The following is a 50,517-nucleotide window of genomic DNA, read 5'->3' as shown; positions in this document are numbered from 1 at the left end:
CAACGGTTTGATCTTGACCAGGTTGAGGCTGGTCGGCACGTACAGCGAGTGCACGTATTCGCCGAACTTCATCACCTGCACGCCACCGACGGCAACATCGGCCGAGCGGCGCAGCATGTTGAACATGCTGATGCGGGTGTAGCGCGCGAAACGCTCGTTGATCATTTCCAGGGTCGGCATGCGTCCACGGACGATGCGATCCTGGCTGGTCAGGTCGTAGCTTTTGACGGTGCCGGGTTCGGCAGCGGTATCGGTCTGTACCAGACCATCGTCGACGCCATGCAACAGCGCATCGATCTCATCCTGGGACAGCAGGTCCTGCACGGCCATGTCGTGTTCCTACTGCAGTACGAAATTAGTGAAAAGCAACTGTTCGATGACCACTTTGCCGAGCTCTTTCTGCGCCACTTCCTGGACGCTGGCCGTGGCTTTCTGACGCAACATTTCCTGACCGACCGGCGACGCCAGCGTGGCGAAGTCCTGCCCGGAGAACAGCATGACCAGGTTATTGCGGATCACCGGCATGTGCACTTTGAGCGCTTCCAGATCGGCCTGATTGCGGCCCTGCATGGTGATGCTCACCTGCATGTAGCGCTGTCGACCGTTCTGGTTGTAATTGGCCACGAAGGCCGGCGCCATCGGTTCGAAAACCGCTGGCTGCTTGCCGACCGGGGCGGTTTCAGCCGCGACGGCAGGTTTGCTCTGGGCGCTGTGCATGAAGTACCAGGTCGCCCCCACGGACAAGCCGATCGCCAGCAGCACGGCCACCACGATCACAATGATCAGCTTGAGTTTGCCTTTGGTTGCGGGGTCTTTTACTGCTGCTTCGCTCTTCGCCATGCCAATAATCCGTCACTATTCGGGTTTTCACAGTCGCACGGGAAGGCAAGAGCAAGTGTTATGCCAGAACGTCGGAAGGTATTGGAGACAGCGAATGATCGGTGAACTCTTGTAGGAGCGAGGCTTGCCCGCGAAGAACGATGACGCGGTTTAACTGATGAACCGCGTCATCGTTCTTCGCGGGCAAGCCTCGCTCCTACAGGGTTTTGCGTTGGGTCAGGCGTAGTAGTCGACGGCGCTGGAGCCGATAATGCTGGTGGTACTGGGCGCGACTTCGGCAACGCTTGGGGCGAGCTCGTCATCCATCGAGTCAACGCGACCGCCACTGGCGCTGGTGCGTCCACTCTGACTCTGTTGAGCCTGCTCCTGACCTTGCTGCGAACCCCGGGATTGGTCGGAGACGTTGACGTCGACCTGGCCCATGCCCTGCTGCGCAAACATGTCCCGCAAGCGATGCATTTGCCCGTCCAGCGCTTCGCGAACGCTTGGGTGTGCGCTCATGAAGGTCACCTGGGTCTGCTGATCCGGCACCATGTTCACCCGAATGTCGAGGCGTCCCAGTTCGGCCGGTTGCAACTGGATGTCCGCCGCCTTGAGATTGGCGCTGGACAGGTACATGACCCGGTTCACCACTTCTTCAGTCCAACCGCTCTGATGCATGGCGATCGGTTGGTTGACCGGCAAGGCATTGGCGGTTTTCGGCGTGGCAGCCTGGGTCAGCGCAGCCAGGCGGTTGGCAAAGTCGTCGACGCGGGTATCGCTGCTCGCCGACTTCAGGTCCTTGAGACCGTCATCGATCAGGCCACTGAAGGCCTTGTCGCCCTGGCCGGTGCTGTCCTTGTCGGCTTGCACATCGAGCATGCTCGCCATGCCGGCAGCGAAGTTCTGCGCCGACGTCTGCTCACCGTCGGCCTGAGCCTGGGCCGAGGTCGGTGCCGCTTTTGGCTGGGCCTGACTGGAAGCAGAAACGTGGCCGCTCGCCTCGAGGGCCATGCGCACGGCTGGCAGTGCATCGAGGGGATCGGCTTCGGGGTCGAAATCCGGATCTGCGGCGGTGGTGGTCGTTGCCGCGGTAATGGCAGCAGTGAGCGGCACTTCGACCGGCGGTTGAACAGTGGCTGGCACCGGCGGCGTTTCCGCCACGGGCGCTGGTGCCACCGGCTGAACCGTTTGCATCAGGGCGGGATCGAGCGCCGGGTCGACCGGGGCAGTATCGGCCACCGGCGTCTGCGCAGTATCCGGCGCATCGTCGCTGGCAGTCGTGTCGTCGGCCTGTGCCGGTTTATCGGCGGGCAAGGATTTGCCGCTATCGGCAACCGCAGGTTCCGGGGCGGCAGACTTGTCGTTGCTGACGTCCTTTTTACCGGGACCGTCCGGGGACTTGTCGCGCATCGGCTTCGCCGCGCCGTCAGTCACGGCAGAGGGCTTGTTATGGGCTTGATTGGCGTAGACCTGGGCGAAGCTGGACGCCTTGTCCCCGGGCTCAGGCGCCAGCGCCGGTGTATTGGCGGAAGCGACTTGAGTCTTGGCCTGTGCGGCGGCCTGAAGCAGCATATTGGGGGTAACGGGCATGAAACGGTCTCCGCTGCACTGGGATCGTAGGTACAGTTGACGGAGATTACTGCAAAGGTCGCGCCAGGTTTTCCGCAGAGACGCTACAAGCGCCGGACGGTCGACTTAATCGGCGAGAGAACGCTGGCGCTCGGCCTCGTACAGCGGTCGGACAATGGCGAATTCGCCGTCGATTTCCCCGACCAGTTTTTCAATGCCCGAGAGACTTTTCTGCTTGGCCAGTTGTTCCAGCTCATGGCACAGCTCGGCCAGGCGAATGGCGCCCATGTTGCTGCTGCTGCCTTTGAAACTGTGAGCAGTGTTCATCAGCTGCGCGGCATCTTCAGCCTTGTGCAACAGACTCAAGCGTTCTTCGGAATCGGCGAGGAAGGTATCGAGCAGCATGGGATACTCGCCCTCCATGACCTCTTGCAACGCGCTCAGCACGTCGCGGTCCAGATGTGTGTCAGCCACTTGCTCACTCCTTGATCAAGAATGCGTGGATTATGCCAGAGCCTCCCAGAAAAACTCCACGCGGGCACTACGACCATCGTCGGACCAGCTCGCGTTGCGGCCCAATTGACGGATCAGACTGACACCACGTCCCGACAGACGGACACCCTCTACGGGCCGCTCCATCACGCGCGCAATATCAAAACCCTTGCCACTGTCTTCGACGCGAACCGTCAGGCAACCGCCCTCGCCCTTCGGTGTCACCTGCAAATGCACCCGCACAAAGCCGTCCTGCAACTCGTCCAGGCGCGTATTGCGCTGTTGATAATAGCGCGTAAAACCCACGGCATCGCGTTTGAGGCTCGAATCCAGGCCCAGCACGCCATGCTCCAAAGCATTGGAATACAGTTCGGCCAGCACACTGTAGAGCGCCCCGCTCTGCGCCCGCAGCCCATGCACCTCAAGCAGCAACTGCAACAGATACGGCAACGGGTTGAAGCGTTTGAGGGTGGCGGCGCGAAACTCGAAACTCACCGACCAGTCCAGTGGGCAGGACTGGCCGCTGTCGGAATAGACCAGGGCCGGCGGGCTCACCTGCGCGGCCTCCAGCAACCTGACCTCGACCATGCTGACATCGTCGCGGGCTTCACCGCGAAAGTCGCGCAGTGCCTGTTCGATCTCTTCGAACAGCTCGTCTGGTTGACGATTGGCCGCAAATACCCGCTGCAATCGCTCGACACCAAACAACTGTTCGTTGGCGTCGCAGGTATCGATCACCCCGTCGGACAACAGGAACACCCGATCGCCGACCGCCATCGGAAACACGTCGGTGCGGTCATCGAAAGTTTGCGCGCTCAACACACCGAGCGGCAGATGCCGAGCGGTGAGCGGCGTGCGCTCGCCGCTGGCGATGCTGTGCAGATAGCCGTCCGGCATGCCGCCATTCCAGACTTCCACCGAGCGTCGCTGAAAACTCAGGCACAGCAGCGTCGCACAACAGAACATGTCTACCGGCAGGATGCGCTTGAGCTTGGCGTTCATCTCGCGCAGGGTTTCCGACAGGCCATAGCCCTTGGCAGTCATGCCGTAAAAGACTTCGGCCAGGGGCATGGCACCGACGGCGGCCGGCAAGCCGTGACCGGTGAAATCGCCGAGCATTACATGCATGTCGCCAGCCGGGGTGAACGCGGCCAGCAACAGATCGCCGTTGAACAGCGCATAGGGCGATTGCAGGTAACGGATGTTGGGGGCATTCAGGCAACCGGAGTGGGCCACCTTGTCAAACACGGCTTTGGCCACCCGCTGTTCGTTGAGCAGGTAATCGTGGTGCCTGGCAATCTGGTCACGTTGTTGCAACACGGTGGCCTGCAGCCGGCGCAAGCGATCCATCGCCTTGATCTTGGCGGCGAGAATCACCTGGTTGTAGGGCTTCGCCAGAAAGTCGTCGCCGCCCGCCTCCAGGCAGCGGGCCAGGGCTTCGCTTTCGGTCAGCGAGGTCAGGAAGATGATCGGCACCAGGGTTTCCCCGGCCAACGCCTTGATCTGCCGGGCCGCCTCGAAACCATCCATCACCGGCATCATGGCGTCCATCAGTACCAGTTGCGGTCGTTGCTGGCGAAACGCTTCGACCGCTTCGGCACCGTTGGTGGCCGTGAGCACGTTATGGCCCTGGCGACGGACGATACTCGACAGCAGCATGCGATCGGCCGCGCTGTCTTCAGCGATCAGAATCGTCAGCGATTCGAACGTGGACTGCACGGCAATCACGCCACGTCGAAAATTTGTTCGAAGTTTGAGATCGCAAGAATCTTGCGCACATCGGCATTGGCGTTGGTCAACGTGATCTCGGCATTCTCGCCACCGGCGTGATCACGCAACAGCAACAACATGCCAAGCGCCGAACTGTCGAGGTAGGTGGCGTCCTTCAGGTTCACTTCGAAGGAGTCGGGTTTTGGCTGAAGGTTTTCGTAGGATTCACGAAATTCCTGATGCTTGGCGAAATCGAATCGTCCCTTGATCGAAATCGTCAGCTTTTGCCCGTTCGGGGAGACTTCTGTGACAACTGACATTTAACGGCTTCCTTGTCATTGGAGAACGTACGTGTAGAAGGTTTAGCACTTGGCGGGGATAGGGGCAAGGCTGTTGATTGGCGCAATCCTGGAGGACGCCTTCGCGGGCAAGCCTCGCTCCTACAAGATCACTGCAAAACTTGTAGGAGCGAGGCTTGCCCGCGAAGAACGATAACGCAGTCTGACTGATTCAATACGGATCCTGACGCGGCAACCGCTGGGACAATTCATCCAGCAGCTTCTGCTCGCGCTTGTCCTCCAGCCGTCGTGCCTCATCGGCATAGCGCTCGACCAATTTGCGCAAACCTTCGACCCGGGCATACGCCTGCTGCCAGGTTTCCCGCGCCTTGTTCAGATTATTCTGGTGCCACGCGAGGCTTTGGCGCTGCTGATCGATGGCGGTGCCCAGTTGCGCGAGGAAACCTTGATAGCCCAGCAACCACTGGCCCGAAACGCCGCCACTGCCGCGCACGATCCATTGTTCCTGATAGTCGAGGCGAAAGGCTTCCAGGTCGGCGAGTTTGCTTTCCGCCAGACGGACCTGACCCTGGAAGTGGCCCAGGCGCTGGACCGCAGCCTTCTCGACCTTTTCAGCCATCTCGACCACAGGGGCCAGGCGCGAGGCTCGGCTCTGGGCCATGGCCGGTTAGCCGCCCGCCGCAGGGGCGAAGATCGAGCCGAGATAGGCTTCGCTTTCGCCCAGGCTGATGCTGTCGTTCAAGCCCTGGCGCAGGTATTTGACCAACTGCGGTTGCAGGGAAATCGCCAGGTCGGTTTCGCGGTCACCGCCGGCGACGTAGGCGCCGACGCTGATCAGGTCGCGACTCTGTTGATAACGCGACCACAGCTGTTTGAAATACTGGGCGCGCATCATGTGTTCAGGCGTGACCACCGACGGCATCACCCGGCTGATCGACGCTTCGATATCGATGGCCGGGTAATGCCCTTCCTCGGCCAGACGCCGCGACAGCACGATGTGCCCGTCGAGCACGCCTCGGGCCGAGTCCGCGATCGGATCCTGCTGGTCGTCGCCTTCGGACAACACGGTGTAGAACGCGGTGATCGAACCGCCACCCTTCTCGGCATTGCCGGCCCGTTCCACCAGTTTCGGCAACTTGGCGAACACCGACGGCGGATACCCCTTGGTCGCGGGCGGCTCGCCGATGGCCAGGGCAATTTCGCGCTGGGCCTGGGCGAAACGGGTCAGGGAATCCATCAGCAACAGGACGTTCTTGCCCTTGTCGCGAAAATACTCGGCGATGCGCGTGCAATACATCGCCGCGCGCAGGCGCATCAGCGGCGCATCGTCCGCCGGGGACGCCACCACTACCGAACGCTTGAGCCCTTCTTCACCAAGAATGTGCTCGATGAATTCTTTAACTTCGCGACCCCGCTCGCCGATCAGCCCGACGACGATAATGTCGGCCTCGGTGAAGCGCGTCATCATGCCCAGCAATACAGACTTACCGACGCCGGTACCGGCGAACAGCCCGAGCCGCTGACCGCGACCGACCGTCAACAAACCGTTGATGCAACGGATGCCCACGTCCAGCGGTTCGCTGATCGGTTCGCGCTTGAGCGGGTTGATGGTCGGGCCGTCCATCGGTACCCAGTCTTCGGCCTTCATCCCGCCCTTGCCGTCCAGCGCGCGACCGGCGCCGTCGAGCACGCGCCCGAGCATGCTCATGCCCATCGGCAAGCGACCGGTATCCGCCAGCGGAACAACACGAGCCCCGGGCGCGATACCGGCGACGCTGCCGACCGGCATCAAAAAGACTTTGCTGCCGGAAAAGCCCATGACTTCGGCTTCGACCTGCACCGGGTGATAGCTGTCGTCGTTGATGACCATGCAGCGGCTGCCCATGGCGGCGCGCAAGCCTTCGGCTTCAAGCGTCAGGCCAACCATGCGCAGCAAACGACCTTCAAGGATCGGTGCGCCGGCCAGCTCCGTGGCCTCGGCATAACTGCCCAGGCGCTTGGCGAAGCTGGTGCGATCAAGGCGCATCGGGCACGTCCGGTTCGGCGACGGCTGCAGGCTGGGTGTCGATTGGCAACTCCAGGCTCAGGTCCGGCGCGGCCGGGTGCAGTGCCTGTTCGTGCAACTGATCGAAGAGCTTGTCCATGACCCGCGCCACACGGGTTTCGACGGTGGCGTCGATCCGACTGTGTTCGGTCTCGACCCGGCAACCGCCCGGTAACAATGCTTCGTCTTCGACGATGCGCCAGGTTTCTTCATGGCGCTCGCGCAGGGCTTTGACCTGGGCGAAATCCTGCGGATTGATGTACAGCCGCACATTGCCCACGCCCAGCGGCAAGAGCTTGAGCGCCTCGCGCATGACGTGCTCGATCTGCGTCGAGTCGATGGCCAGTTCGCGCTGGATCACCTGTTTGGTGATGTGCTGCACGAGGTCGACCAAGGACTTTTCAATCTGCGTGTCCTGTTCGGCGATGGGTTCGAACAGATGCCCCATCAGCGCTTCCAGCCCGGCGATCTTGGCGGCCAGGGCCACTTCGGCTTCCTGACGGACCTTGAGCGTAGTGCTGTGGAAACCTTCTTTCTCGCCCGTCGCGAAGCCTTCGTTGTAGGCCTCCTGACGAATGCTTTCGAGTTCTTCGAGGGTCAGTGGCTGGACTTCTTCCAGCGGCACTTCTTCCATTTCCGGCGGCTCGGGCTCGGGTTCAGGCTCGGGCTCCGGCACGTGGGGATCGAAACTGGGCAGCGACCAGACGTCGAAGCCGCCGACGTCCTTGGCGCGGATCAGGTCAGTGTTGGACTCATCATGTTTGGACGACATAGTGACCTTAGATCATCTCTTCGCCGCCCTTCCCGCCGAGAACGATTTCTCCGGCTTCGGCCATACGGCGGGCAATGGTGAGGATTTCTTTCTGCGCGGTTTCCACGTCGCTGACGCGCACCGGGCCTTTGGCCTCGAGGTCGTCGCGCAACAGCTCGGCCGCCCGTTTGGACATATTCTTGAAGATCTTCTCTTTGACGCCTTCGTCCGACCCCTTGAGGGCCAGCACCAACACGTCGGAGGACACTTCGCGCAGCAGCGCCTGGATACCGCGGTCGTCGACATCGGACAGGTTGTTGAACACGAACATGAGGTCTTCGATCTGACCGGACAGGTCTTCGTCGACTTCGCGGATCGAGTCCATCAGCTGACCTTCGATCGAGCTGTCGAGGAAGTTCATGATGTCGGCCGCACGCTTGATGCCACCCAGGGTGGTGCGCGAGGCATTCGAGTTGCCGGAGAACTGCTTCTCGAGAATCTGGTTGAGCTCTTTCAGCGCGGCGGGCTGCACGGTGTTCAGCGAGGACACTCGCAGAATGATGTCCAGTCGAACCTTGTGGTCGAAGTTGCCCAGCACTTCGCCGGCCTGGTCCGGGTCGAGATACGCCACCACGATCGCCTGGATCTGCGGGTGCTCGTAACGGATCACGTCAGCGACCGCGCGCGGCTCCATCCACTTCAGGCTGTCGAGGCCACTGGTGTTGCCGCCCAGAAGGATCCGGTCGATCAGGCCGTTGGCCTTGTCTTCGCCCAGGGCCTGGGTAAGCATTTTGCGCACGTAGTCGTCGGAGCCGACGCCGAGGCTGGTCTGGTCGCCGACAATGTCGACGAACTCGCTCATCACCTGCTCGACTTGCTCGCGGTGCACGTTCCCCATCTGGGCCATGGCCACACCGACACGCTGGACCTCTTTGGGCCCCATGTGGCGCAGCACTTGGGCAGCATCGGTCGAGCCCAGCGACAGCAGCAGAATCGCGGCTTTGTCGACCTTGGACAGTTTGGCGGCAACGGCTCGGTTATCACTCATCTGCGTTAATCCACTCTTTCACGACCTGGGCCACACGGCCCGGATCTTCTGCCACCAGACTCTTGATTGCGTTCAACTGTGCGTCATAGCCTTCGCTCGGACTCGGCAGCAGAATGCTTTGCGGGCCACCGAGGCTGACGCGGTCGTTGGCCAGTTCGCCGTCCAGGCCGCCCATGCCACCCAACTCGACGTCGCTGCCAATGCCGGCCAACTGTTTGCCTTTGCCGCCACCGGTGATGTTGTTGAGCACCGGACGCAGCACACCGAACACCAGCACCAGGATGAACAACACACCCAGCACTTGTTTGACGATGTCCCAGAACCAAGGCTGGGAGTAGAACGGAATATCGGCAATCACTTCACCGCGCTCGGCGGAGAACGGCATGTTGATCACGCTGACGCTGTCGCCACGACTGGCGTCGAAACCGACGGCGTCCTGGACCAGGCGCGTGAAGCGCGCCAATTCGTCGGCGCTCCACGGTGCGCGGCTCATCTCACCGTTGGCGGCGTTGATCTTGACCTGGTCATCCACCACCACCGACACCGACAGGCGATTCAAACGGCCCTGCTGTTGTTTGGTGTGGCTGATGGAGCGGTCAAGTTCGAAGTTCTTGGTGGATTGTTGACGCTTGTCCGCCGGGTAAGGAGCGAGCATCGGCTGGCCGGTGGCCGGGTCCATGATTTGCTGACCGTTGGCATCGAGCAAGGGCTGGCCCGGCTGCACCATGCCGGCCGACGCGGTCGCACCACCAATGGTTTGCGGTGCCGAGGCAGGCGCTGGCGGCTGGTTGCTCAAGGCACCCGGTACACCTTGCGGGCCATTGCTGGCGGTGCGCTGTTCAGTGGTCGATTGCTCGCTGCGCAACGCCGGCTGGTCCGGGTTGAACTGCTCGGAGGTCGACTCGACGGCACTGAAATCCACATCCGCCGAAACCTCGGCTTTATAGCGATCGTTGCCCAGCACTGGTTGCAGGATGTTATGCACACGCTGGGTGAGCATGCTTTCCATGCGACGGCTGTAATCGAATTGCTTGCCGGCCATGGTCAGTTCAGAGTTCTCCGCCTGATCGGACAGCAGCGTGCCCTTCTGGTCGACGACGGTGATCTGCGATTTGCTCAGTTCGGGAACGCTGGTGGCGACCAGGTTAATGATCGCCAGCACCTGGCCCGGCTCCAGCGAACGACCGGAATACAGCTCTACCAGCACCGACGCGCTCGGCTTGCGCTCATCGCGCACGAACACCGAACTTTTCGGAATCGCCAGGTGCACGCGAGCACCCTTGACGTTGTTCAGGCTGGAGATGGTCCGCGCCAGTTCGCCTTCAAGGCCGCGACGATAACGGGTCGCTTCCATGAACTGGCTGGTCCCGAGGCCCTGGTCCTTGTCGAGAATTTCAAAACCGATGTTGCCGTCGCTGGGAGTGACACCAGCGCCCGCGAGCTTGAGCCGCGCACGGGACAGGTCATCGGCCTTGACCAGCAAGGCGCCGGAATTGGGTTCAACGGTGTAGGGAATATCGGCGGCGGCCAGGGTATCCATGACTTGCTTGGCGTCCATGCCGGCAAGGCTGCCGTACAGAGGCCGGTAGTCCGGCTGCTGGGACCACAACACAACGGCGAAGCCAATCGCCACACTCGCCGCCAGGCCGACCAACAGGCCCACCTGACGCAGCATGGTCATCTCGGAGAGGTTTTCCAGGAAGGACAACCCGAACAGCGGCGGTTTGCCGTCTATCGGGGTGGCCTTGGCCGGAACGTTATCGGCGATTGCTTCTGCCATGACTCAATCTCGTCCTTAAACCGGCATCTGCATGATGTCTTGGTAGGCCTGAACCAACTTGTTACGCACTTGGGTCAACGCCTGGAAAGACACGCTGGCCTTCTGCGAGGAAACCATCACGTCCGTCAGGTCGACGCCGCTCTTGCCGATCTCGAAAGCCGTGGCCAACTGACCCGCAGCCTGCTGGGTGTCGTTCACTTTATTGACGGCCTGACCGAGCATGTCGGAAAAGCTGTTGCCCGCCAGTTGAGGGACGGCGGCAGTCGATTTCGACGCAGACATGGCATCCATTTGCATGGAGCGCATGTCCAGCATCAAGCGATTGAATTCAATACCTTGGCTCATGGTTTCTCTCTATGACGAGCTACGTCGTTGGCGACCCGCAATTTTTTGACACTCACTCGGCGGGTAGAGAGGTGTTAGCAACAAGGGTGCCAGCTCGGCGGCCGCTCTAAACAAAAGCCCACCCCTAGAAGCCGAACGCAATCCGTAGCAGCTGGCGAAGCCTGCGTTCGGCTGCGCAGCAGTCGTGAAATCAGTCCACGCGGTGTTTCAGAAAGACCGAGTGTTCAGGTTTTACGACTGCTGCGCAGCCGAACACAGCCTTCGGCAGCTGCTACAAAATGGAATCAGGTGGCGAACAAATAGGCTTCCACGTCCATTCCGGCGTCACGCATCTGCGCGAGCTTGTAGCGCAGGGTGCGCGGGCTGATGCCCAGGCGCTCGGCGGCCTCTTTGCGACGGCCGCGCTCGGCACGCAAGGTGTCGATGATCATCTGGAATTCACGCCGGCGCAGGTCATCGCCCAGCGCTCCACCCGACTCCGATTCCACTTCCACGGCGCGCGCCGGCGGCGACGCCAATACCGGCAACGGCGCACAGGCGACCGGCCCACTCAGGCAAAAATCCTGTGGCTGAATCAAACCGCCCTGCTGGAGAATCAGCGCACGCTGAATCGCGTTATCCAGCTCGCGGACATTACCCGGCCATGGGTAACCGATCAGGCACGCCTGAGCCTCGGGCGACAGCTTTGCCGCGGCATGCTTCATTTTATTGACGTGTTTGGCCAGCAGTCGCTCGGCCAGCGGCAGGATGTCGGCGGTACGCTCGCGCAACGGACGCCAGGCCAGCGGAAACACCGACAGGCGATAGTAAAGATCTTCGCGAAAACGCCCCGCCGCGACTTCCCCGGCCAGGTCGCGGTTGGTGGTCGCAACGACGCGAATGTCCAGCGCGATCGGCTTGCGTGCCCCGACTCGCTCGACTTCGCGCTCCTGCAACACGCGCAGCAGTTTGGCCTGGAGCCCCAAGGGCATTTCGGAAATTTCGTCGAGCAGGATGGTCCCGCCGTCAGCCTGTTCGAACTTGCCCGCCTGCGCCGCGATGGCGCCGGTGAACGAGCCCTTCTCGTGCCCGAACAATGTGGCTTCGAGCATGTTGTCGGGGATGGCTGCGCAGTTGATCGCAATGAACGGCTGACTGGCGCGATGCGAATGCTGATGGATGTAGCGCGCCAGCACTTCTTTACCGGTCCCGGATTCACCCGAGATCAACACCGTGGAATCACTGCGCGCGACCCGCGCGGCCAATTCCAGCAGTTGCGCACTGGCCGGCTCGAACGCCACCGGGCCTTCGTGCTCGATCGCGCCCAGACTGCCCAGCGCATGACGCGCCACCAGATCGAGCAACGCCTTGGGCTCGAACGGCTTGACCAGATAATCCGCCGCGCCATGGCGCATGGCATCGACCGCACGCTCGACGGCGCCGTGAGCGGTCATCAACAACACCGGCAATTGCGGCTGACGCGCACGCAGCAGACTTAGCAATTGATGCCCGTCCATGCCCGGCATGTTGACGTCACTCAGCACCAGATTGAACGCCTCGACACTGACTGCCGTCAGCGCTTCTTCGGCCGAACCGACAGCCTTGTAATCGTGCCCGGCGAGCAACAGCGTATCGGCCAATGCCTCCCTCAGCGCGCGGTCGTCCTCGACCAGTAAAACCTTGATTCCCATGTCCTTCACTCCGCTCCCTGAGCGCTGGCTTTTTCATCGCAAAAAAGCGGCAGGATGACCTGCGCGCAGGTGCCGCGACCCAGCCGCGAGCGCAGTTGCAATTCGCCCTGATGAGCACGGGCCACAGCCTTGACCACGGTCAGGCCGAGGCCGGTCCCAGTGGTTTTGGTGGTAAAAAACGGCTCGCCCAAACGCGCCAGCACGTTGGCGTCGATGCCACTGCCGCTGTCGCTGACACTCAGGCGCAGCGTATTGCCGCGGGTATAGAGATGGACCTTCAAACGCACATCACCGGCACTGGCCTGGATGGCGTTTTCGATCAGGTTGAGGATCGCCCCGACCAGCGTGTCGCGATTGCACAGCAACTCACCGGAATGACTGTCGCACTGCCAACGAATCGGTAGACCCTGCACATGAGTCAGCGCCGCCGCTTGCAGCGACTGCATCAATATTTTTGGTGTGAGACGATCGGTCAGCGGCAGCTCGCCGCGCGCGAACACCAGCATGTCGCGCACCTGATGCTCCAGCTCATGCAGACGCTCTTTCAAGCGACCGGCAAAACGCTGCTGGGTCTCGACGGGCAATTCCTGCTCAGTCAAATGACTGGCGTAGAGCAACGCGGCGGACAAGGGTGTACGAATCTGATGGGCCAGCGACGCCACCATGCGCCCGAGGGACGACAGGCGTTCGTGGCGGGCCAGTTGATCTTGCAGATGGCGGGTTTCAGTCAGGTCGTTGAGCAACACCAACTGGCCGGGCTCGGCATCCAGCGAGCGCGTGGAGATCGACAGTCGCCGACCGTCCTTGAGGGAGATTTCATGACCGTCGTCTTCGCGAGGCGCAAAGCAGCGGGCAATCACCTGGCGCCACAGTTCACCTTCGAGGGGCAGGCCGAGCAGCTCGCAAGCAGCGGGGTTGGCTTCGCGCACGATGCCTTGGGCATCAATGACGATGACGCCACCGGGCAACAGATCGAGGAGGTTTTGCAGGCGGTTGGCCAGGCGTTCTTTTTCCGCCAGTTCCTGCATGCGCTGAGCGCTGACCACCGCCAGCTCACCCTTGAGCTCGGTGACCCGGGCTTCGAGCATGCTGTAGGAGTCGGTCAGTTGGCTCGACATCTGATTGAACTGGGCAAATGCCTGCTCGAGGCCAAGCCGGCTTGCCTGTTCTACGGACGACGGTTGCCCCGATGCGTCAGGGACAGAAAACATCTGGGCGGCTTGGGGCATCGTGCTCACTCGCTTGGCTGACCGTCAGTTAAACGGAACGTTGCGAGGGATGTAGCAATACCCGTGCCTAAAAAAAACTACCTATAAATGAAGGACTTGAAAAACAGGCGTCAATCATCCGCCTGTTCATCACCGTCACGACGACTCATGCCGTACTTGCGCATTTTTTCCACCAGGGTGGTGCGACGAATACGCAACCGTTCTGCCGCGCGCGCAACGATGCCATTGGCATCATCCAGCGCCTGCTGAATCAACCCTTGTTCCAGACCGCCGAGGTAGTCCTTCAGGTCCAGGCCTTCCGGCGGCAGCAGGGCGTTGGCCGTGAAGTCCGGGGTATGACCGTTGATGGCCACCCGTTCTTCGAGGTCGCTGCGCAGGCTGTCGACCATCTGCTCGTCTTCGTCGTCGACGTAGCGGAATTTCTTCGGCAACTCGACCACGCCGATCACCCCGTACGGATGCATGATCGCCATGCGCTCCACCAGGTTGGCCAGCTCGCGGACGTTGCCCGGCCAGCCGTGACGGCACAGCGACATGATCGCTGCCGAGTTGAAACGGATCGAACCCCGCTTCTCGTGCTCCATGCGCGAGATCAACTCGTTCATCAGCAGCGGGATGTCTTCGACGCGTTCGCGCAGTGGCGCCATCTCGATCGGGAACACGTTCAGGCGGTAGTACAAGTCTTCGCGGAAGGTGCCGATCTCGATCATGCTTTCGAGATTCTTGTGGGTCGCCGCGATGATGCGCACGTCGACACTCTGGGTCTTGTTGCTGCCCACGCGCTCGAAGGTGCGCTCCTGCAACACGCGCAGCAGCTTGACCTGCATCGGCAGCGGCATGTCGCCGATTTCGTCGAGGAACAGCGTGCCGCCGTTGGCCAGTTCGAAACGCCCGGCACGGCTGGTGATCGCCCCGGTGAAGGCGCCCTTCTCGTGGCCGAACAATTCGCTTTCCAGCAACTCGGCCGGAATCGCGCCACAGTTGACCGGTACGAACGGCGCATCACGACGCTTGGAGTGATAGTGCAGATTGCGCGCGACCACTTCCTTGCCGGTACCGGACTCACCGAGGATCAGCACGCTGGCGTCGGTGTCGGCCACTTGCTGCATCATCTGGCGGACGTGTTGAATCGCCCGGCTGGTGCCGACAAGGCTGCGGAAAAGATTGGGTTCGCGATGACGCCCGCGCTCACGCGCCTGGTCGTACATCTCGCGATAGACCTGGGCACGGTGCAGGGAGTCGAGCAATTTGCTGTAGCTGGGTGGCATTTCAAGGGTCGAAAGCACTCGCCGACGCTGGTCTTCAGGCAAGTCAACGGAAGAATTATCGCCCATTAACAAAACCGGAAGGAACTCATCCCAGGTTGAGAGTGTCTTTAACAAGCCCGGAAGTGCGCCAGAAGCATTGACCGTCCCGATCAGGACACAGATCACTTCACGACTTGATGACAAAGAGCCGACAGCCTGCTGCCAGTCATGGCTTCCGCAGGGTAAATTTTCTTCACCAAGAAAATTTAAAATCACCGCCAGGTCGCGGCGGCGGACGCTATCGTCATCAATCAGCAGAATTTTGGTTTCACGCCACATGCAATAGCAACTTCCCTAGTCAACTCAATGCCCAAAATGAGGGGGCAAGCTAGACGCTTGCAGGCATGTTAAGCCTGTAGACGCCTGAAATCTGGAACCAGCCACTAGTTAAGTCAAAAAACCGTGCACAGTCAAATTTATGGCGCACTATGTTTGGATTAACTGAGGGTTAACTAACCAAACAGATGGTAAACCTTTGCCGCGTTCTGCGCATGGTTGATCTGCGACATCTCGTCGACTATCGCCTGGCGCTCCCCCATCGTCGCCGTCAGCAAATCCTTGTACACCGCCAGCAGCCTTTCCAGATTGGTCCGTAACGCTTCTTCATCGATCGGCGCTTCGCTCAGCACCTCATCGACGCATTCGCGACAGGCCACATCCAGTTCGCCGATCGCATCCCAGTTTCGCGCCGCCAGGGCGTCCACCAGGGCTTCACGGGTTTGTTCTATCCGCTGCAGTGCTTGACTCATGGCGCTATCCTCAGGCCCACAGGCCTATTGATTTGCAATTGCATCCCAACCGCTTTTCAGGGTATCGAGCAAACCCGATACTTCGTCGATGATCGCTGCATCGTTGTTGCGGTTGGCTTCCATCAAACGCGTCATCATGTAGGCGTACAAGTTGTCGAGCTGCTGGAGCGACGCCGGGTCCTCGGTCTTCTCGGGGTTCAGACCGTCACGCAGGCCGATGATGATGTCAACGGCCTTGCCGAGCATCAATCCCTTGAGTGCGATGTCACCCCGCTCCATTGCGCCCTTGGCTTGAGCCATGCGGTCCAACCCACCCTCCATCAGCAACTGAACCAGGCGATGGGGATTGGCTTCAGAGATCTGAGCATGGGAATTGACCTTCTGGTACTGGCGAAGGGCTCTCATGGGATTCATGTTTCTACCTCGTGACAGACAACAAATGAAAATAGGTTTGCTCTGATCATTATGTCGACGGGTCGGCATAAAACTTTAATCGCGACCCGCGACCAAAGAAAAAACCCAGGCGCTGTTTTTACAGCCGGCCTGGGTTTTTTTATGCCTGATCCGGATCAGTCGGACTTCGGATTGTTCAGCGCATTGAGCGTGGTCATGATGCTGTCGCTCTGCGCCCGCAGCCTGGCCACCAGGGAGTCCATGGCGGTGTACTTGGCCGTCAGGCTCAATTGCAGGCTGGCCATCCGCGAATCAAGGGTGTCCTGCTGCTTTTTCAAGTCGGTCAGGCTGTCGCTCAGGCTGGCCGAGCGCGCGGCAAAAACACCGGTCTTGCTCAGGGCGAAGCTGTCAGTCGCGGTTTTCATTCGCGCCAGCAAACCGGTATCGCCGGTGAAGATAGCGTTGATGTCGGCGGCATTGGTCAGCACCGCCGCATCCCACTGCTTGTCGTCGATGGTCAGGGTGCCGGTTTTCTGATCTGTCTGAACGCCAAACTGGGACAACGCCTTCATCTGGCCGGTGCCCGACATCGAGTTCAGTTCGGTGCGTACCGAATTCAACAGTGAACGCAGCGAGGCGTCGCCCGTCAGGGCGCCGGAGGTGACCGAACCATCGGCGTTGGTGGTGACCTGGGTCTCGGCGTTGGCCGCCTTGATCAACGCGTTGTAGGTGTCGACAAAGCCTTTGACCGAGGACTTCAGCGTTGAGCTGCTGGCGGCGACGGTGATGGTGCTCGCGGTCGGCGCAGAAGCACCGGCCGCGGTTGGAGAAACGCCCGTCAGCTTGACGGTAACCCCGCTCACGGCGTCGGCAATGGTGTTGGTCTTGGATTCCATGACCAAGCCATCCAGTGTGTACTTGGCGTTCTGCGGCGCGGCAAGAACCGAGGTACCGGTTTCCAGGCCCGAGTTGCCCGTCAAGGTCAGGTCCGATCCGACACCGGTGGTGGTCGACGTCATCACCAATCGAGAGCCGCTGGCGTCGGTCAGGATGTTGGCACTCAAGCCCTGGTTCGCGTACTGCGAGTTGATCGAGTCGCGAACCTGCTGCAGCGTCGAGCCGGCAGGAATGCTCACGTCAAACGTGTTGCTGCCCTGCTTGATGCTCAGCGTGGTCGGCACCGAGCCGGCGTTGATCACCGTCGAAGCGCCACCCGCGTAAACCTTGGATGAGATCTTCGACGCCGTGGCCAACTGATTGACCACCAGCGAGAAACTCCCGGCCGCCGCGCCATTACCGGTGGTGACCGTGGCGACTTTTTCATCGGAGGACGAACCGGTCAGGCCATTGAAGCTGGCGGTCGTCTTCATGTTGTCCAGCGCACCCCGGAAGGCGTCCAGTGCGGCCTGGATCTTACCGATCGACGATAGCGAGGTCGTCGCTTTCAGCGTCTGGCTGTTGATCTGTGTCTGCTTCGGCGCCCTTTCGGAATCCACCAAAGACTTCACGATCGCCTGGGTATCGATGTTCGAACCAATACCGCTAACCGTTGAACCCGCCATCATCTCTCTCCTTATCCGGTGGCTGTCGTTTTCTTGACTAAGAGCGCCCTAGCCAACGACAGCAACAAAATTCATGCCAGCTCAGGCCTTGGCGTCAAACAGCAAGCTGCTGGCGTCTGTCAGGCTCTGTGCAAGCTTCAATGCAGTTTCCGAAGGGATCTGGCGAATCACGTCACCGGTTTCGGTGGCGATGACCTTGACCACGACCCGGCCGGTGGAATCATCAATCGTAAAATCCAGCTTGCGTTGAGCAGCCTGGACAAATTCCCGAATATCGGTCACGGCTTTTTCCAGGTCGTCACGCTTGGGCTCGTCGCCCGATTTCGCGACGGGCTCAGCCTTGGGCTGTTCCTGTTTGGCTGCGACGGTCGGCGTTGCCTGAGGGGCAACGGCTGGATAAGACAGGTTCAACTTGACGCTCATGTCCATGCTAAATCTCCTCATCACGGAAAAGACGAAAGGGCACGTAAACGCGCCCTTCCGTCAATCACCAAGCGCTGTTATTACTGAAGCAGCTTCAGTACAGCGGATGGCAGCTGGTTAGCCTGGGACAGGATCGCGGTGGAAGCCTGTTGCAGGGTTTGTTGCTTGGTCAGCTGAGCAGTTTCAGCAGCGAAGTCGACGTCCTGGATCACGCCACGAGCAGCAGTGGAGTTGTCCGAGATGCTGCGCAGGTTCGACACGGTGCTGTCGAAACGGTTTTGTACGGCACCGAGGTCAGCACGCTGGGAGTCGATGTTGGCGATCGCTTGCGAGATCACGTCAACAGCGTTCTGTGCGTTGGCAGCAGTGGTCACGTCAGTGTTGCTGACCACGGTTTTAGCCGAGCTGACGGTAGTACCGGCAGCTACGAACAGGCCAGTTGCGCCAGCGCCGTTCATCGAGTAGCTAGTGGTGGAGTTCAGGGACACTGCGCCAGTGACCTGGACTGCGGTGGCAGCGGCAGCAACGCCAGCGCCGTAGTTACCGGAACCGTCTTTGGCCTGAACCGAGATACCGGCAATGGCACTGGCGTCACCAGCGTTCAGGATGATGTTTTCGCCGGTGTCGGATTTGACTTCCAGGCTGTTGGTGGTGGCGTTGAAGTTAACGCTGATGCCCAGCTTGGCAGCGTTGGACTTCAGTTGGTCAGCCAGGCCAGCAGTGTCGGTTACGCCGACCATGTTGACAGCGGCACCAGCACCTACCTTGATGGTGAAGTTCGCGGTACCTGGCAGAGCACCGGTGATCGCAGCAGTGTTGACAGTGAACTTGGCTTCAGTGCTGGCAGTAGCCGACAGGCCGCCGATAACGCCGTTCAGCTGGGAAGCAGTCGTTTTGGCAGACTGACCGTTGACGGTGGTGATGTTAGCGGTTTGGCCGCCACCGGTCACAGCGATTGCACCACCGGTCACACCGGCCAGGCTTGGCGCGATGGCCACGCTTTTCAGCTGCTGGGAGCCGATGTTGTTAGCCGATACGTCGCCCAGCGTCATGTTGATGGTCTGGTTGGCGTTAGCGCCGACCTGGAAAGCGGTAGTACCGAAAGAACCGTCCAGCAGGTTACGACCACCGAAAGTAGTGGTGCTGGCGATACGCGACAGCTCGGAAGTCAGAGCCGAGTACTCGGCGTTGTTCGACTTACGGTCTTCGGCGCTTGGCGAACCGTTCGCGGAAGCCAGGGCCAGGGTACGCATTTTCTGCAGGATGTTGGTGGATTCCTGCATCGCGCCTTCAGCTGTTTGCGCGATGGAGATGCCGTCACCGGCGTTCTTGATGGCAGTGCCCAGGCCGTTGATCTGGCTGGTCAGACGGTTGGAAATTTGCAGGCCGGCCGCATCGTCTTTAGCGCTGTTGATACGCAGGCCGGAAGACAGACGTTGCATCGAAGTTTGCAGATTGGTAGAAGCTTTGTTCAGGTTGTTCTGAACGGTCAACGATGCAAGGTTGGTGTTTACTGTTAAAGCCATGACGAAATCCTCGTTGGATGGATACTGCGGCTTCCGGCCCTGACATCCGTCGGGTGTGGCCTAGAGAACCTACGTAATAGTTATCGTCGTGAAGAGGCTTTGCTTGAGGGGTTTTTTGCAAATTTTTAGTGGCAGCTTGCCAGCCCTTTAGTTTCAAGGCCTTGGAGCCAGAAATTCGGCGCCAGTAAAACGCAAAACGCCCGGGAACTTGCGTCCCGGGCGTTTTTTATTGCGTCTATTGCTGCACAGCCGATCAGCCGCGGAAGAGAATCGCCGAGCCCCACGACAGGCCTACGCCGAAACCGCTGATGGCCACACGCGTCCACTTGGAATCGAACACGTGGTTCTGCAACAGCAGCGGAATACTCGAAGACACCGTGTTACCGGTTTCGAGCATGTCCTTGACGAACTTCTCCGGCTCACCTTCTTCGAAGCGGCGCGCCACGGCATCGACAATCGCCGCGCTGCCCTGGTGAATGCAGAAGGCATCGATATCGCCCGCCTGCAAATTCGACTCATCCAGCAGCTCGTGCAAATGCGCCGGGACTTTCAGCAACGCGAAGTTGAAGACCTGACGGCCATTCATGAAGAACACACCGTCGCTGACCTTCAAGTGCGGCGCACCAGAACCGTCGGTGCCGAACTTTGACTTGCCCAGCTGCCAGACGGCGTTTTCGCCCATCCAGGTCGCGGTGGCGGCATCACCGAACAGCATGGTGGTGTTGCGGTCTTCCGGGTCGACGATCTTCGAGTACGGATCAGCCGTGATCAGCAGGCCGTTTTTCAGCCCCGTCGCTTCCATGAACCCCTTGAGGGCATAGATGCCGTAGACGTAGCCGGAACAGCCCAGGGAGATATCGAAAGCAGCCACATGAGTCGGCAGGCCCAGTTTGTCCTGGACGATCGCCGAGGTGTGCGGCAGCCCTTCTTCATCGCCGTTCTGGGTGACGACGATCAAGCAATCAATGGATTCACGCTTGAGTTCGGGGCTGGCGGCGAACAGTGCATTGACTGCTTCGACGCACAGGTCTGAAGTTTCCTGATCGGCATCCTTGCGCGGCAGAAACGCCGAACCGATCTTGCCAAGAATGAAGGTTTCGTCCTTGTCGAACTTTGCACCCTGGGCGTAGTTGTCAACCCCGGCTGCCGGCACGTAACTCGCTATGTTTTTTATGCCAATCATTATGGCTTCCCAATAATAAACAGCTGAATATCGCCACTCGCTGAATCGAGGGCGTCTACAGTCAGGGCCTGGCCCCCAGAGGAGGCAACGTCGGGACTCAAGGCTCACCTTGAACAGCCCCCCACCTTCACCGCCCGCAGACAGGATACAGTGAAGATGCGCGTTTTGACTGGCGGGTCACTCAGAGATCAGTGCTTTATTTGATTTTGTGGCACTGACACAGTCCCGATCCACCCCATCGTCATCAAAAAAGATGCAAAAAAAAAGCCAGCCCCTTATGACAGGGACTGGCCGCGAGCGGTCAAGACCGACTCAAAGCTTGTTGAACAGGCCCAACTGGGAAATCTTCGAGAACGCAAGTTGCGCCGCTTGCAGCATGGTTTGCTGCAAGGTCAGACGCGTCAATACTTCCGCGGGATCGGTGTTCTTGATCGAGTTACCCGTCGCTTCGTTGATCAGGCCCGTACTCTGGTTCTGATCGGCCTGCATGTCCATCACGTTACCGCGCGCACCAATGGCGCCACGAGCCAGGTCGACCTGGTTCTTGGCATTACCGAGGTTGGCAATCGCCGACGCCACGGTGTCTTCCAGAAAACGCTGGGCGGTCGGGTTGCCCTGGGTCGGCGAGTTGAGTGCCTGACGCAGTTGACTGATGGTATCGAGCACGTTCTGGGTCTGGTGTGTATTGACCGCGATGTCGAACTGATCACCCGTCGCGGGTGCGCCGCCACTGAGGGTAAAGCTGACACCGGCCGCTGTCGCCACACCCGCCGCTACAGTGCCGGACGATACCGGCGTACTGCTGCTGGTCAACGGACGTGCGTACAGGTCGAACGTCGTCGGGCTGGTGAACTTCAGAACCGCCCCGCCCTCAGGGAAGAAGCTCTTGTAGTCAGCCGCGTTGGTCACCGAAGACTGGCTCACTAACGTGGTCGAGGCATTGCTCGGCGCACGGTTACTGACGAAGCTGTCCGGTTTGGCCGCCAACTGGAAACTGTGCCCGGCGATGACGGCGTCGGCGTTGGTGGCGTTGTCGCCGGCCTGGAAGGTGATGTCCAGTTTGAAGGTCACGCCACGGAAATTGACGTCGGAGCCACCCTTGGCATTCGGGTCGAACACACCGCCCTGACTCGCCTCGGCGGTCACGTCATTGCCCAAGGCATCAGTGATCGAAAACTGCGTGCTGCTGGTGAACGCCAGGGTATACGGCTGACCGCTGCGGAAATTCGCATCGAACGCCGGACCGGAATTCACCAGGCCTGGCGACAGGGCCACTCGCCCGTCATTGACCGCAGGGGCGGTCATCGTGGTCGAGCTTCGGGCGGCGTTGATCGCCTGCTGGAACACATCCCAACCGGTGTCATTGAGCCCCAGCGACATCGAGTCACCGATCTTCAATTGCAACTGGGTCTGGTCGCCCTGATAGCTGTAGGTGCCGTCGCTATTGCGCGCAAAAGGTTGAGTGTTGTTGCTGGCGCCGGAAAACATGTACTTGCCGTTGGCGTCCTTGCTGTTCATCAAGCTCAGCAATTGCTCTTCAGCCTGGCCGAGTTCGGCCGCGATGGATTTGCGGTCGTCATCGTTCAACGAACCGCCACCGGCGCGCACCGCCAACTCGCTGACTTTCTGCAGCACGTTGTTGATGCTGTCGAGCACGCTTTCTTCTTGCGCCTGCGCGGTGTTCAACGCGCTGATGTTGGTGGTGTACTGACCCAACATGGCTTTTTGCTGATCGAGTTGCAGCAGGCGGGCCGCGCCGACCGGATCATCCGCCGCGGTCTCAAGCTTCACGCCGCTGCTGGCCTGCTCGGCCGTCTTGATCGCGTTGTTGAAGTTGCGCTGATAGTTGGCAGCCGTGGTCGCATAGTACTGTGCAGTAGAAATACGCATGTTTTACGGCTCCTTATAGGGCGTTGATCAGGGTGCTGAAAATTTCCTGCGCAGTCTTGATGATCTGCGAAGAAGCCGAGTAGTACTGCTGGTATTTGATCAGGTTGCCGGTCTCTTCATCGAGGTCGACACCCGACAGCGAGTCGCGAGAGTTGCGCGCCTGGCTCAGGATGGTGTCAGTGGCCGTGGCATCGAGTTGACCTTGTTTGGTCTTGGAACCGACCGACGAAACCAGACCACCGTAGGCATCGGTAAAACTCACGCCCGGGCTGGTGGAATTGGCACCGACCGTGGCTTTGGTTTGCAGGCCGAGCAATGCCTGGGCGTTGCGGTTGTCGGTGCTGCCGGGCGCCGTCAGCGAAATATTGAAACTGTCGTCCTTCTCGGGACTGCCGCTGAGGGTCATCGCGACATTGAAGGTTTTCGCGACACCCAATGAGTCGGTGTAAGGCACCGCAATGTTCAGATCATTATTCTGACCGGGCACGATGCTGCCGGTCCCCATGCTGTTGCCCTTGGCATCAAACACTTCGTACGCCGTGCTGCTGGTCATGAGCAAGCGAACCGGCATGGCGGCCTTGACCGCCGTCTGCATGTCCTGACGCTGGACAGGGTCGTAGATGTCCAGCGCAGTGCTCAGGGTCGGCTGGCTGACGGCGCCGGTGCCGTCGTTACCGGAAGCCTTGGTGGACGTCAGCGGCGCGGCGGTGGCCAGGCGTTTGACGTCGGTCATGATGGTGGTCATGTCCGCCGCCGCACTGCGCGTCGGGGTTATTTTGAAGGTGTCGCCGGTATTCACCGGGCCAGCATTGAGGCTCAGGCTGAAACCGTCGATGACCGGTGCCGGGCTCGCGCCGAGGGTGAAACTGCCCATGTCGGTGTTGTCCGACAAACGACGCACGCTGTAACCCGTGGCGCTGGTGAAGGTCACCTGGTAATCGCTGACCGCCAGTTTGCTGGTGTCATTGATGGTGACATTGAGGTTGCCGGACGCCGGGTTGTTGTTGCCATTGGCGATGCTGCGCTGGCTGATGGCCGCCGCACTGTTGATATCGTTAAACAGCCCCGAGCCGAAGTTGCCGTTCTGATCGACGCCCTGCCCTTGCTGTTTGTTGACCTGATCGGCTACCACCATGGCGATGCGACCCAGTCCGTTGACGGCGGGTGTCAGCACGTCGTCGCGGTAACGCAACAGGCCGCCCATCTCGCCACCCGAGACCGCGGAGGTGATGTCGACCGTCGAGCTGCCACGATCGAGGATGATCGAGGAACGGGTAGGGTCAGACTTGTCGGTCTGTATGCGCAAGGTATTGACGGTGTTACCCATGACCAGCGGCTGGCCGCTGCCCAGGTAAATATCCACGCTGCCGTTGTTTTCGCTGACCTGCACGCCGACCAGTTCGGAGAGCTGGCGAACCGTTTCGTTACGCTGGTCCAGCAGGTCGTTGGGTTGGCCACCCGAACCACTGACCTCACTGATTTTCTGGTTGTAGGCCGCTACGGTCGCCGCCAGCTTATTGACCTGATCGGCCATCGAGCCCAACTGATCGTTGATGTACGTCCCCTGCTGCGTCAACTGCTGGGAAATGGCATTGACACGACTGGTCAAGGCTTGGGCATTGGTCAACAACGCCTGACGCGCAGCAGTGTCGTTGGAGTTGCCGGACAGCGTTTGCAACGACGAGAAAAACGACTGCAGGGTTTTGGTAATGCCCGTGCCGCTGTCGGACAACAGCTTGTCCACTTGCGTGGCCTGTCCCAGGTAAGCCTGCGCATCACCATTAAGCGAGGTGGTGGTCTGCAACTGCGCATCGAGGTAGCTGTTGTACACCCGACGCACATCGGCCAGCGTCGTACCGGTGCCGATGAACACATTGCCATACTGACCGGAGGCTTTGGTGCTCTGCACAGTTTGTTGGCGTGAGTACCCGGCGGTGTCGACGTTGGCAATGTTGTTGCCAGTGGTCAGCAACGAAGAATGGCCAGCAGCCAGACCCGACATCCCGATATTGAGCAAACTCATGGTTCAGACCTTATAGCTTATGCCTATAAAGGCGTGGTGGTAGCGCCCGCCGCAGCGTAGTTCTGGTAACTCGTCATCTGCTTGGCTATCTGCGAAATCTTGCTCGCGTACTGCGGGTCGGTTGCGTAACCGGCCTTTTGCAACTCGCGCACAAACTGTTCTGGGTTATCGGCCGACTTCACGACATCTTGATAGCGATTGTTGGTTTGCAGCAGCGTCACCAGGTCATGGAAGCTGTCCTTGTAGGAGCCATAGGAACGGAACTCGGCCGTCTCCTTGACCTTCTCGCCATTCCTGAATTCGCTGGTGATCGCCCGTGCCGATTCGCCCGTCCAACTGCTGCCGGCCTTGATGCCAAACAGGTTGTGGCTACTGCTGCCATCCTGAGCACGCATGACCGATTTGCCCCAACCGGTTTCCAGGGCCGCCTGGGCCACCAGGTAACGCGGATCGACGCCGATGCGCTCGGCGGCCTCTTTGGCCATCGGCAGCATGGTGTTGACGAATTCGTCGGCGGAATTGAAAGCTTTTTTCGCCGGCGCCAAGGGAATCTGCGCCATGGCGCGGCCATAAATCTGCAGGCGCCCGCTGGACGTGGAATCCGTTTGCGCGGTCAGCCAATCGCCGTTGTACAGGGGACCGGAACCGGTCTTGGTGCTCGACGGCACCTGGATTTTATTCGGGCTGGTCGCTGCCGTTGCGGCGGTGGTCGATGCCGATGGCACCAGCCCGGCGAGCAAGCGGTCGGCCAGTTTCGGCGGCAGCGCCAGACGCCGTTGATTGATCAGCGCCATGTCGTTGTGGTGAGCACCCTCGCCCGCGCCTGCCGGCGACTTCAGCGAACGCGACGCCCACAACGGACGTTCGCCATTGAGGCGCGACAGCGGTCCATTGGTGGCGACGGTACCGGCGGCAATCGGCGTTTCCACGGCGGCTTTCGCGGCCAGTTGCTTGGCGGCAGACGCAGCAGCGGCCTCGCCCGGCGCCATGGGTTTGTTCTTCGACATCTGCCGCATCAGCACGTCCGCCAGACCAATACCGCCGCCCTCGCGGGACATGGAAACGGCCAACTGCTGGTCGTACATTTCCTGGTACTGCTTGGCGGCCGGGGTGTTCAGCGGATTGTCCTGGCCCAGCGTGTCGGTCGCCGAGCGCATAGACTTGAGCATTTCACCGAGGAACAGCGACTCGAACTCCTGCGCCACTTTGCGCATGTTGCCGTCACTGTCCTTGTCACCGACCTTGAGCTGGTTCAGGCGGTTCAGGTCCGAATAGGAACCCGAGTCGCTACTGCTGACAAAACCGCTCTTGCGCATATCCATGGTGGCCGTCCTCAGATCACGATCAAGTCGGCTTGCAACGCGCCGGCCTGCTTCAATGCTTCGAGGATCGCCATCAAGTCACCGGGTGCCGCGCCGACCTGGTTCACCGCACGGACGATTTCGTCGAGGGTGGTGCCGGGGCCGAACTTGAACATCGGTTTGGCTTCCTGCTGGGCGTTGACCCGCGAGCGTGGCACGACCGCCGTCTGGCCATTGGACAGAGGGCCGGGCTGGCTGACGATCGGGTCTTCGGTGATGGTCACGGTCAGGCTGCCGTGGGTCACGGCGGCCGGGGACACCTTGACGTTCTGGCCAATCACGATGGTGCCGGTGCGGGAGTTGATGATGACTTTCGCCACCGCCTGACCCGGATCGACTTCAAGGTTTTCCAGGATCGACAAATAGTCGACCCGCTGGCTTGGGTCCAGCGGCGCGCTGACACGAATCGAACCGCCGTCGATGGCCTGGGCCACGCCAGGGCCGAGCATGTTGTTGATCTTGTCGACGATGCGCTTGGCGGTGGTGAAGTCTGAACGGTTGAGGTTCAGGGTCAGGCTGTTGCCCTGGTTGAAACCGCTCGGCACCGAACGCTCGACCGAGGCACCGCCAGGGATGCGACCGGCCGACGGCACGTTAACGGTGATCTTCGAACCATCGCGACCTTCAGCATCAAAACCACCGACCACCAGGTTGCCCTGGGCGATTGCGTAGACGTTGCCGTCGATACCTTTCAGCGGCGTCAGCAGCAACGTACCGCCGCGCAAACTCTTGGAGTTACCGATGGACGAAACCGTGATGTCGACCTGTTGCCCTGGCTTGGCAAACGCCGGCAAGTCGGCACTGATCGACACCGCCGCGACGTTCTTCAACTGCACGTTGCCCGAACCGGGCGGCACCTTGATGCCGAACTGCGAGAGCATGTTGTTGAAGGTCTGCAGGGTGAATGGCGTCTGGGTCGTCTGGTCACCGGTGCCGTTAAGCCCGACCACCAGGCCGTAGCCGATCAATTGGTTGGAACGCACGCCGGAAATACTGGCGATGTCCTTCAGGCGCTCGGCTTGAACGTTGAAGGCTGCGGACAGCAACAGAGCGGCCACCATGAGACTTTTGAAGTTCAACGTAGCCACCTAGAAAGGGAACAGCGGGCTGAGGAAGAAACGGTCGAACCAGCCTGGCTGACTCGCATCGGCAAACGAACCGGTGCCCGAATAGGTGATGCGTGCATCGGCGACACGGGTCGACGACACGGTGTTGTCGGTGGCGATGTCATCGGCCCGAACCAGGCCGGCGATGCGTACCAGTTCGTCACCGGTATTGAGCGTCAGCCACTTCTCGCCGCGCACGGCGATGATGCCGTTAGGCAAGACGTCGGCGACGGTCACGGTGATCGAACCGGTCAGGCTGTTGCCCTGCCCGGCCTTGCTGTCACCCTTGGTCGCTCGGTCACCTTCGTAGCTGGCGCTCAGGCTCAGGTCACCGTTGCCGAACGGGTTGTTGGTGGTCGCGCTGCTACCGAACAGCGAGCTCAGGCCGATCCCGGTCTTGCTGTTTTTCGCCACTTGCGAGTTGGCGTTTTTGCTGGCCTGGGTTTTCTCGTTCAGGGTAATGGTGATGATGTCACCGACCCGGAACGCCTTGCGGTCGCTGTACAGGTTCTGTTCGAAACCGGCCTGGTAGATCGAGCCGTTGTTCGCGGCAGCCGGCAGCGGCGTGCGCGGCAACACCGGGGCGTAGTAGGGATCATTGGGCTTGGGTGTCACAGGCACACAGCCCGCGAGCACGGTGATCCCACTCACTGCCAGAACAGAAACGAAGCGATTCATGACCCTACCTCACGGTGTTGCAGGCAGCCTCATGGCCGCCTCATAGACTGATTACAGATTCTGCGTTACGAACGAGAGCATCTGGTCGGCGGTGGAGATCACCTTGGAGTTCATCTCGTAAGCGCGTTGGGTGGTGATCATGTTGACCATCTCCTCAACGGTGCTGACGTTGGAGGTTTCCAGGGTGTTCTGCAGCGTGGTGCCGAAACCGGCCAGGCCTGGCGTGCCGACTTGCGGCGCACCGCTGGCAGCGGTTTCCAGGAACAGGTTGTTGCCCACCGCTTGCAGGCCGGCCGGGTTGATGAAGTCGGCGGTTTGCAGGTTGCCGATCACTTGTGAGGCCGGGTTGCCGGTCACGGTGATGGACACGGTGCCGTCGCGACCGACCGTGAAGGTCTGCGCGTCGTTCGGGATGACAATCGCCGGTTCCAGGGCGAAGCCGCTGGCGTTGACGATCTGGCCGTTGGAGTCCAGGTGGAACGTACCGTCACGGGTGTAGGACGTGGTGCCGTCCGGTTGCAGGATCTGGAAGAAACCGCGACCGTCGATGGCCATGTCCAGAGGCTGTTCGGTGGTTTGCAGGCTGCCGGCGGTGAAGTTTTTCTGGGTGCCGACGATGCGCACACCGGTACCCAATTGCAGGCCCGACGGCAGTTCGCTGTCCTGGGTCGACTGGGCGCCGGGCTGGCGTTTGATCTGGTAGAGCAGATCCTGGAACTCGGCGCGGTCACGTTTGAAACCCGTGGTCGACACGTTGGCCAGGTTGTTGGAAATGGTCGTCAGGTTGGTGTCCTGGGCGGACAGACCTGTTTTGGCAACCCATAGAGCCGGAAGCATTCGATTCTCCTCGTGCGCCTGTTTTACGGCGCGACGTTCTGATAATTAGCTGATCTGCAAGACCCGAGCCATGGCCTGGTCGTCTTCTTTGGCGGTGTTCATCATCTTGATGTGCAACTCGAATTGCTTGGCCAGGGCCAGCACCGACGTCATTTCTTCCACGGCGTTGACGTTGCTCGACTCGAGGAACCCGGACACCAGCTTGACGTTGGCATCGGCTTGCGCCGGCTTGCCGTCCTTGGTGTGGATCGAACCGTCCAGGCCTTTGGTCATGTTCTTGAAGTCAGGGTTGACCAGCTTGATGCGGTCGACTTCGGCCATCACGCGCGGGCCTTCGCCCATCGCACGAATGCTGATGGTGCCGTCTTCGCCCACTTCGATTTGCTGCTCGGGCGGCACGGCGATCGGCCCGCCATTGCCGATCACCGGCATCCCGTTGCCGGCCCGCAACACGCCGAGGGCGTCAACGTTCAGGCTGCCGGTGCGCACGTAGCTTTCGCCGCCATCAGGGTTCTGCACGGCGATCCAGCCGCTGCCTTGCACCGCGACATCGAGATCGCGACCGGTTTCCACCAGGGCGCCCGGAGAGAAGTCGGTGGCCGGACGTTCGGACAGGGCAAACGCACGCGCCGGAAAGCTGTCGCCGAACACCGGCATCGACCGCGCCTGCTCCAGGTCTTTCTGGAAGCCGTTGGTGGAGATGTTCGCCAGGTTGTTCGCATGAGCCTTCTGCGCCAGTGCATTCTGGCTGGCGCCGGTCATTGCCACATAAAGGTACTTGTCCACGCTCTTTCCTCTGCCTGCCGGACGTTTGCCGTCCACTGCTGTACTGATCAGCCATAAGCAATTTGCAGACCAACTTTTTTCTGGCGACGCGGGGCCCGGCAAACAAAGGACTTGAGGGGTGTAGAGGGGAATCGGGGATTGTGTCGAAGACGAAAAACCGGCGGTGTTATGCCGTTTGGTGGCAAGGCTTGACCTTGGGCAACGGCCACTACTGTCTTCGCGAGCAAGCCCGCTCCCACACTCGACCGAGATCCTTCAGGAAAAATGCGATTAAATGTGGGAGCGGGCTTGCTCGCGAAGGGGCCATCACAGGCAATACAGCTATCAGCTATGACTCGCTCTTGCCGACCTCGTACTCACGCAACTTGTTGGCAATGGTCGTGTGCGAAACCCCCAACCGTTTGCCCAGTTGCCGGCTGCTTGGATGTTCCGAATACAAGCGCTCCAGCACTGCTTTCTCGAAGCGCCCGACGATCGCATCCAACCCGCCCTCGAGGGAAAAATCGCCAAGCGGCTGACGCACGCCGTAGTCCGGCAAGCGAATATGTTCGGCCTTGACCGTCCCGCCCTCGCACAGCGAAACCGCCTGGAACAACACGTTCTCCAACTGCCGCACATTACCCGGCCAATGGTAATGACTGAGCCGTTCCATGGCGGCAGGGGCCAGTTTCGGCAACGGGCAACCGATCTGTCGGCTGGCCTGGTCGAGGAAGTGTTCCACCAGCGGCGTCAAACCATCGAGGCATTCGCGCAGCGGCGGAATATGCAGCGAAAGCACGTTCAAGCGGTGATACAAATCCTGGCGAAATTCACCGCGCGAGCACAGTTCGGACAGGTCGACCTGGGTCGCGCAGATCACGCGCACATCCAGATAAACCTCTTCATCACTGCCCACACGACGGAAGCAACCGTCCTGCAAGAAGCGCAGCAATTTCACCTGCAAGCGCGGGCTCATTTCCCCGACACCGTCGAGAAACAGCGTACCGCCCGCCGTCAGTTCCAGCAGCCCGAGCTTGCCTTCGGCCCGCGCCCCTTCAAAGGCGCCAGGGCCGTAGCCGAACAACTCGGTCTCGGCCATCGATTCCGGCAATCCGGCACAATTGAGCGCCATCAACGGTGACTGCCCCCGCGGACTCGCCAGGTGGCAGGCTCGCGCCAACAACTCTTTACCGGTGCCGGTTTCCCCTTCTATTAATAACGGCGCATCCAGCGGCGCCATGCGCCGGGCTTCGCGTACCACCGCAGCCATCACTTTCGAGCTTTGGAAGATGCTGTCGAACCCGCGCAGTTCCTGCTTGCGCACGTTATAGATGCGCTCGCCCACCCGGTCGGCGCGGTGCAGCGTGAGGACCGCGCCGGCCATGGCTTCGCTGTCGTCATGCTCCGATTGCAGCGGCGCGATGTCAGCGAGAAACACGTCGCCCTTGACCTTCACCCGCAGCCCGTTGATCCGCGACTTGTTGGCGCGTACCAGTTCCGGCAGGTCAAAATCCTCGGCGTAGCGCGACAAGGGGATCCCCGGCACCTCGTCCACCCGCACCCCAAGCAATTGCGCCGCTGCGCGGTTGGCCGCGACGATCGAGCCGCCCATGTCGATCGACAGCACCGGGAACTCCAGGGCGCCGAGCAACGCGTTAAGCTCCATGTGCCGACGCTCGCTGGGCATCAGCCCTACACGCTTGACGCCGAAGACCCCGGCAATTGCCTCGAATTTCGGACGCAACGCCTGGAACTGGATGTTGATCAGGTTGGGGCAATGCAGGTAAATGGCATTGCCATGCTCACCGCCGACCTCGCCGCGAGCGACGTTGATCCCGTACTCCACCAACAGGTTGAGAATGTCGCGCAGGATGCCGATGCGGTTCTGGCAGTGGACTTTGATACGCATATAAAACACCCGAAGAAGCGGTGATTGGGGTTGTGATGCCTGGCGCGCAACCTGTGGGAGCGGGCTTGCTCGCGAAAGCGGTCTGCCGGATACATCTACGTTGGATATGCCGACGCCTTCGCGAGCAAGCCCGCTCCCACAGGGGTATCGCAGTACCCTAGCGATGTATTTTTCTGCGATTACGCACAGTTTGTTGTCAAGATTATGTGACAGCTGGAGTTCTTTTCAAACCCGGAAATCTCAATACCTGCGCGACAACCGCCAAACCGTAACGAAAAGTTTACGAATATCGACGAATTTTCCTACGCATGACGCGGATCACCTGCTGCAACCTCGCAATCCTTGGGGTATTTCTAAGTCAATAGCAGGACATAACAAGAACGAAATCCCCTAGCAGGAGAGCAGCATGAAGCAGACGCAATACGTGGCTCGCGAGCCCGATGCGCAAGGTTTTATCGACTACCCCGCTGAAGAACACGCGGTGTGGAACACGCTGATCACTCGCCAACTGAAAGTGATAGAAGGGCGTGCGTGCCAGGAGTACCTGGACGGTATCGAAAAACTCGGTCTGCCCCACGACCGCATTCCGCAACTCGGTGAGATCAACAAGGTCCTCGGTGAAACCACCGGGTGGCAAGTTGCCCGAGTGCCGGCGCTGATCCCCTTCCAGACCTTTTTCGAATTGCTGGCCAACAAGCAGTTTCCGGTGGCGACCTTTATTCGTACCCGCGAAGAGCTGGATTACCTGCAAGAACCGGACATTTTCCACGAGATCTTTGGCCACTGTCCGCTGCTGACCAACCCCTGGTTCGCTGAATTCACCCACACCTACGGCAAACTCGGCCTACAGGCTTCCAAGGAAGAACGCGTGTACCTGGCGCGCCTGTACTGGATGACCATCGAGTTCGGCCTGGTCGATACCCCGCAAGGCCAGCGCATCTACGGTGGCGGCATTCTGTCCTCGCCGAAAGAAACTGTTTATTGCCTGTCGGACGAACCTGAGCATCAGGCCTTCGATCCGCTGGAATGCATGCGCACGCCGTACCGCATCGACATTCTGCAGCCGCTGTACTTTGTCTTGCCGAACCTCAAGCGCCTGTTCGACCTGGCGCATGAAGACATCATGGGCATGGTCAAGCAAGGCATGCAGTTGGGCCTGCACGCACCGAAATTTCCGCCAAAACCCAAAGCGGCGTGATCCGCGACTTTTACGATCAAGTGAGTCTGTCAGGAAGCCACGATTTGCTTTAGCGTGGTGATATTGACGGCCGATTTCCATTTATTCGATTTCAGGAACCCATCATGTCCACATTGAACCAAGCCCACTGCGAAGCCTGCCGCGCCGATGCTCCGCAAGTCAGCGACGAAGAACTGCCGGTACTGATCAAGCAGATCCCGGACTGGAACATCGAAGTGCGCGACAGCGTCATGCAGCTGGAAAAAGTCTTCCTGTTCAAAAACTTCAAGCACGCACTGGCGTTCACCAACGCTGTTGGCGAAATTTCCGAAGCCGAAGGTCACCACCCGGGCCTGCTGACCGAGTGGGGCAGTGTCACCGTGACCTGGTGGAGCCACTCCATCAAGGGCCTGCACCGCAACGACTTCATCATGGCCGCGCGCACTGACGAAGTCGCCAAAGACGCCGAGGGCCGCAAATAATGCATTTCGACGCCATAGGTCGAGTACCCGGCGACCCGATCCTCGGCCTGATGGAGGCCTATGCGCAGGACCCCAACCCGCGCAAATTCGACCTTGGCGTGGGTGTCTATAAAGATGCCCAGGGCCTGACACCGATTCTGCAGTCCGTGAAGCTCGCCGAGCAGCGGCTGGTGGAGCGTCAGTCCACCAAGACCTACATCGGCGGCCACGGCGAACCGGCGTTCGGCAAGGCGATCAATGAGCTGGTGCTCGGCGCCGACTCGAAGCTGATCGCCGAACAACGTGCTGGCGCCACCCAGACGCCGGGCGGCACCGGCGCGCTGCGCTTGAGCGCTGACTTCATCGCTCAATGTCTGCCGGGCCGTGGCGTGTGGCTGAGCAACCCGACCTGGCCGATTCACGAAACCATCTTTGCCAAGGCCGGGATCAAGGTCAGTCATTACCCGTATGTCGGCAGCGATAACCGCCTCGATGTCGAAGCGATGATCGCGGTGCTTAAAGAAGTGCCGAAGGGTGACGTGGTGTTGCTGCACGCGTGCTGCCACAACCCGACCGGTTTCGACCTGTCCCATGACGACTGGCGCCGGGTACTGGACGTGGTGCGCAGCCGTGATCTGGTGCCGTTGATCGACTTCGCCTATCAGGGTTTCGGCGACGGGCTGGAACAGGACGCCTGGTCGACCCGGCTGTTCGCCACCGAGTTGCCGGAAGTGCTGATCACCAGTTCCTGCTCGAAGAACTTCGGCCTGTACCGCGACCGCACCGGCGCGCTGATTGTCTGTGCGAAAACCGCTGACAAGCTGATCGATGTCCGCAGCCAACTGGCCAACATCGCCCGCAACCTGTGGTCGACGCCACCGGATCATGGCGCTGCCGTGGTCGCGACCATTCTTGGCGACCCGGAACTGAAAAGCCTCTGGGCCGACGAAGTGGAAGCCATGCGTTTGCGTATCGCCCAACTGCGCAGCGGTCTGCTGGAAGCGCTTGAGCCTCACGGTTTGCGCGAGCGCTTTGCGCACATGGGTGTGCAACGCGGGATGTTTTCCTACACCGGTTTGACGCCGGATCAGGTCAAACAGCTGCGTGATCACCACAGCGTCTACATGGTCGGCACTGGCCGGGCGAACGTGGCCGGGATTGATGCAACGCGCCTGGACCTGCTGGCCGAGGCGATTGCCGAAGTCTGCAAATAACCCCTGCTGCCCTCCTCCCCGCAGACCCATTAGCCATTGGCCCGCAGGCCCGTTGGCCCGTTGGCCCGTTTGAACCGTTTGACCCGTAGGAGCTGTCGAGTGAAACGAGGCTGCGATCTTTTGATCTTGTTTTTTTAAGATCAAAAGATCGCAGCCTCGTTTCACTCGACAGCTCCTACACGGGGGCCATCAACAGTTGCTAAACCTGTATAGACAAGCCCATCCGTCGAAACAAATAGATATAAAAGTCTATTTGTCATTTCTCCTGCTGTATCCTTCCCAGGCTTTTTAAAAGCGCGGATCTACCAGATCTATCAACAGACTTTGCGAGGAGCGCGAAATGCACGAGATCCCTAATCTCCCCTTCCCAAGCCTGCACGAAACTGAGCAGACGACCACGCAACAAGCCGGTGCCCAACAGCCCGAGCCAAAAGAAGCCACTGAACGCCGCCAGGCCGACAGCGAAGACTGAAACACCTGCAATGCCAGACCGTGTGGAAAGCGCTAACATGCGCTTTCCACACCGCCTGAACCCTTGAGTTGCACACCATGACCGATGATTTCAGCGAGACCCAAGCCAGCGTGCTGATCGGCACTGCCGAGAAGATGATCGAGATCTGGAATCGTCTTTCCCCTGAGAAACAAGCCGCCCTGCTCGCCCGTTTCGGCAGCGAAGAAAACGCCCTGGCCGCCCTGGTCACGACGCAACTGGTTGCCCCCGCCAAACCCTGAGTCACCGCCGCCCGGCAAATAGTTTTACTTTTTCCACGACCGCTGGCCGCTCGCGCCGCTATCATAAGCAGCCTATCTATCCTGCTTTCCCGTGGACCCTTTACCCATGTCTGAAAACCAGCGCCCCCTGGCGGTCACGCTGCAAGTCGTTTCCATCGTCCTGTTCACCTTCATCGGCTACCTGAATATCGGCATTCCCCTGGCCGTGTTGCCGGGCTATGTTCACAGCGACCTCGGTTTCGGCGCCGTCATCGCCGGGCTGGTCATCAGCGTGCAATACCTGGCCACCCTGCTCAGCCGCCCTTATGCCGGGAAGATCATCGACAACAAGGGCAGCAAACTGGCGGTGATGTACGGCCTCGCCGGCTGCGGTTTGAGCGGTGTGTTCATGCTGATCTCGGCCTGGACCCAAAGCCTGCCGACCTTGAGCCTGATCAGCCTGTTGATCGGCCGCCTGGTGCTCGGCAGCGCGGAAAGCCTGGTGGGCTCGGGCTCGATCGGTTGGGGCATCGGCCGGGTGGGCGCGGCGAATACTGCGAAAGTCATTTCCTGGAACGGCATCGCCAGTTATGGCGCACTGGCCATCGGCGCACCGCTGGGCGTGCTGCTGGTCAATCAATTGGGTTTGTGGAGCATGGGCGTCAGCATTGTGCTGCTGGCCGTTTTGGGTCTGGCACTGGCCTGGCCGAAAACCGCCGCGCCGATCGTCGTCGGCGAGCGCTTGCCGTTCATGCATGTGCTGGGGCGTGTGCTGCCACATGGCTGCGGGCTGGCGTTGGGTTCCATCGGTTTCGGCACCATCGCAACCTTCATCACACTGTATTACGCCACGCAGCACTGGGAAAACGCGGTGCTGTGCCTGAGCCTGTTTGGCGCCAGCTTCATCGGCGCGCGATTGCTGTTCGGCAACCTGATCAACCGCCTCGGCGGCTTTCGCGTGGCGATTGCCTGTTTGTCGGTGGAAACACTGGGATTGTTGCTGCTGTGGATGGCGCCGGACGCTCATTGGGCACTGGCCGGCGCGGCGTTGAGCGGTTTCGGCTTCTCGCTGGTGTTTCCGGCGCTGGGGGTGGAAGCGGTCAATCTGGTGCCGGCCTCCAGCCGTGGCGCGGCGGTCGGGGCTTATTCGCTGTTCATCGATTTGTCGCTGGGGATCACCGGGCCGGTGGCGGGTGCGATTGCGGCGGGATTTGGTTTTGCCTCCATCTTCCTGTTCGCTGCCCTCGCCGCTCTGAGCGGTTTGGCACTGAGCGTTTACCTGTACCGGCAGGCGCCCAAGTATCGTGAGGAAAGAGCTGCCCGCTAAAAATCGACCTTGCCGCGTCCAGCCTTGATGCTGCCGCGCTTGGTCTTGGACTCAAGCCGACGCTTCTTCGAACCGAGTGTCGGCTTGGTCGGGCGGCGCTTCTTTTCCACTTTAGTGGCGCTGAGGATCAACTCGGTCAACCGCTCCAGCGCATCCGCGCGATTGGCTTCCTGCGTCCGGTATTGCTGAGCCTTGATGATCAACACCCCTTCGCTGGTAATGCGACTGTCGCGCAACGCTAGCAACCGTTCCTTGTAGAACTCGGGCAAGGACGAGGCCGGGATGTCGAAGCGCAGGTGCACGGCGCTGGAGACCTTGTTGACGTTCTGCCCACCGGCGCCCTGAGCGCGAATGGCGGTCAACTCGATCTCGGCATCCGGGAGGTGCACGTTGTTGGAAATTACCAGCATAGGTCGTTCACAGTGGCTCAGTCAGGCGGCGGTCATTATCCCAGTGTTTCATTCCATAAGCGTATCTTTTCACCGGCGAGCGAAAGTCAGACCGTCCGGCCACTTGGTTCTACGCTAAAGAATCCGGATCAGATTGATCACGCCTTTTTTAGTGGAGACACCTATGCCTCGTCGCTTGCTTGCTGCTTTCTGCCTGCTGCTGTCCGTCAACGCGGTCCACGCTGCAGAACGCTGGGAAACACTGCCGCCCACCCCCGCCCCCATCACCAGCGCAAAAACCGGCCATGCCGACGTCAATGGCATCAAGCTCTACTATTCGATCACAGGGCATGGATCGCCCGTCGTGCTGCTTCACGGCGGCCTGGCCAATTCCGATTACTGGGGTAATCAGGTCAAGGCCCTTTCGGCGAAGCACACCGTCATCACCCTCGACAGCCGTGGCCATGGTCGCAGCTCACGAGATGCGCGACCTTTCGGGTATGACCTGATGGCGGACGATGTCATCGCCGTGCTGGATAAACTGAAGATCGAGCGGGCGGACGTTGTAGGTTGGAGTGACGGTGCCATTCTTGGGCTGGATTTGGCGATGCGTTACCCACAGCGTGTTGGCAAGGTGTTCGCCTTCGCCGCCAATACCCAGACGTCGGGCGTCAAGGAAGGTGTCGAGAAGAACCCGACGTTCGCCGCCTACATAGAACGCGCCGGCAAGGAGTACGCGAAGCTGTCGCCCACTCCCAAAGAGTACGACGCGTTCGTCGAGCAGATCAGCCATATGTGGGCGAGCCAGCCAAACTGGACGACCGAAGACCTGGCGAAAATCAAAAGCCCGGTCCTGATTGTTGATGGCGATCATGACGAAGCCATTAAACGCGAACACACCGAATACATGGCGTCGGCCATCCCTGGTGCGGGCCTGTTGATCCTGCCCAATGTCAGTCATTTTGCCTTTATCCAGGATCCGGAGTTTTTCAATGCGTCGGTGCAGAGCTTTCTGGATCACAAGTAATGACTGATGAACAAACAATAAACCCCCGGAATTCTGTTTACTTAAGACAAGTTGGGATGGGATGGGATGGGATGGGGGAGCATATCCATTTCTGCGGTAACGGCTGCTTATGGTTTCGCTCTTACAGCGAGTGACTTGGAAAAGCCCCAAGTAACCAAGGGCTTTTGCCCCGCCATTTGGTGCCTCGCCTAGGCTCGGCATGCCCTCACTCCGGCATTGCTCCGGGGGCCCGCCGCCATCGGCCATCCATGGCCGGGGGCGGCTACCGCGGCATCCTTGCCGCGGTGCCCCCTGCACAACGCCTGCGTTCGGCCTCTGGGAAAGGGGCAACAGATCAAGATCAAAAGCCGAAGCAGAGCAACGGCAAGATCAAAAGCGAACACAGTGTCCAAAATCAGCGTCCCCCTGTAGGAGCGAGCTTGCTCGCGATGGACCCACAGGCACCGCGTTTATCCTGTTAACACGCGCCGTCATTGACGTTCTTCGCGAGCAAGCTCGCTCCTACAGGGGGAATGCATTGCCGTGAAATCAGGTCGGCCTGCAGGCCGCCGTGCTTTTGATTTTGATGCACCGCCCCATCGTGAGGCCGAGTGGAGGTTCTGCGCAGTGGGCAACCCGGCAGGGATGCCGGGTTAGCCAGCCGCCCCCGGCCATGGATGGCCGATGGCGGCGGGCCCACGGAGCAGGACCGGAGCGAGGGCATGCCGAGCCACAGCGAGGCACCGAACGAAAGGGGCAGAAGCCCTTGGTTACTTGGGGCTCTTCCAAGTGACACGCCGTAAGGGCGGAACCAATATCAGCCGTCACCAAAAAAACGGATATGCCCCCCAACCAAAGCCCCCGGATAGCGTGAACAAAAAACCCGGCACATGGCCGGGCTTTTGTTTCCGCATTTACATTATTTCGCTACAGAACCCGCAGCCTGCAACACCTGCTGGTCACGACGCTTATTCTTGATGCCATAGCAAACCCACATGAACGCAACCCACACCGGAATCGCATACACCGAGATCTGGATGCCCGGAATCAACAGCATCACGCACAAAATGAACGCCACGAACGCCAGGCAAATGTAGTTGCCGTACGGGTACCACAGGGCCTTGAACAGCGGCGTCTGTTTAGTCTTGTTCATGTGTTGGCGGAATTTGAAGTGCGAGAAGCTGATCATTGCCCAGTTGATCACCAGGGTGGCCACGACCAGCGACATCAACAGTTCCAGCGCGTTTTGCGGGATCAGGTAGTTCAGCAACACGGCGATCAACGTCACCGCCGCCGAGGCCAGAATCGAGCGCACCGGCACGCCGCGTTTGTCGATTTTCACCAGGGCTTTCGGCGCATCGCCCTGCTCGGCCATGCCCAGCAGCATACGACTGTTGCAATAGGTGCCGCTGTTGTACACCGACAACGCCGCGGTCAGGACCACGAAGTTGAGGATGTGCGCAGCGGTGTTGCTGCCCAGCATCGAGAACACTTGTACGAACGGGCTGCCGCTGTAGGAATCGCCGGAAGCATTGAGGGTCGCCAACAGGCTGTCCCATGGAGTCAGCGACAACAGGATGACCAGTGCACCGATGTAGAAAATCAGGATCCGGTAGATCACCTGGTTGATCGCTTTCGGGATCACGGTTTTCGGCTTGTCTGCTTCCGCTGCGGTGAAACCGAGCATTTCCAGGCCGCCAAAGGAGAACATGATGATCGCCATGGCCATCACCAATCCGCTGACACCGTTCGGGAAGAAGCCGCCGTGGGTCCACAGGTTGCTCACCGCCGCTTGCGGGCCGCCGTTACCGCTGACCAGCAAGTAGCTGCCCAGGGCAATCATGCCGACAATCGCCACGACCTTGATGATCGCAAACCAGAATTCAGCCTCGCCAAAGACTTTGACGTTGGCCAGGTTAATCAGGTTGATCAGGATGAAAAACCCGGCTGCCGAGACCCAGGTCGGGATGTCCGGTGCCCAGTAGTGAATGTACTTGCCGACGGCGGTCAGCTCCGACATGCCCACCAGAATGTACAGAATCCAGCAGTTCCAGCCCGACAGGAAACCGGCGAAACCGCCCCAGTATTTGTGCGCGAAATGGCTGAAGGAACCGGCCACGGGTTCTTCAACAATCATTTCGCCCAGTTGACGCATGATCATGAAGGCGATGAAACCGCAGATGGCATAGCCGAGGATCATCGACGGGCCAGCGGATTTCAGGACCCCGGCCGAGCCGAGGAACAAGCCTGTACCGATCGCGCCACCGAGGGCGATCAGTTGAATATGACGATTTTTCAGGCCGCGTTTCAGCTCGCCTGAATGCGAGTTTTGTCCACTCATGAAAAGGGTCTCACGCAAGGTTTGATGATGTTCGTTAGACGTTGCTGCTCGGATGCGTTGTCAAGCAGCGCCGATCAAACCCCAGCGCAGGCAAAAGGCGTTCAGCGATTTTTTTACAACGGTCATGCGTCACCTGTTTGTTTTTATCTGTGACGAAATCGAACCCGACACGCTCGTGACGCGGCGGAGTGAACAAGGCGGATAGCCTTGAGGTTTGCGCAGATGCGCAGGAGGTCACAGTTAAAACGCGGCGCATTGTACACCTGTAACCCCCTGCTGCCAGACACCGCTGGATCAGCGCGTCGTTTGCCGGGATTGCCTGTGTCCGCCCCGAGCGTCTCGGGCGGCTGCAAAAAATGAGTCAGACCTTTGCGGGTCATCGACGGGGACGGCGGAAAAATCGCCCCACGGGGAGAGATGAAGATCAGTCACGGCGTACATTGCGCCTCCTTCTTGTTATGCACCTGCACGGCAGGCATGGGGCGCATCTCACCCTTCCACAGCGACTGAAACAAGCGCGCCAGAGCCTTGTGTCGGGATCAAACCGCGTCTGGACGGCAGGTTTTCCTTACACCCATTCCGTAAGCGTCAATCCAAGGGCGTTGCGCCTGGAATTCGTCAGCATTTCCTTACACCCCGTAACGAATATTTTCCGAATCAGATCTCGCCGTAGGACGACTGCAAATTGACGTTAGGAAGCTTCCTAAGGAAAAAGTCGAGTTAGTTTTCTGTTTTTTATTAATAAACTGCCTTTCAAAAAACAGAATAAAAAGTTCAACCCATTCTTATTTGATTATTTTTTTGCATTATCAAACCCACTGAACTAGGTTTTCAGCGACTTGCCGAACCGCATCAACCGGCAAGTTGTTCTTACTCAAAAGTCATCTAGGAGATTCACCATGCAAGCACTGGACAACGACTTGGAAACTGAACTGCAACTGGACGATTGGTTTGAAGCACCGACCCATGAAGCCGCCGTTGAAATGATGCAAGCCGACGCGGTTGTTCCGTTCGGCACGGCGATGTGGCCTTTGTAAGACATCCCGGCAGGTACGATCCGGCCGGTCGTGCCTGCCACTTTGCTCGGTTTGTCAGGGAGGACTACATGGATAAGCAACGCGCCATCTCGCATTTCCTTTACTACCTCGAACAACACCCGGCCCTTGTCGGCATCGATCCGGCGAAGGTCCTGCTCGGCCATACCGCTGATTACCAGGCACTGACCGGCGCAATCGTCGAACAGGCCGGTAGCAGCCCACCGTTCAGCTTCAGCGCGATGCGCCTGGACCTCGAACCCGCTGAATCACTGGCCCAGGCCATTGCCGACAGTGATCTGTATATATTCTTCTACGACTCTTCCACCCTGCCCAACCCGCGCCCCGAAGGCCCGGATTTTGTCCGTGCGCTGCAAGGCGTCATGGCGCAAAACTGGAAGAAGTCACTGCTGTTCAAGGATTACGGCGATTACTTCTACGACACCTTCAGTGTCACCCCGCAGCGCATTGCCGGGTTGAACAGCCACTTGATCCAGCGCCTGTCCCACGCGACGACGTTAAGTTTCAAAGATGATCACGGCTCATGGTTTGAAACGCCCTTGAGCAGTATCAAGAAGTGGACCGACATCAATGGTGTCGGCAACTTTGATCTGGCACCGGGTGAAATCGCTACACACAGCGAGGCCATTAATGGCCGGGTGAATTTTGTCGGGACGTTTCTCGGTACGATTCCATTCGCCCGCAAATACGGGGTGCTGGCGTCACCGCTGGAGTTGTGGATCGAGAACTCGACCATCAGCAAAATCGCCACCGATGTACCGGGGCTGGAACATGACTTCAACAAGTACCTGGAGGCCAATCCATCGAATCGGCGGATCGAGGAACTGGGCATCGGCACCAACGAAGGCGTGAAGGCGCTGTACGCACGCAATGCCGGGTTCGAGGAGCGCCATTGCGGTCTGCACCTGGGTTTGGGGGGTGGCGCCAAGGGCAGCCATCATCTGGACCTGATCTTCTCCAGTGGGGTGTTGGCGCTGGATGACAAGCCGGTGTTTGATGGGCGCTTTGTGTTCTGACTGAGTTTGAGGGTGCTGCTATCGACGCCTTCGCGGGCAAGCCTCGCTCCTACAGGTACAGCGTCGTCCTTGTAGGAGCGAGGCTTGCCCGCGAAGAGGCCCGAACATTCACCCCATCACTTAAGCCAGACCAAAAAAAACGCCATCCCGAGGGATGGCGTTTTTTCATGCGGCGCTTACCAATTACTCAGGCTTGCGACGACCGAAGCCCGGACGCTGGCCGGAACCGGCTGGCGCACCGCGGCGTTTGCCCGATGGCGCGTCACGGTCGACCAGGACGATGCCTGGGCGTTTCTTCGGCGCTGGCTTGGCCGGGCGCTTGGAATCAGCTGGACGGTCAGCCACTGGCGTACCGCGACCCGACTCACTACGACCGGCTGGAGTACCGCGATCGCTGCGACCACCGCTTGGCGCACCGCGGCCTTCGCCACGTTCAGTGCGACCGTTGGCCGGACGTGGCGTGCGTGGACCGCGCTCGCCGTCTGCACGGGGTGCAGCGGGTTTGCGGGCTGGACGCTCGCCTTCGATATGCGGTTCGCGGGTATCACGCGGCGTAGCAGCGGTCTGGTTACCGATGGCTGGACGCAACGAACGCACGCGTTCGGTCTTGCCCATCGGACGCGACGATTTACGCTGCATGCGATCGAGCTTGTCTTTGCTCTTGGCAGTCATCTGCGGCATGGCCACAGGCGTCAGGCCGACTTCAGCACTCAGAATGTCGACTTCGTACTGGCTCATTTCGCGCCAGCGACCCATCGGCAGGTCGGAGTTGAGGAACACTGGACCGAAACGCACGCGCTTCAGGCGGCTGACCACCAGGCCCTGGGATTCCCACAAGCGACGGACTTCGCGGTTGCGACCCTCCATCACCACGCAGTGGTACCAGTGGTTGAAACCTTCGCCACCGGGCGCCTGCTTGATGTCGGTGAACTTGGCCGGTCCGTCTTCAAGGACGACGCCTGCTTTCAGACGCTCGATCATCTCGTCATCGACTTCGCCACGTACACGTACCGCGTATTCACGGTCCATTTCGTAGGAAGGGTGCATCAGGCGGTTGGCCAGTTCACCGTCGGTGGTGAACATCAACAGACCGGTGGTGTTGATGTCCAGGCGGCCGATGTTGATCCAGCGACCTTCTTTCGGACGCGGCATCTTGTCGAATACAGTCGGACGGCCTTCCGGATCGACACGGGTGCAGATTTCGCCGTCGGGCTTGTTGTACATGATCACGCGGCGTACCGACTCGGCGGCTTCTTCGCGCTTGATCACGCGGCCATCGATGGTGATGGCGTCGTGCATGTCGACGCGCTGGCCAAGGGTGGCGTCTTTGCCATTGACCTTGATGCGGCCGTGGCTGATCCAGGCTTCTACGTCACGGCGCGAGCCGACGCCGATACGGGCGAGGACTTTCTGCAGTTTTTCGCCTGCTGGGCCGATTTCCTGGTCGTCTTTCTGGTCGTTGATACTCATCTGGGCACCTCCCGGTGTGGTCTGTTCAGGCAGCTCTGAAGTGAGGGGCCTGAAGCGTTGAAAGCTGGGTCTCGGACGAAGGGATCGTCGGAGGGTCGCGAATCATACGCTCATGAGAGCGTTCGCGCATCAGAGACTAGCTGATGAATGGCAACTTACCGGGATTTCCGCCGACCGGTGGCGCCCAATTTGATCAAGCGCAACGCGGCTTCGGCGAGAACGGTGCGTTTGTCGGTCTTGTCGAGTTTCTTCCAGGCCTTGATCTCGCGCTTGCTGCGGCCACAACCGAGGCAGATGTCGTCGGTGAATTTGCAGACGCTGATGCAGGGGTCTTTGGTTGAGCTCATCGAAAACTCCAGGTCAAACACTTTGAAACCGACACTGATCGAATGTGGGAGCGGGCTTGCTCGCGAAAGGGGTGTATCAGGCAACGATGATGTCGACTGACACACCGTCTTCGCGAGCAAGCCCGCTCCCACATTTGATTTGCGTCAATCATCGAATTCGCGGCGTTCGGCTTCGATCGCTTCGGCCAGTGCGCGGGCTTCGGCTTCTTCGTCGCTCAATTCGGGCTCGGGCAGGTGTTGCTCAAGCGCGGCGACGGCGGCGAGGAGTTTTTCGCGGGCTTCAGCGACGCCGAGCACGTCGTCTTCCTGCGCTTCTTCCTGCTCTTCTTCAAGTGTGGCTTCGGGCTCGACCTGAAGTTCAACTTCAATCGCAGGCTCAGGCTGATCCAGAACCTCTTCGCTCTCCGTCACCGCCCCATCGCGCAACAGGTCGTCGAAGTCGGTCTTGATCCCCTCCTCCATGGTGTCCAGTTCCAACAGCAACGTATGGAAACTGGTTTCTTCCTTGGGTTCTTCCGGTTCGGCGCTGGCATCCGCCAGTTCTTGCAGCCCGGCCGGCACCGGCGCGTCATCGAAATCGAGCACTGGATCGGGCTCCAGCTCGCGCAGGTCGGCCAGGGGCGGCAAGTCGTCGAGGTTCTTCAGGTTGAAATGATCGAGAAACGCTTTGGTGGTGGCGAACATCGCCGGCTTACCAGGCACGTCGCGATAGCCGACGACACGAATCCACTCCCGCTCCAGCAGAGTCTTGACGATGTTGCTGTTGACCGCCACACCCCGCACGTCTTCGATCTCGCCTCGGGTGATCGGCTGGCGATAGGCGATCAGGGCCATGGTTTCGAGCATGGCGCGGGAGTAGCGCTGCGGGCGTTCTTCCCACAAGCGTCCAACCCACGGCGAGAACTTTTCGCGGATCTGCAGGCGATACCCGGAGGCGACTTCCTTCAGCTCGAAGGCGCGGCCGTCACAGGATTTGGCGAGAATCGTCAGCGCTTTCTTGAAGACCGGCGGCTCCGGGCGCTCGCCTTCTTCGAAGAGTTCGAACAGGCGTTCAAGCGATTGCGGTTTTCCCGAGGCCAACAGAAAGGCTTCAAGCAGTGGCGCCAGCTCGCGGGGTTCAGTCAGGTTCATGATTCAACTCGTTATTCGGCTCGGGCCCGGACATGGATCGCCGCGAACGGCTCATTCTGCACCAGCTCGACCAAGGATTCCTTGACCAGTTCGAGGATCGCCATAAAGGTCACGACCACCCCCAGCCGACCTTCTTCAGCGGTGAACAGCTCGACAAAGGGCACGAAACCGCCGCCCTTGAGCCGTTCCAGCACATCGCTCATGCGTTCGCGGGTGGACAGTGCCTCGCGGCTGACCTGGTGGCTTTCGAACATGTCGCCACGGCGCAGCACCTCGGCCATGGACAACAGCAGCTCCGACAGACGCACGTCCGGCAACAACTTGCGTGCCCGGGCTTCCGGGGCATCCAGCTTGGGCACCACCACGTCGCGGCCGACCCGGCTCAGGCCATCGATGCCTTCGGCGGCAGCCTTGAAGCGCTCGTATTCCTGCAAGCGGCGGATCAGTTCGGCGCGCGGGTCGTCTTCTTCGGCTTCGATCGTTTCGGCGCGCGGCAGCAGCATCCGCGATTTGATCTCGGCCAGCATCGCGGCCATCACCAGGTATTCGGCGGCCAGTTCCAGGCGCACCGACTGCATCAACTCGACATACCCCATGTATTGGCGGGTGATTTCCGCCACCGGGATGTCGAGGATGTTGATGTTCTGTTTGCGGATCAGGTACAGCAGCAAGTCGAGCGGACCTTCGAAAGCCTCGAGGAAGACTTCCAGGGCATCCGGCGGAATGTACAGGTCCAGCGGCATTTCCAGGACCGCCTGGCCATAGACCATGGCGAAGGGCAGCTCTTGCTGGGCGCCGGCCTGACTGTCGACGGGTTCTACAGCAGACATCTAGGCCTCGGCCATGAACGGCGTCGGGTCGCCGCAACCGACACGGATCACTTCCGGCTCGCCGTCGGCGAGGTTGATCACGGTGGACGCCTTGATCCCGCCGAAACCGCCGTCAATGATCAGGTCGACCTGATGCTCGAGCAACTGACGCATTTCGTAAGGATCGGTCAACGGGTCGGTGTCGCCGGGCATGATCAGGGTCACGCTCATCAGCGGCTCGCCGAGTTCTTCCAGCAGCGCCAGGGCAATCGGATGACTGGGCACCCGCAGGCCGATGGTGCGTTTTTTCGGGTGCAGCAACAGCCGCGGGACTTCGCGGGTGGCGTTGAGAATAAAGGTATACGGCCCCGGCAAGTGGGCCTTGAGCAAGCGAAAAAGGCCGGTGTCGATCTTGGCGAACAGCCCCAGTTGCGACAGGTCGCTGCAAATCAGCGCGAAGTTGTGTTTGTCATCCAGTCCACGTAACCGGCGCACGCGCTCCACGGCATTCTTGTCGCCGATCTGGCAACCAATGGCGTAGGACGAGTCTGTGGGATAAATCACCACCCCGCCTTTGCGGATGATCTCGACAGCCTGTTTGATCAGGCGCGCTTGCGGGTTTTCCGGATGAATCTGGAAAAATTGACTCACATTCTCTACCTGTTCAGACGGCGGCAATAATTGGGTCATGTTTGAATCGACACCACAGTGGTGGCAGATCCTCCGGGAGCGGGCGGTATTCGCCGATCTCGGACCAGCCTCCAGGGCCATGAAAATCACTGCCGGCGCTGACCAGCAGACCGAACTCGCGGGCAAGAATGGCCAGGCTGCCCACTTGCTCGGCGGGCTGATGGCCATTGACCACTTCGATCGCGTGGCCGCCTGCTTGAATATAGTCAGAAATCAGGCGACGACGTTTGCTGCGAGTGAAATCGTAATGCCAGGGATGCGCCAGGCTGACCCAGGCTTTGGCGGCGCGCAGGGTTTCGACCGTCTCTTCCAGGGTCGGCCAGTGTTGCTTGACGTCCCCCAGCTTGCCGGCACCCAGCCATTTGCGGAATGCTTCGGCGCGATCCTTGACGAAACCTTCGCGCACCATCCAGTCGGCGAAGTGCGGACGGGCCGGCGCGTTGCCGCTGTCGCCCAGTTCCTGCTGAATGGCCCGGGCCCCTTCCAGCGCTCCCGGCATGCCCTTCAACACCAACTTACGGCTTATTTCTTCGGACCGTAGCCAACGGCCATCGTGCAATTTAGCGATGGCTTCGACCAATGCCGGTGCGTTGACGTCGAAACCGTAGCCCAACACATGAATGGTCGCGCCGCCCCAGGTGCAGGACAATTCGACGCCGTTGACCAGTTGCATCCCCAGCGCAGTCGCCGCGTGGCGGGCCTCATCGAGGCCTTCGAGGGTGTCGTGATCGGTCAAGGCCAGGACTCGCACGCCTTTCTCGAACGCACGCGCAACCAGTACAGCAGGCGCAAGAGCGCCATCGGAGGCGGTGCTGTGGCAGTGCAAATCGACATTCACGGGGATGTGTAACCTCAAATCAGCTGGCGCTATCGCGCGCCCATATGTTTGTTATTATGCCGCCACATCCTGCTTCTGGCTGCCACTGTGAAACAATTCATCGATTTCATCCCGCTTCTGCTGTTTTTCATTGTCTTCAAGATCGACCCACGGGTCGTCGACATTGCCGGCCACGAGGTAACTGTAGGCGGTATTTACAGCGCCACAGCGATGCTGATCATCAGCTCCGTGGTGGTTTACGGCACGATCTTCATCAAACAGCGCAAGCTGGAGAAGAGCCAGTGGCTGACGCTCATAGCCTGCCTGGTCTTCGGCAGCCTGACGCTGGCGTTCCACAGCGAGACCTTCCTCAAATGGAAAGCCCCGGTGGTCAACTGGCTGTTTGCCCTCGCCTTCATTGGCAGCCACTTCATCGGTGAGCAGTTGCTGATCAAGCGCATCATGGGCCACGCGCTGACCTTGCCGGAGCCGGTCTGGACGCGCCTGAACATCGCCTGGATCGCCTTCTTCCTGTTTTGCGGCGCCGCCAACCTGTTCGTCGCGTTCACTTTCCAGAGCTACTGGGTCGACTTCAAGGTCTTCGGCAGCCTGGGCATGACGCTGCTGTTCCTGGTGGCCCAGGGCATCTACCTGTCTCGTCACCTGCACGACACCGATACCACTACGCCAAAAACCGAGGACTGACATGCTTTACGCAATCGTTGCCACAGACGTCGCCAACTCCCTGGAAGCTCGCCTGGCCGCACGGCCTGCGCACCTTGAGCGCTTGCAAGTGCTCAAGGGTGAAGGTCGTATCGTATTGGCGGGCCCGAACCCGGCCGTCGACAGTAATGATCCGGGCGCAGCGGGTTTCACCGGCAGCCTGATCGTCGCCGAGTTCGATTCCCTGAGCGCCGCCCAGGCCTGGGCCGACGCCGACCCGTTTGTCGCCGCAGGCGTCTACGCCAGCGTTTCGGTCAAGCCGTTCAAGCAAGTCCTGCCGTAACTTCCCGCCGCGCGATGAACCTTATCGGTTCATCGCGCTCTCAACGCTCATTATTCTCGTTTGCCGGCCGACAACCTGCCCAATACTCGTATTGGAATCAGGAGTCGCGATGCGCAAAGGTCCGTTGTGTCTGATGTTGGTCACGTTGTCGATCGTGGCACCTGCCCACGGTGAAGAGAGTGCAGGCGGTGGTTCAACGCCCCTGTCCTTGAGCGCCGGCGGCCAGATCGCCGAGTTGCAGCAGCGCTTGAAGGTGAGTGAGCAGCAACGAGAAGAACTGAACAAACAACTGCAGAATACCGATAGCGAACGCGAAAGCGCTCAGCTGGGCCGGTTGCGCCAGGAGAACCAGCGTCTGAAGCTGCAACTCAAGGAAGCCCAGGCGAGCAGCCCGCTGCCACGCTTGCTGACTGATCAGCAGCAATGGTTCGTGATTGGCGCGGGAGTAGCGCTATTGGCTCTGCTCTGCGGTATCTTCGCCAGTGGTGTCACCAGAAAACGTAGGCAATGGCTAAATTGAGTGAGTCATGAGCGAGCTGTTATTAATTGATGATGACCAGGAGCTGTGTGAGCTCCTGAGCAGTTGGTTGAGCCAGGAAGGCTTTCAGGTCCGTGCCTGCCACGATGGGCAGAGCGCCCGTCGCGCACTGGCGGAAACGTCGCCGGCAGCCGTGGTGCTGGATGTGATGCTGCCGGATGGCAGTGGCCTGGAGTTGCTCAAACAACTGCGCAGCGACCATCCGGACTTGCCGGTGCTGATGCTGTCGGCCCGCGGCGAACCGCTGGACCGCATCCTCGGCCTGGAACTTGGCGCCGACGATTACCTGGCCAAACCGTGCGACCCACGGGAACTGACAGCCCGTCTGCGCGCCGTGCTGCGCCGCAGTCATCCGGCGGCGGTGTCGAGCCAGCTCGAACTGGGCGACCTGTGTTTCAGCCCGGTGCGCGGCGTGGTCAGCATCGACGAACAAGAATTCACCCTCACCGTGTCCGAAAGCCGTCTGCTTGAAGCCTTGCTCAAGCAACCCGGCGAGCCGCTGGATAAACAGGAACTGGCGCAGATCGCCCTCGGTCGCAAGCTAACCCTGTACGACCGCAGCCTGGACATGCACGTCAGCAACCTGCGCAAAAAGATCGGCCCACACCCCGACGGCCGCCCACGCATCGTTGCCCTGCGCAGCCGCGGTTACTACTACAGCCTCTGAAACCGAACGCGATTGCGTTCGGCTTTGTAGCAGCTGTCATGTTTCGCCAGAGGCAACGTGTTGGAATTGTCAGGTCGGTGCGAAATCGTCTTTACCCAAGCTTTACGCTCCGCTGACCGCCGCTGACCTTGATCTCCGTAATCTGTACTCATCCGGAACGTACCGGGAACGAGACAAGGAGATTCACCATGCGCAAGACTCTTATCGCTCTGATGTTCGCTGCCGCCCTGCCGACCGTTGCCATGGCCATGCCTGAAGGCGCCGGCCCTATGGGTCCGATGGACGGCTCGCGCCACGGCGGTCAGATGCACGGCATGCACGGTAAAGGCCCGTACAGCCAACTGGACCTGAGCCGCGAACAGCGAGAGCAGATCCGCAAGATCATGGGCGAGCAGATGCATTCGCGTAAGCAAGTGGTCGACAAGTACCTGGAAAAACTCTCGCCAGCCGACCAGAAAGCCATGAAAGACGAAATGGCGGCCAACCACAAAAAAGCCGAAGCGGACGTCCGCGCAGTGCTGAAACCGGATCAACAGAAGCAGTTCGACGAGATCCAGAAAAAGCAGGCTGAGCGTCGCGCAGAATGGGCCGAGTTCAAGGCCTGGAAAGCGCAACAACCGCAAAAAGCGCAATAATGCGCTAACCCCGACCCAACGGCTAAACACCGTTGGGTCTGATTCCGCTGTAGGAGCGAGCTTGCTCGCGATGAACGGCAACGAAACGCGCGGCATCAGGCCGCACGCGTCGTCCATTCGATTATCGCGAGCAAGCTCGCTCCTACAGTGGATTTCCGTTTGTTTGAGGATTTTCTGTGCGCTCATTGTTCTGGCGTATTCTGGCCAGCTTCTGGCTGGCCATCGCTCTGGTTGCAGGG

Annotated in this window: 51 protein-coding genes and 1 pseudogene (1 of these 52 cut by a window edge); 15 read left to right on the top strand and 37 right to left on the bottom strand. The window is 59.9% G+C overall.

Annotation, left to right across the window (positions count from 1 at the left end):
- The 29 genes and pseudogenes from ACIPL2_RS18185 to ACIPL2_RS18045 all read right to left on the bottom strand — a co-directional run.
- Nucleotides 1–330, bottom strand: a pseudogene (locus tag ACIPL2_RS18185) (flagellar motor switch protein FliM); the annotation flags it as partial.
- 9 nt (nt 331–339) lie between these two features.
- A complete protein-coding gene (gene fliL, locus ACIPL2_RS18180) occupies nt 340–840 on the bottom strand; it encodes a flagellar basal body-associated protein FliL (protein ID WP_401358343.1) in 501 nt (166 codons plus the stop codon).
- A 216-nt stretch (nt 841–1,056) separates the two neighbouring features.
- Nucleotides 1,057–2,412 carry a flagellar hook-length control protein FliK gene (locus tag ACIPL2_RS18175; protein ID WP_401358341.1) on the bottom strand — a complete coding sequence of 452 codons (1,356 nt, stop codon included), beginning with the start codon at nt 2,410–2,412 and terminating at the stop codon, nt 1,057–1,059.
- A 105-nt stretch (nt 2,413–2,517) separates the two neighbouring features.
- Nucleotides 2,518–2,865, bottom strand: a complete 348-nt coding sequence (locus ACIPL2_RS18170) for an Hpt domain-containing protein (protein WP_401358339.1) — start codon at nt 2,863–2,865, stop codon at nt 2,518–2,520.
- A 30-nt stretch (nt 2,866–2,895) separates the two neighbouring features.
- Nucleotides 2,896–4,602 carry a SpoIIE family protein phosphatase gene (locus tag ACIPL2_RS18165; protein ID WP_401358338.1) on the bottom strand — a complete coding sequence of 569 codons (1,707 nt, stop codon included), beginning with the start codon at nt 4,600–4,602 and terminating at the stop codon, nt 2,896–2,898.
- 5 nt (nt 4,603–4,607) lie between these two features.
- The gene (locus ACIPL2_RS18160; protein ID WP_401358336.1) at nt 4,608–4,913 is read right to left on the bottom strand and encodes an STAS domain-containing protein; all 306 of its coding nucleotides are present in this window, start codon (nt 4,911–4,913) and stop codon (nt 4,608–4,610) included.
- 190 nt (nt 4,914–5,103) lie between these two features.
- Nucleotides 5,104–5,553, bottom strand: coding sequence for a flagellar export protein FliJ (gene fliJ, locus ACIPL2_RS18155; RefSeq protein ID WP_401358334.1), 450 nt, complete (start codon nt 5,551–5,553; stop codon nt 5,104–5,106).
- A gap of 6 nt (nt 5,554–5,559) precedes the next feature.
- Nucleotides 5,560–6,918 carry a flagellar protein export ATPase FliI gene (gene fliI, locus ACIPL2_RS18150; RefSeq protein WP_401358332.1) on the bottom strand — a complete coding sequence of 453 codons (1,359 nt, stop codon included), beginning with the start codon at nt 6,916–6,918 and terminating at the stop codon, nt 5,560–5,562.
- Nucleotides 6,908–7,708, bottom strand: coding sequence for a flagellar assembly protein FliH (fliH, locus tag ACIPL2_RS18145; RefSeq protein WP_401358330.1), 801 nt, complete (start codon nt 7,706–7,708; stop codon nt 6,908–6,910). The genes fliI and fliH overlap by 11 nt, the downstream gene beginning before the upstream one ends.
- Nucleotides 7,709–7,715: 7 nt before the next feature.
- On the bottom strand, nt 7,716–8,735 hold the full coding sequence (fliG, locus tag ACIPL2_RS18140; protein WP_007948903.1) for a flagellar motor switch protein FliG: 1,020 nt from the start codon (nt 8,733–8,735) through the stop codon (nt 7,716–7,718).
- On the bottom strand, nt 8,728–10,515 hold the full coding sequence (gene fliF / locus ACIPL2_RS18135) for a flagellar basal-body MS-ring/collar protein FliF (RefSeq protein ID WP_401358328.1): 1,788 nt from the start codon (nt 10,513–10,515) through the stop codon (nt 8,728–8,730). The genes fliG and fliF overlap by 8 nt, the downstream gene beginning before the upstream one ends.
- A gap of 15 nt (nt 10,516–10,530) precedes the next feature.
- Nucleotides 10,531–10,860 (bottom strand): flagellar hook-basal body complex protein FliE, encoded by a 330-nt coding sequence (gene fliE, locus ACIPL2_RS18130; protein ID WP_401358327.1) that lies wholly within the window; start codon nt 10,858–10,860, stop codon nt 10,531–10,533.
- Nucleotides 10,861–11,144: 284 nt separating this feature from the next.
- Entirely contained in the window at nt 11,145–12,530 is a 1,386-nt protein-coding gene (locus ACIPL2_RS18125) for a sigma-54-dependent transcriptional regulator (protein ID WP_401358326.1), read from the bottom strand.
- Between the two features lie 5 nt (nt 12,531–12,535).
- Entirely contained in the window at nt 12,536–13,741 is a 1,206-nt protein-coding gene (locus ACIPL2_RS18120; RefSeq protein ID WP_401358442.1) for a sensor histidine kinase, read from the bottom strand.
- Between the two features lie 128 nt (nt 13,742–13,869).
- Nucleotides 13,870–15,345 carry a sigma-54 dependent transcriptional regulator gene (locus tag ACIPL2_RS18115; protein ID WP_401358325.1) on the bottom strand — a complete coding sequence of 492 codons (1,476 nt, stop codon included), beginning with the start codon at nt 15,343–15,345 and terminating at the stop codon, nt 13,870–13,872.
- A 173-nt stretch (nt 15,346–15,518) separates the two neighbouring features.
- Nucleotides 15,519–15,815, bottom strand: a complete 297-nt coding sequence (gene fliT, locus ACIPL2_RS18110; protein WP_401358324.1) for a flagellar protein FliT — start codon at nt 15,813–15,815, stop codon at nt 15,519–15,521.
- Between the two features lie 24 nt (nt 15,816–15,839).
- On the bottom strand, nt 15,840–16,229 hold the full coding sequence (gene fliS, locus ACIPL2_RS18105; protein ID WP_033055968.1) for a flagellar export chaperone FliS: 390 nt from the start codon (nt 16,227–16,229) through the stop codon (nt 15,840–15,842).
- Between the two features lie 155 nt (nt 16,230–16,384).
- Nucleotides 16,385–17,770: a flagellar filament capping protein FliD gene (gene fliD / locus ACIPL2_RS18100; protein WP_401358323.1), complete on the bottom strand. Its 1,386-nt coding sequence runs from the start codon at nt 17,768–17,770 to the stop codon at nt 16,385–16,387.
- Between the two features lie 81 nt (nt 17,771–17,851).
- Complete coding sequence (locus tag ACIPL2_RS18095; protein ID WP_401358321.1) at nt 17,852–18,199, bottom strand: flagellar protein FlaG; 348 nt, start codon at nt 18,197–18,199, stop codon at nt 17,852–17,854.
- 74 nt (nt 18,200–18,273) lie between these two features.
- On the bottom strand, nt 18,274–19,719 hold the full coding sequence (locus tag ACIPL2_RS18090; protein WP_401358320.1) for a flagellin: 1,446 nt from the start codon (nt 19,717–19,719) through the stop codon (nt 18,274–18,276).
- A 253-nt stretch (nt 19,720–19,972) separates the two neighbouring features.
- Complete coding sequence (locus tag ACIPL2_RS18085) at nt 19,973–20,902, bottom strand: ketoacyl-ACP synthase III (RefSeq protein ID WP_401358319.1); 930 nt, start codon at nt 20,900–20,902, stop codon at nt 19,973–19,975.
- A 312-nt stretch (nt 20,903–21,214) separates the two neighbouring features.
- Entirely contained in the window at nt 21,215–22,792 is a 1,578-nt protein-coding gene (locus ACIPL2_RS18080) for a flagellar hook-associated protein 3 (RefSeq protein ID WP_401358318.1), read from the bottom strand.
- A 13-nt stretch (nt 22,793–22,805) separates the two neighbouring features.
- Nucleotides 22,806–24,815, bottom strand: coding sequence for a flagellar hook-associated protein FlgK (gene flgK, locus ACIPL2_RS18075; protein ID WP_401358316.1), 2,010 nt, complete (start codon nt 24,813–24,815; stop codon nt 22,806–22,808).
- Nucleotides 24,816–24,838: 23 nt separating this feature from the next.
- The gene (gene flgJ, locus ACIPL2_RS18070) at nt 24,839–26,137 is read right to left on the bottom strand and encodes a flagellar assembly peptidoglycan hydrolase FlgJ (protein ID WP_401358315.1); all 1,299 of its coding nucleotides are present in this window, start codon (nt 26,135–26,137) and stop codon (nt 24,839–24,841) included.
- An 11-nt stretch (nt 26,138–26,148) separates the two neighbouring features.
- A complete protein-coding gene (locus ACIPL2_RS18065; protein WP_401358441.1) occupies nt 26,149–27,237 on the bottom strand; it encodes a flagellar basal body P-ring protein FlgI in 1,089 nt (362 codons plus the stop codon).
- Nucleotides 27,238–27,264: 27 nt separating this feature from the next.
- Nucleotides 27,265–27,960, bottom strand: a complete 696-nt coding sequence (gene flgH, locus ACIPL2_RS18060) for a flagellar basal body L-ring protein FlgH (protein WP_401358314.1) — start codon at nt 27,958–27,960, stop codon at nt 27,265–27,267.
- Between the two features lie 51 nt (nt 27,961–28,011).
- Nucleotides 28,012–28,797, bottom strand: coding sequence for a flagellar basal-body rod protein FlgG (gene flgG / locus ACIPL2_RS18055; RefSeq protein ID WP_059407583.1), 786 nt, complete (start codon nt 28,795–28,797; stop codon nt 28,012–28,014).
- A 45-nt stretch (nt 28,798–28,842) separates the two neighbouring features.
- Nucleotides 28,843–29,583 carry a flagellar basal body rod protein FlgF gene (locus ACIPL2_RS18050; protein WP_401358312.1) on the bottom strand — a complete coding sequence of 247 codons (741 nt, stop codon included), beginning with the start codon at nt 29,581–29,583 and terminating at the stop codon, nt 28,843–28,845.
- Nucleotides 29,584–29,911: 328 nt separating this feature from the next.
- Nucleotides 29,912–31,471 (bottom strand): sigma-54-dependent transcriptional regulator, encoded by a 1,560-nt coding sequence (locus tag ACIPL2_RS18045; RefSeq protein ID WP_401358310.1) that lies wholly within the window; start codon nt 31,469–31,471, stop codon nt 29,912–29,914.
- Between the two features lie 406 nt (nt 31,472–31,877).
- On the opposite strand from ACIPL2_RS18045, the gene phhA reads away from it, so the two are divergent.
- The 6 genes from phhA (at nt 31,878) to ACIPL2_RS18015 (ending at nt 36,361) form a co-directional block, all read left to right on the top strand.
- On the top strand, nt 31,878–32,669 hold the full coding sequence (phhA, locus tag ACIPL2_RS18040) for a phenylalanine 4-monooxygenase (RefSeq protein ID WP_059407586.1): 792 nt from the start codon (nt 31,878–31,880) through the stop codon (nt 32,667–32,669).
- Between the two features lie 104 nt (nt 32,670–32,773).
- On the top strand, nt 32,774–33,130 hold the full coding sequence (locus tag ACIPL2_RS18035; RefSeq protein WP_059407587.1) for a 4a-hydroxytetrahydrobiopterin dehydratase: 357 nt from the start codon (nt 32,774–32,776) through the stop codon (nt 33,128–33,130).
- Nucleotides 33,130–34,323 (top strand): amino acid aminotransferase, encoded by a 1,194-nt coding sequence (locus ACIPL2_RS18030; RefSeq protein ID WP_401358309.1) that lies wholly within the window; start codon nt 33,130–33,132, stop codon nt 34,321–34,323. Before ACIPL2_RS18035 ends, ACIPL2_RS18030 begins: the two co-directional genes overlap by 1 nt.
- Before the next feature lie 340 nt (nt 34,324–34,663).
- Entirely contained in the window at nt 34,664–34,795 is a 132-nt protein-coding gene (locus ACIPL2_RS18025; RefSeq protein ID WP_010461912.1) for a hypothetical protein, read from the top strand.
- Nucleotides 34,796–34,872: 77 nt separating this feature from the next.
- Entirely contained in the window at nt 34,873–35,055 is a 183-nt protein-coding gene (locus tag ACIPL2_RS18020; RefSeq protein ID WP_008030471.1) for a hypothetical protein, read from the top strand.
- A 106-nt stretch (nt 35,056–35,161) separates the two neighbouring features.
- Nucleotides 35,162–36,361, top strand: a complete 1,200-nt coding sequence (locus ACIPL2_RS18015; protein ID WP_059407590.1) for an MFS transporter — start codon at nt 35,162–35,164, stop codon at nt 36,359–36,361.
- On the opposite strand, the gene arfB is transcribed toward ACIPL2_RS18015, so the two are convergent.
- Nucleotides 36,358–36,771, bottom strand: coding sequence for an alternative ribosome rescue aminoacyl-tRNA hydrolase ArfB (gene arfB, locus ACIPL2_RS18010; RefSeq protein WP_008010994.1), 414 nt, complete (start codon nt 36,769–36,771; stop codon nt 36,358–36,360). The two genes, ACIPL2_RS18015 and arfB, sit on opposite strands and share 4 nt — an antisense overlap.
- A gap of 163 nt (nt 36,772–36,934) precedes the next feature.
- Between arfB and ACIPL2_RS18005 the strand changes: the two genes are divergently transcribed.
- Nucleotides 36,935–37,777: an alpha/beta fold hydrolase gene (locus ACIPL2_RS18005; RefSeq protein WP_401358305.1), complete on the top strand. Its 843-nt coding sequence runs from the start codon at nt 36,935–36,937 to the stop codon at nt 37,775–37,777.
- Between the two features lie 898 nt (nt 37,778–38,675).
- Here the strand turns inward: ACIPL2_RS18005 and ACIPL2_RS18000 are convergent.
- Nucleotides 38,676–40,097, bottom strand: coding sequence for an amino acid permease (locus ACIPL2_RS18000; RefSeq protein WP_401358304.1), 1,422 nt, complete (start codon nt 40,095–40,097; stop codon nt 38,676–38,678).
- A gap of 899 nt (nt 40,098–40,996) precedes the next feature.
- Here ACIPL2_RS18000 and ACIPL2_RS17995 point away from each other — a divergent pair.
- Nucleotides 40,997–41,134 carry a hypothetical protein gene (locus tag ACIPL2_RS17995; RefSeq protein ID WP_282380696.1) on the top strand — a complete coding sequence of 46 codons (138 nt, stop codon included), beginning with the start codon at nt 40,997–40,999 and terminating at the stop codon, nt 41,132–41,134.
- Between the two features lie 68 nt (nt 41,135–41,202).
- Entirely contained in the window at nt 41,203–42,168 is a 966-nt protein-coding gene (locus tag ACIPL2_RS17990) for a leucyl aminopeptidase (RefSeq protein WP_401358302.1), read from the top strand.
- Nucleotides 42,169–42,351: 183 nt separating this feature from the next.
- On the opposite strand, the gene rluB is transcribed toward ACIPL2_RS17990, so the two are convergent.
- The 6 genes from rluB to ACIPL2_RS17960 form a co-directional block, all read right to left on the bottom strand.
- Entirely contained in the window at nt 42,352–43,638 is a 1,287-nt protein-coding gene (rluB, locus tag ACIPL2_RS17985; protein ID WP_401358301.1) for a 23S rRNA pseudouridine(2605) synthase RluB, read from the bottom strand.
- A gap of 155 nt (nt 43,639–43,793) precedes the next feature.
- Nucleotides 43,794–43,985, bottom strand: a complete 192-nt coding sequence (locus ACIPL2_RS17980) for a DUF1289 domain-containing protein (RefSeq protein WP_401358300.1) — start codon at nt 43,983–43,985, stop codon at nt 43,794–43,796.
- Nucleotides 43,986–44,129: 144 nt separating this feature from the next.
- On the bottom strand, nt 44,130–45,116 hold the full coding sequence (gene scpB, locus ACIPL2_RS17975; protein ID WP_401358298.1) for an SMC-Scp complex subunit ScpB: 987 nt from the start codon (nt 45,114–45,116) through the stop codon (nt 44,130–44,132).
- Nucleotides 45,117–45,127: 11 nt separating this feature from the next.
- Nucleotides 45,128–45,826: a segregation and condensation protein A gene (locus ACIPL2_RS17970; RefSeq protein ID WP_401358440.1), complete on the bottom strand. Its 699-nt coding sequence runs from the start codon at nt 45,824–45,826 to the stop codon at nt 45,128–45,130.
- A 120-nt stretch (nt 45,827–45,946) separates the two neighbouring features.
- Entirely contained in the window at nt 45,947–46,576 is a 630-nt protein-coding gene (locus tag ACIPL2_RS17965) for an L-threonylcarbamoyladenylate synthase (protein WP_152974939.1), read from the bottom strand.
- 13 nt (nt 46,577–46,589) lie between these two features.
- Nucleotides 46,590–47,453 carry a PHP domain-containing protein gene (locus ACIPL2_RS17960; RefSeq protein ID WP_401358297.1) on the bottom strand — a complete coding sequence of 288 codons (864 nt, stop codon included), beginning with the start codon at nt 47,451–47,453 and terminating at the stop codon, nt 46,590–46,592.
- A gap of 87 nt (nt 47,454–47,540) precedes the next feature.
- On the opposite strand from ACIPL2_RS17960, the gene ACIPL2_RS17955 reads away from it, so the two are divergent.
- From ACIPL2_RS17955 to ACIPL2_RS17930, 6 genes are all read left to right on the top strand, one after another.
- Entirely contained in the window at nt 47,541–48,137 is a 597-nt protein-coding gene (locus tag ACIPL2_RS17955) for a septation protein A (RefSeq protein WP_401358296.1), read from the top strand.
- A gap of 1 nt (nt 48,138) precedes the next feature.
- A complete protein-coding gene (locus ACIPL2_RS17950) occupies nt 48,139–48,438 on the top strand; it encodes a YciI family protein (protein WP_401358295.1) in 300 nt (99 codons plus the stop codon).
- Between the two features lie 109 nt (nt 48,439–48,547).
- Nucleotides 48,548–48,958, top strand: a complete 411-nt coding sequence (locus tag ACIPL2_RS17945; protein WP_401358293.1) for a translation initiation factor 2 — start codon at nt 48,548–48,550, stop codon at nt 48,956–48,958.
- Between the two features lie 7 nt (nt 48,959–48,965).
- Complete coding sequence (locus ACIPL2_RS17940) at nt 48,966–49,643, top strand: response regulator transcription factor (protein ID WP_027922300.1); 678 nt, start codon at nt 48,966–48,968, stop codon at nt 49,641–49,643.
- A 188-nt stretch (nt 49,644–49,831) separates the two neighbouring features.
- Nucleotides 49,832–50,278: a Spy/CpxP family protein refolding chaperone gene (locus ACIPL2_RS17935; RefSeq protein WP_401358291.1), complete on the top strand. Its 447-nt coding sequence runs from the start codon at nt 49,832–49,834 to the stop codon at nt 50,276–50,278.
- Between the two features lie 176 nt (nt 50,279–50,454).
- Nucleotides 50,455–50,517 carry the 5' end (the start) of a sensor histidine kinase gene (locus ACIPL2_RS17930; protein WP_401358290.1) on the top strand. 1,278 nt of this gene lie beyond the right edge of the window, so only the first 63 of its 1,341 coding nucleotides appear in the window; its start codon is at nt 50,455–50,457; its stop codon lies off the right edge, out of view.

It is taken from the genome of Pseudomonas sp. NPDC086251, from assembly GCF_044746405.1.
Taxonomy (GTDB): Bacteria; Pseudomonadota; Gammaproteobacteria; order Pseudomonadales; family Pseudomonadaceae; genus Aquipseudomonas.
This window is presented reverse-complemented; position numbering and strand designations above follow the sequence as displayed.

What these genes read in the sequence shown, in the direction of transcription:
- fliL (WP_401358343.1), bottom strand. Translation starts at nt 840, where the DNA reads ATGGCGAAGAGCGAAGCAGCAGTAAAAGACCCCGCAACCAAAGGCAAA.
- ACIPL2_RS18175 (WP_401358341.1), bottom strand. Translation starts at nt 2,412, where the DNA reads ATGCCCGTTACCCCCAATATGCTGCTTCAGGCCGCCGCACAGGCCAAG.
- ACIPL2_RS18160 (WP_401358336.1), bottom strand. Translation starts at nt 4,913, where the DNA reads ATGTCAGTTGTCACAGAAGTCTCCCCGAACGGGCAAAAGCTGACGATT.
- fliJ (WP_401358334.1), bottom strand. Translation starts at nt 5,553, where the DNA reads ATGGCCCAGAGCCGAGCCTCGCGCCTGGCCCCTGTGGTCGAGATGGCT.
- fliI (WP_401358332.1), bottom strand. Translation starts at nt 6,918, where the DNA reads ATGCGCCTTGATCGCACCAGCTTCGCCAAGCGCCTGGGCAGTTATGCC.
- fliH (WP_401358330.1), bottom strand. Translation starts at nt 7,708, where the DNA reads ATGTCGTCCAAACATGATGAGTCCAACACTGACCTGATCCGCGCCAAG.
- fliG (WP_007948903.1), bottom strand. Translation starts at nt 8,735, where the DNA reads ATGAGTGATAACCGAGCCGTTGCCGCCAAACTGTCCAAGGTCGACAAA.
- fliF (WP_401358328.1), bottom strand. Translation starts at nt 10,515, where the DNA reads ATGGCAGAAGCAATCGCCGATAACGTTCCGGCCAAGGCCACCCCGATA.
- fliE (WP_401358327.1), bottom strand. Translation starts at nt 10,860, where the DNA reads ATGAGCCAAGGTATTGAATTCAATCGCTTGATGCTGGACATGCGCTCC.
- ACIPL2_RS18125 (WP_401358326.1), bottom strand. Translation starts at nt 12,530, where the DNA reads ATGGGAATCAAGGTTTTACTGGTCGAGGACGACCGCGCGCTGAGGGAG.
- ACIPL2_RS18120 (WP_401358442.1), bottom strand. Translation starts at nt 13,741, where the DNA reads ATGTTTTCTGTCCCTGACGCATCGGGGCAACCGTCGTCCGTAGAACAG.
- ACIPL2_RS18115 (WP_401358325.1), bottom strand. Translation starts at nt 15,345, where the DNA reads ATGTGGCGTGAAACCAAAATTCTGCTGATTGATGACGATAGCGTCCGC.
- fliT (WP_401358324.1), bottom strand. Translation starts at nt 15,815, where the DNA reads ATGAGTCAAGCACTGCAGCGGATAGAACAAACCCGTGAAGCCCTGGTG.
- fliS (WP_033055968.1), bottom strand. Translation starts at nt 16,229, where the DNA reads ATGAATCCCATGAGAGCCCTTCGCCAGTACCAGAAGGTCAATTCCCAT.
- fliD (WP_401358323.1), bottom strand. Translation starts at nt 17,770, where the DNA reads ATGGCGGGTTCAACGGTTAGCGGTATTGGTTCGAACATCGATACCCAG.
- ACIPL2_RS18095 (WP_401358321.1), bottom strand. Translation starts at nt 18,199, where the DNA reads ATGGACATGAGCGTCAAGTTGAACCTGTCTTATCCAGCCGTTGCCCCT.
- ACIPL2_RS18090 (WP_401358320.1), bottom strand. Translation starts at nt 19,719, where the DNA reads ATGGCTTTAACAGTAAACACCAACCTTGCATCGTTGACCGTTCAGAAC.
- ACIPL2_RS18085 (WP_401358319.1), bottom strand. Translation starts at nt 20,902, where the DNA reads ATGATTGGCATAAAAAACATAGCGAGTTACGTGCCGGCAGCCGGGGTT.
- ACIPL2_RS18080 (WP_401358318.1), bottom strand. Translation starts at nt 22,792, where the DNA reads ATGCGTATTTCTACTGCACAGTACTATGCGACCACGGCTGCCAACTAT.
- flgK (WP_401358316.1), bottom strand. Translation starts at nt 24,815, where the DNA reads ATGAGTTTGCTCAATATCGGGATGTCGGGTCTGGCTGCTGGCCATTCT.
- flgJ (WP_401358315.1), bottom strand. Translation starts at nt 26,137, where the DNA reads ATGGATATGCGCAAGAGCGGTTTTGTCAGCAGTAGCGACTCGGGTTCC.
- ACIPL2_RS18065 (WP_401358441.1), bottom strand. Translation starts at nt 27,237, where the DNA reads ATGGTGGCCGCTCTGTTGCTGTCCGCAGCCTTCAACGTTCAAGCCGAG.
- flgH (WP_401358314.1), bottom strand. Translation starts at nt 27,960, where the DNA reads ATGAATCGCTTCGTTTCTGTTCTGGCAGTGAGTGGGATCACCGTGCTC.
- flgG (WP_059407583.1), bottom strand. Translation starts at nt 28,797, where the DNA reads ATGCTTCCGGCTCTATGGGTTGCCAAAACAGGTCTGTCCGCCCAGGAC.
- ACIPL2_RS18045 (WP_401358310.1), bottom strand. Translation starts at nt 31,471, where the DNA reads ATGCGTATCAAAGTCCACTGCCAGAACCGCATCGGCATCCTGCGCGAC.
- phhA (WP_059407586.1), top strand. Translation starts at nt 31,878, where the DNA reads ATGAAGCAGACGCAATACGTGGCTCGCGAGCCCGATGCGCAAGGTTTT.
- ACIPL2_RS18035 (WP_059407587.1), top strand. Translation starts at nt 32,774, where the DNA reads ATGTCCACATTGAACCAAGCCCACTGCGAAGCCTGCCGCGCCGATGCT.
- ACIPL2_RS18030 (WP_401358309.1), top strand. Translation starts at nt 33,130, where the DNA reads ATGCATTTCGACGCCATAGGTCGAGTACCCGGCGACCCGATCCTCGGC.
- ACIPL2_RS18025 (WP_010461912.1), top strand. Translation starts at nt 34,664, where the DNA reads ATGCACGAGATCCCTAATCTCCCCTTCCCAAGCCTGCACGAAACTGAG.
- ACIPL2_RS18020 (WP_008030471.1), top strand. Translation starts at nt 34,873, where the DNA reads ATGACCGATGATTTCAGCGAGACCCAAGCCAGCGTGCTGATCGGCACT.
- ACIPL2_RS18015 (WP_059407590.1), top strand. Translation starts at nt 35,162, where the DNA reads ATGTCTGAAAACCAGCGCCCCCTGGCGGTCACGCTGCAAGTCGTTTCC.
- arfB (WP_008010994.1), bottom strand. Translation starts at nt 36,771, where the DNA reads ATGCTGGTAATTTCCAACAACGTGCACCTCCCGGATGCCGAGATCGAG.
- ACIPL2_RS18005 (WP_401358305.1), top strand. Translation starts at nt 36,935, where the DNA reads ATGCCTCGTCGCTTGCTTGCTGCTTTCTGCCTGCTGCTGTCCGTCAAC.
- ACIPL2_RS18000 (WP_401358304.1), bottom strand. Translation starts at nt 40,097, where the DNA reads ATGAGTGGACAAAACTCGCATTCAGGCGAGCTGAAACGCGGCCTGAAA.
- ACIPL2_RS17995 (WP_282380696.1), top strand. Translation starts at nt 40,997, where the DNA reads ATGCAAGCACTGGACAACGACTTGGAAACTGAACTGCAACTGGACGAT.
- ACIPL2_RS17990 (WP_401358302.1), top strand. Translation starts at nt 41,203, where the DNA reads ATGGATAAGCAACGCGCCATCTCGCATTTCCTTTACTACCTCGAACAA.
- rluB (WP_401358301.1), bottom strand. Translation starts at nt 43,638, where the DNA reads ATGAGTATCAACGACCAGAAAGACGACCAGGAAATCGGCCCAGCAGGC.
- ACIPL2_RS17980 (WP_401358300.1), bottom strand. Translation starts at nt 43,985, where the DNA reads ATGAGCTCAACCAAAGACCCCTGCATCAGCGTCTGCAAATTCACCGAC.
- scpB (WP_401358298.1), bottom strand. Translation starts at nt 45,116, where the DNA reads ATGAACCTGACTGAACCCCGCGAGCTGGCGCCACTGCTTGAAGCCTTT.
- ACIPL2_RS17950 (WP_401358295.1), top strand. Translation starts at nt 48,139, where the DNA reads ATGCTTTACGCAATCGTTGCCACAGACGTCGCCAACTCCCTGGAAGCT.
- ACIPL2_RS17945 (WP_401358293.1), top strand. Translation starts at nt 48,548, where the DNA reads ATGCGCAAAGGTCCGTTGTGTCTGATGTTGGTCACGTTGTCGATCGTG.
- ACIPL2_RS17940 (WP_027922300.1), top strand. Translation starts at nt 48,966, where the DNA reads ATGAGCGAGCTGTTATTAATTGATGATGACCAGGAGCTGTGTGAGCTC.
- ACIPL2_RS17935 (WP_401358291.1), top strand. Translation starts at nt 49,832, where the DNA reads ATGCGCAAGACTCTTATCGCTCTGATGTTCGCTGCCGCCCTGCCGACC.